The sequence below is a fragment of the Polaribacter sp. genome (genome assembly GCF_024639685.1).
Taxonomy (GTDB): Bacteria; Bacteroidota; Bacteroidia; order Flavobacteriales; family Flavobacteriaceae; genus Polaribacter.
Genome location: NZ_JAHEHX010000004.1, coordinates 1 through 57,671, shown reverse-complemented (window position 1 = coordinate 57,671; position 57,671 = coordinate 1). Strand labels below are relative to the sequence as shown.

Annotated in this window: 47 protein-coding genes, 1 tRNA gene and 1 pseudogene (1 of these 49 running past the window's edge); 20 read left to right on the top strand and 29 right to left on the bottom strand. The window is 30.0% G+C overall.

Going from position 1 to position 57,671, the window contains the following annotated elements:
- The 4 genes and pseudogenes from Q0L44_RS03970 to dnaN form a co-directional block, all read right to left on the bottom strand.
- Positions 1-135, bottom strand: the beginning of a protein-coding gene (locus Q0L44_RS03970) for a VOC family protein (RefSeq protein ID WP_296635577.1). Its footprint begins 282 nt before the window's first position; 135 of the gene's 417 nt are visible here — the first part of the coding sequence; the start codon lies at positions 133-135; its stop codon lies off the left edge, out of view.
- A 53-nt stretch (positions 136-188) separates the two neighbouring features.
- A pseudogene (gene ggt, locus Q0L44_RS03965) lies at positions 189-1,867 on the bottom strand (gamma-glutamyltransferase).
- Positions 1,864-2,412, bottom strand: a complete 549-nt coding sequence (locus Q0L44_RS03960) for an acyl carrier protein phosphodiesterase (RefSeq protein WP_296635620.1) — start codon at positions 2,410-2,412, stop codon at positions 1,864-1,866. Before Q0L44_RS03960 ends, ggt begins: the two are co-directional and overlap by 4 nt.
- A 149-nt stretch (positions 2,413-2,561) precedes the next feature.
- Positions 2,562-3,680 (bottom strand): DNA polymerase III subunit beta, encoded by a 1,119-nt coding sequence (dnaN, locus tag Q0L44_RS03955; RefSeq protein ID WP_296635575.1) that lies wholly within the window; start codon positions 3,678-3,680, stop codon positions 2,562-2,564.
- Between the two features lie 175 nt (positions 3,681-3,855).
- Here dnaN and Q0L44_RS03950 point away from each other — a divergent pair, with 175 nt between their 5' ends.
- The 3 genes from Q0L44_RS03950 (at position 3,856) to Q0L44_RS03940 (ending at position 9,171) form a co-directional block, all read left to right on the top strand.
- Entirely contained in the window at positions 3,856-6,342 is a 2,487-nt protein-coding gene (locus Q0L44_RS03950; RefSeq protein ID WP_296635573.1) for a PIG-L family deacetylase, read from the top strand.
- A gap of 142 nt (positions 6,343-6,484) precedes the next feature.
- Positions 6,485-8,197 (top strand): sodium:solute symporter, encoded by a 1,713-nt coding sequence (locus Q0L44_RS03945; protein ID WP_296635569.1) that lies wholly within the window; start codon positions 6,485-6,487, stop codon positions 8,195-8,197.
- A complete protein-coding gene (locus tag Q0L44_RS03940) occupies positions 8,197-9,171 on the top strand; it encodes a Gfo/Idh/MocA family oxidoreductase (RefSeq protein ID WP_296635567.1) in 975 nt (324 codons plus the stop codon). Before Q0L44_RS03945 ends, Q0L44_RS03940 begins: the two co-directional genes overlap by 1 nt.
- 114 nt (positions 9,172-9,285) lie before the next feature.
- Here the strand turns inward: Q0L44_RS03940 and Q0L44_RS03935 are convergent, their stop codons facing one another.
- Positions 9,286-10,071, bottom strand: coding sequence for a hypothetical protein (locus Q0L44_RS03935; protein ID WP_296635565.1), 786 nt, complete (start codon positions 10,069-10,071; stop codon positions 9,286-9,288).
- Positions 10,072-10,303: 232 nt separating this feature from the next.
- Here Q0L44_RS03935 and Q0L44_RS03930 point away from each other — a divergent pair, with 232 nt between their 5' ends.
- The 4 genes from Q0L44_RS03930 to Q0L44_RS03915 all read left to right on the top strand — a co-directional run bounded on the left by Q0L44_RS03930 (position 10,304) and on the right by Q0L44_RS03915 (position 14,961).
- Positions 10,304-11,227 carry a DUF368 domain-containing protein gene (locus Q0L44_RS03930; protein ID WP_296635562.1) on the top strand — a complete coding sequence of 308 codons (924 nt, stop codon included), beginning with the start codon at positions 10,304-10,306 and terminating at the stop codon, positions 11,225-11,227.
- The gene (locus tag Q0L44_RS03925) at positions 11,228-12,238 is read left to right on the top strand and encodes a DUF368 domain-containing protein (RefSeq protein ID WP_296635561.1); all 1,011 of its coding nucleotides are present in this window, start codon (positions 11,228-11,230) and stop codon (positions 12,236-12,238) included.
- Positions 12,216-12,971: a shikimate dehydrogenase gene (locus tag Q0L44_RS03920; RefSeq protein WP_296635558.1), complete on the top strand. Its 756-nt coding sequence runs from the start codon at positions 12,216-12,218 to the stop codon at positions 12,969-12,971. Before Q0L44_RS03925 ends, Q0L44_RS03920 begins: the two co-directional genes overlap by 23 nt.
- 109 nt (positions 12,972-13,080) lie before the next feature.
- A complete protein-coding gene (locus Q0L44_RS03915; RefSeq protein ID WP_296635556.1) occupies positions 13,081-14,961 on the top strand; it encodes a DUF349 domain-containing protein in 1,881 nt (626 codons plus the stop codon).
- Between the two features lie 52 nt (positions 14,962-15,013).
- On the opposite strand, the gene Q0L44_RS03910 is transcribed toward Q0L44_RS03915, so the two are convergent.
- Together Q0L44_RS03910 and Q0L44_RS03905 are read right to left on the bottom strand one after the other, a co-directional pair.
- A complete protein-coding gene (locus tag Q0L44_RS03910) occupies positions 15,014-15,787 on the bottom strand; it encodes a hypothetical protein (protein WP_296635554.1) in 774 nt (257 codons plus the stop codon).
- 2 nt (positions 15,788-15,789) lie between these two features.
- Positions 15,790-16,884, bottom strand: coding sequence for a Nif3-like dinuclear metal center hexameric protein (locus Q0L44_RS03905; RefSeq protein WP_296635617.1), 1,095 nt, complete (start codon positions 16,882-16,884; stop codon positions 15,790-15,792).
- Between the two features lie 51 nt (positions 16,885-16,935).
- Here Q0L44_RS03905 and lpxK point away from each other — a divergent pair, with 51 nt between their 5' ends.
- Positions 16,936-17,961, top strand: coding sequence for a tetraacyldisaccharide 4'-kinase (gene lpxK / locus Q0L44_RS03900; RefSeq protein ID WP_296635552.1), 1,026 nt, complete (start codon positions 16,936-16,938; stop codon positions 17,959-17,961).
- Positions 17,962-18,022: 61 nt separating this feature from the next.
- On the opposite strand, the gene Q0L44_RS03895 is transcribed toward lpxK, so the two are convergent.
- From Q0L44_RS03895 to Q0L44_RS03880, 4 genes are all read right to left on the bottom strand, one after another.
- Positions 18,023-18,919 carry an exopolyphosphatase gene (locus tag Q0L44_RS03895; RefSeq protein WP_296635549.1) on the bottom strand — a complete coding sequence of 299 codons (897 nt, stop codon included), beginning with the start codon at positions 18,917-18,919 and terminating at the stop codon, positions 18,023-18,025.
- Between the two features lie 3 nt (positions 18,920-18,922).
- Positions 18,923-19,411: a histidine phosphatase family protein gene (locus Q0L44_RS03890; protein WP_296635546.1), complete on the bottom strand. Its 489-nt coding sequence runs from the start codon at positions 19,409-19,411 to the stop codon at positions 18,923-18,925.
- A 31-nt stretch (positions 19,412-19,442) separates the two neighbouring features.
- The gene (pdxH, locus tag Q0L44_RS03885) at positions 19,443-20,090 is read right to left on the bottom strand and encodes a pyridoxamine 5'-phosphate oxidase (RefSeq protein WP_296635544.1); all 648 of its coding nucleotides are present in this window, start codon (positions 20,088-20,090) and stop codon (positions 19,443-19,445) included.
- A 171-nt stretch (positions 20,091-20,261) separates the two neighbouring features.
- Positions 20,262-21,698 (bottom strand): sodium:solute symporter, encoded by a 1,437-nt coding sequence (locus tag Q0L44_RS03880; protein ID WP_296635541.1) that lies wholly within the window; start codon positions 21,696-21,698, stop codon positions 20,262-20,264.
- A 98-nt stretch (positions 21,699-21,796) separates the two neighbouring features.
- Between Q0L44_RS03880 and recR the strand changes: the two genes are divergently transcribed.
- From recR to infB, 4 genes are all read left to right on the top strand, one after another.
- Positions 21,797-22,414, top strand: a complete 618-nt coding sequence (gene recR, locus Q0L44_RS03875) for a recombination mediator RecR (RefSeq protein WP_296635540.1) — start codon at positions 21,797-21,799, stop codon at positions 22,412-22,414.
- A 165-nt stretch (positions 22,415-22,579) separates the two neighbouring features.
- On the top strand, positions 22,580-23,041 hold the full coding sequence (gene rimP, locus Q0L44_RS03870) for a ribosome assembly cofactor RimP (RefSeq protein WP_296635537.1): 462 nt from the start codon (positions 22,580-22,582) through the stop codon (positions 23,039-23,041).
- An 11-nt stretch (positions 23,042-23,052) separates the two neighbouring features.
- Positions 23,053-24,309, top strand: a complete 1,257-nt coding sequence (gene nusA, locus Q0L44_RS03865) for a transcription termination factor NusA (protein ID WP_296635535.1) — start codon at positions 23,053-23,055, stop codon at positions 24,307-24,309.
- A gap of 59 nt (positions 24,310-24,368) precedes the next feature.
- Complete coding sequence (gene infB, locus Q0L44_RS03860; protein WP_296635533.1) at positions 24,369-27,176, top strand: translation initiation factor IF-2; 2,808 nt, start codon at positions 24,369-24,371, stop codon at positions 27,174-27,176.
- A gap of 64 nt (positions 27,177-27,240) precedes the next feature.
- On the opposite strand, the gene Q0L44_RS03855 is transcribed toward infB, so the two are convergent.
- The 3 genes from Q0L44_RS03855 to Q0L44_RS03845 are packed head-to-tail and all read right to left on the bottom strand — an operon-like array spanning position 27,241 to position 33,499.
- Positions 27,241-27,645: a T9SS type B sorting domain-containing protein gene (locus Q0L44_RS03855; protein ID WP_296635531.1), complete on the bottom strand. Its 405-nt coding sequence runs from the start codon at positions 27,643-27,645 to the stop codon at positions 27,241-27,243.
- A gap of 3 nt (positions 27,646-27,648) precedes the next feature.
- Entirely contained in the window at positions 27,649-27,804 is a 156-nt protein-coding gene (locus Q0L44_RS03850) for a hypothetical protein (RefSeq protein ID WP_296635528.1), read from the bottom strand.
- Positions 27,805-27,808: 4 nt separating this feature from the next.
- Positions 27,809-33,499, bottom strand: coding sequence for a T9SS type B sorting domain-containing protein (locus Q0L44_RS03845; RefSeq protein WP_296635525.1), 5,691 nt, complete (start codon positions 33,497-33,499; stop codon positions 27,809-27,811).
- Positions 33,500-33,745: 246 nt separating this feature from the next.
- Between Q0L44_RS03845 and Q0L44_RS03840 the strand changes: the two genes are divergently transcribed.
- The 7 genes from Q0L44_RS03840 to ettA all read left to right on the top strand — a co-directional run bounded on the left by Q0L44_RS03840 (position 33,746) and on the right by ettA (position 40,780).
- On the top strand, positions 33,746-34,183 hold the full coding sequence (locus Q0L44_RS03840; protein ID WP_296635522.1) for a MarR family transcriptional regulator: 438 nt from the start codon (positions 33,746-33,748) through the stop codon (positions 34,181-34,183).
- The gene (locus Q0L44_RS03835; protein ID WP_296635520.1) at positions 34,180-35,049 is read left to right on the top strand and encodes a pirin family protein; all 870 of its coding nucleotides are present in this window, start codon (positions 34,180-34,182) and stop codon (positions 35,047-35,049) included. The genes Q0L44_RS03840 and Q0L44_RS03835 overlap by 4 nt, the downstream gene beginning before the upstream one ends.
- A gap of 93 nt (positions 35,050-35,142) precedes the next feature.
- Positions 35,143-35,850, top strand: coding sequence for a pirin family protein (locus tag Q0L44_RS03830; protein ID WP_296635516.1), 708 nt, complete (start codon positions 35,143-35,145; stop codon positions 35,848-35,850).
- A gap of 118 nt (positions 35,851-35,968) precedes the next feature.
- A complete protein-coding gene (locus Q0L44_RS03825) occupies positions 35,969-37,993 on the top strand; it encodes an NADPH-dependent 2,4-dienoyl-CoA reductase (protein ID WP_296635513.1) in 2,025 nt (674 codons plus the stop codon).
- Between the two features lie 69 nt (positions 37,994-38,062).
- Positions 38,063-38,677 (top strand): hypothetical protein, encoded by a 615-nt coding sequence (locus Q0L44_RS03820; RefSeq protein ID WP_296635512.1) that lies wholly within the window; start codon positions 38,063-38,065, stop codon positions 38,675-38,677.
- A 200-nt stretch (positions 38,678-38,877) separates the two neighbouring features.
- On the top strand, positions 38,878-39,060 hold the full coding sequence (locus Q0L44_RS03815; RefSeq protein ID WP_296635510.1) for a CAL67264 family membrane protein: 183 nt from the start codon (positions 38,878-38,880) through the stop codon (positions 39,058-39,060).
- Positions 39,061-39,088: 28 nt separating this feature from the next.
- Complete coding sequence (ettA, locus tag Q0L44_RS03810) at positions 39,089-40,780, top strand: energy-dependent translational throttle protein EttA (protein ID WP_296635508.1); 1,692 nt, start codon at positions 39,089-39,091, stop codon at positions 40,778-40,780.
- A gap of 139 nt (positions 40,781-40,919) precedes the next feature.
- On the opposite strand, the gene Q0L44_RS03805 is transcribed toward ettA, so the two are convergent.
- The 15 genes from Q0L44_RS03805 to aroC all read right to left on the bottom strand — a co-directional run bounded on the left by Q0L44_RS03805 (position 40,920) and on the right by aroC (position 56,920).
- On the bottom strand, positions 40,920-41,165 hold the full coding sequence (locus Q0L44_RS03805) for a DUF6095 family protein (protein ID WP_296635506.1): 246 nt from the start codon (positions 41,163-41,165) through the stop codon (positions 40,920-40,922).
- 1 nt (position 41,166) lies between these two features.
- Positions 41,167-41,973 (bottom strand): N-acetylmuramic acid 6-phosphate etherase, encoded by an 807-nt coding sequence (gene murQ, locus Q0L44_RS03800; RefSeq protein WP_296635502.1) that lies wholly within the window; start codon positions 41,971-41,973, stop codon positions 41,167-41,169.
- A 53-nt stretch (positions 41,974-42,026) separates the two neighbouring features.
- Entirely contained in the window at positions 42,027-42,854 is an 828-nt protein-coding gene (locus Q0L44_RS03795) for a DUF4249 family protein (protein ID WP_296635500.1), read from the bottom strand.
- A gap of 7 nt (positions 42,855-42,861) precedes the next feature.
- Complete coding sequence (locus Q0L44_RS03790) at positions 42,862-45,231, bottom strand: TonB-dependent receptor (RefSeq protein WP_296635499.1); 2,370 nt, start codon at positions 45,229-45,231, stop codon at positions 42,862-42,864.
- Positions 45,232-45,452: 221 nt separating this feature from the next.
- Positions 45,453-47,663, bottom strand: coding sequence for an NADP-dependent isocitrate dehydrogenase (locus tag Q0L44_RS03785; protein ID WP_296635496.1), 2,211 nt, complete (start codon positions 47,661-47,663; stop codon positions 45,453-45,455).
- 579 nt (positions 47,664-48,242) lie between these two features.
- The gene (rplS, locus tag Q0L44_RS03780; protein ID WP_296635494.1) at positions 48,243-48,593 is read right to left on the bottom strand and encodes a 50S ribosomal protein L19; all 351 of its coding nucleotides are present in this window, start codon (positions 48,591-48,593) and stop codon (positions 48,243-48,245) included.
- A 182-nt stretch (positions 48,594-48,775) separates the two neighbouring features.
- Positions 48,776-49,453 (bottom strand): tRNA (guanosine(37)-N1)-methyltransferase TrmD, encoded by a 678-nt coding sequence (gene trmD, locus Q0L44_RS03775; protein ID WP_296635492.1) that lies wholly within the window; start codon positions 49,451-49,453, stop codon positions 48,776-48,778.
- Between the two features lie 16 nt (positions 49,454-49,469).
- Entirely contained in the window at positions 49,470-50,420 is a 951-nt protein-coding gene (locus Q0L44_RS03770; protein ID WP_296635489.1) for a succinylglutamate desuccinylase/aspartoacylase family protein, read from the bottom strand.
- Positions 50,410-51,285, bottom strand: a complete 876-nt coding sequence (gene rimK / locus Q0L44_RS03765) for a 30S ribosomal protein S6--L-glutamate ligase (RefSeq protein WP_296635486.1) — start codon at positions 51,283-51,285, stop codon at positions 50,410-50,412. The genes Q0L44_RS03770 and rimK overlap by 11 nt, the downstream gene beginning before the upstream one ends.
- Positions 51,286-51,720, bottom strand: coding sequence for a RimK/LysX family protein (locus Q0L44_RS03760; RefSeq protein WP_296635485.1), 435 nt, complete (start codon positions 51,718-51,720; stop codon positions 51,286-51,288).
- Positions 51,721-51,787: 67 nt separating this feature from the next.
- The gene (locus Q0L44_RS03755; protein WP_296635483.1) at positions 51,788-53,344 is read right to left on the bottom strand and encodes an FAD-dependent protein; all 1,557 of its coding nucleotides are present in this window, start codon (positions 53,342-53,344) and stop codon (positions 51,788-51,790) included.
- 5 nt (positions 53,345-53,349) lie between these two features.
- On the bottom strand, positions 53,350-53,496 hold the full coding sequence (locus Q0L44_RS03750; protein WP_296635481.1) for a hypothetical protein: 147 nt from the start codon (positions 53,494-53,496) through the stop codon (positions 53,350-53,352).
- 334 nt (positions 53,497-53,830) lie between these two features.
- A complete protein-coding gene (locus Q0L44_RS03745) occupies positions 53,831-54,709 on the bottom strand; it encodes a carboxylesterase family protein (protein WP_296635478.1) in 879 nt (292 codons plus the stop codon).
- 14 nt (positions 54,710-54,723) lie between these two features.
- Positions 54,724-55,815, bottom strand: coding sequence for a heparan-alpha-glucosaminide N-acetyltransferase domain-containing protein (locus Q0L44_RS03740; protein ID WP_296635476.1), 1,092 nt, complete (start codon positions 55,813-55,815; stop codon positions 54,724-54,726).
- Between the two features lie 40 nt (positions 55,816-55,855).
- Positions 55,856-56,920, bottom strand: a complete 1,065-nt coding sequence (aroC, locus tag Q0L44_RS03735; RefSeq protein WP_296635473.1) for a chorismate synthase — start codon at positions 56,918-56,920, stop codon at positions 55,856-55,858.
- 240 nt (positions 56,921-57,160) lie between these two features.
- Between aroC and Q0L44_RS03730 the strand changes: the two genes are divergently transcribed.
- Positions 57,161-57,245: transfer RNA gene (locus Q0L44_RS03730), tRNA-Ser, on the top strand.
- Positions 57,246-57,671: the final 426 nt, after the last annotated feature.

The following is a 57,671-nucleotide window of genomic DNA, read 5'->3' as shown; positions in this document are numbered from 1 at the left end:
TTGATGTCCAAAGAGATTAAAGTCTACCCAATTCTCTGTGCTTCTGGCTTCTTTGCATTGTAAAACATCTCTATAAAAGGTTCTGCATTTTTCTAAATTTTGAACAGGTATTGCTAAATGGAAGGGTTGTATCATTATAATTTTTAAGTTGTTGAAATTTTAAGTTTGTATAAAGTTTAAAGTTTGCTTTAAAATCCTGCTGCTGCATCATCACCTCTTTTGTCTGCGCCAGCTTCTAATTTTCCATTAGGTAAAACTAAAATTGCATCAACTCTACCAATAATCAAAGAGTTTCTTTCTAGTAAATCATAGCCTAACTTATTGAGGTTTTTCTTTGTGTTCTTGTCAAAACCATTCGGTTCCATTCTTATAACGTCTGGTAACCATTGATGATGAAAACGTGGTTTATTTACAGATTCTTGCATGCCCATTTTATAATCGACTACATTAATAATATTTTGCAAAACAGAGGTTATAATTGTAGAACCTCCAGGAGTACCAACAACCATTTTTAATTGACCATCTTTCTCTACTATTGTTGGTGTCATTGAGCTTAACATTCGTTTTTCTGGAGCTATTGCATTTGCCTTAGAACCAACTAAACCGTACACATTTGGAACACCAGGTTTGCTAGAAAAATCATCCATTTCATTATTTAGAAAAAAACCAGCACCTTTTACTAAGACTTTAGAGCCATAACCTGTATTTAAAGTGGTTGTAACTGAAACTGCATTTCCAAATTGATCTACAATAGAATAATGGGTGGTTTCATCACTTTCATAACCTAGAATTTTACCATGAGAAATTGCTGATGAAGGTGTAGCTTTATCCCAAGAAAAAGAGCTCATTCTCTTTTTTAAATATTTGGTGCTAGCTAAACTATCTAAAGGAACATCTACATAATCGATGTCCCCTAAATAGTGAGCTCTATCTGCATAAGCACGTTTTTCTGCTTCAGTTAAAAGTTGAATATATTTTGATGAATTATGTTTTATTTTTGATAAATCATAAGGTTCTATCGACTTTAGAATCTGAGCTAAACAAATACCACCACTTGCAGGTAAAGTCATGGAAGTAATATTATGATTTTTGTAAGAAAATTCAATAGGTTTTCTCCATACAGCTTTGTAGTTTTCTAAATCTTTGTGAGAAATTATTCCTCCTAATTCTGTGATGTAATTTACTAGGAAATCTGCAGTTTTACCCTTATAGAATCCATCTTTACCAAAATCTCTAATTTGTTCTAAAGTTTGTGCTAATTCATTCTGAATAAAAGTGTCACCTGCTTTCCATTCTTTATCAAAAATAGTTTTATAATTATTTACTTTTCTAAATCTTTCAGTTGCATAGTTTAAACTTTTAGCTTGTTTTTCAGTAACTATAATACCGTTTTTTGCTAAATCAATGGCTGGTTGAACCAAATCAGAAAAAGGTAAACTCCCTAATTTTTTATGTACTTCAAAAACACCAGCCACAGAACTAGGAATACCCACTGCATGTGCACCTAAAACACTTTTTTTTTTATTAACATTACCTAAGGAATCTAAATACATGTCTTTGTGAGCAGTAATTGGTGCTTTCTCCCTAAAATCTAAGGCCCCTTTTTTGCCATCATTATGTCTATACACCATAAAACCACCTCCACCAATATTACCAGCAACAGGGTATACAACTGCTAATGCAAAATGTGTAGCAACCATTGCATCATAAGCATTCCCCTTTTTTTTAAAATTGATGAACCAATTTCTGAAGCTTCAACTCTTGCAGAAACTACCATTGCTTTTTCTGTAATTAAACCAAGTTCTGGTTTATTATGACAAGCAGTTATAATAAATACAAAGTATGCTATAATAGTTAGTTTTCTCATATTTTCAATTGAATTTCTTTTAATTTAATTTTAGTAAATGCACGCAGATCTTTAAAAAATAAAGTAAAATCTTCTTCTAATTCCTCTTGTAGTATTTCTAAATCTTCGATGGCTAAATTCATTTGAGATTTGCCTTTGGTTCTCTGATTCATACCATTTAAAACTTTAGCAATTCCTTCTTTAAATTGATAATGGTATAAAATATCATACTCAATCATATATTTAATAAAGTTCTGAGATTTGATGGGAAGTTCTAAAGATTTCTCCTTAAAAAGTTGATAAATACTTTGTGTGTAAAGCTCTAAAGGAATTTCTGAATAGCTATTCCAATTTTTTGCCAGAAAGTAATCGTAGAAAATATCTATAATTACTCCATCATAATGTCTGTAACGCTTGTGTAAACGTCTTTTGCTTTTTCTAACTATAGGATGAGCATCTGTAAAGGTGTCAATTTCTCTATGCAAAAATAGACCTTGCTGAATTTCAGTATTAAAATGCCTGAAATTATTTCCTCTTACATGATCTGCAATAAAATTACCAATCATAATATTGGTATTATTTTCTGATAAATAGAGATGTGCTAAGAAATTCATACAAGTAAATGTAATCAAAAAACCACAATAAATTCTGAGTTTAAAATCAGAATTATTGTGGTATTAATATTTAAATTGTTTTAAATATAAACTATCTAAAACTAGTTGTTTAGCATTACTGGCATAACAAGCATAGTTACTTGTTCTCCTTCATCTGTACCATCAATAGGTGTTAAAATACCTGCTCTATTTGGTAAAGACATTTCAATTAAAACTTCGCTAGAACTTAAGTTGTTTAACATTTCACTTAAAAAGCGTGAGTTAAAACCAATTTGCATATCATCACCTTGATAATCGCAACTCAAACGTTCATCTGCTTTGTTAGAGAAATCTAAATCTTCTGCAGAAATATTTAATTCTGTACCAGCCATTTTTAAACGAATCTGGTGCGTAGTTTTACTAGAAAAAATAGAAACACGTCTAACAGAATTTAAGAATGATGCTCTATCTACAGTTAATTTATTCGGATTTTCTTTTGGTATAACCGCTTCGTAATTAGGGTATTTGCCATCAATTAATCTACAAACCAAAACAATATTATCAAACGTAAATTTTGCATTTGCATCATTATATTCAATAGTGACTTCGCTTTCAGAACCACCTAAAATACCTTTTAATAAATTTAAAGGTTTTTTTGGCATAATAAATTCTGCAGTTTGATCTGCAGTTACATCTGTTCTAGAGTATTTTACCAGTTTATGAGCATCAGTGGCTACAAAAGTTAAACTTTGAGAACTAAATTGAAAAAATACACCACTCATTACTGGTCTTAAATCATCATTACCAGCAGCAAATATAGTTTTAGAAATTGCGGTACCTAAAATATTTGCAGGAACAACTGTTTTGCTAGGACTAGGTAAAGAAACTGATTTTGGAAATTCATCTCCACCAAAATAAGCCATATCATACTTACCTTGATCAGAAATTATTTCTATTTTATTGTCTCCTTCAGTTTTAAATGTTAAAGGTTGATCTGGAAACGTTTTTAAAGTATCTAATAACAAACGTGCAGAAACTGCAATTGAACCAGAACTATCACTTTCTACATCTACCACAGCACTCATTGTAGTCTCTAAATCTGATGCAGATACTTTAAGCTGATTTTCAGATAATTCAAATAAAAAGTTGTCTAAAATTGGTAAGGTGTTGTTGCTATTTATAACGCCTCCTAAAACCTGCAGTTGTCTTAAAAGTTGTGAACTCGATACAATAAATTTCATTGATTATTTTTCTTAATTTGATTTACAAATATAATCTTAATAAGCGACTTTTAAAATTAATTTATTAACAGGTTATGAGCAATTTCTTTTTAATTTTAAATAGAATACATTTAAAATTGTACAAGATTAATTACTAATAAAAAAAAGTATATTTGTAGGAAACCAACTACAAAAAATGAAGTATTTACTTTTTTCTATTTTAACTTTTCTATGTGTTAATCTATCAATTTTCTCTCAAAAGCCAGATAAACTTTCCTCGAATGAAATTTTTCAGAAAATAAAAAAACTAAATTTTTTAGGAACAGCTTTATACATTGCTGCTCATCCAGATGACGAAAACACACGTTTAATTGCCTATTTAGCCAATGAAGTTAAAGCAATAACTGGGTATTTGTCTTTAACAAGGGGTGATGGTGGACAGAATTTAATAGGACCAGAAATCAGAGAGTTGTTAGGTGTTATTAGAACCCAAGAATTGTTAGCGGCTAGAAAAATAGATGGAGGTGAACAGCTATTTACAAGGGCCAATGATTTTGGGTATTCTAAACACCCGGATGAAACTTTAGAAATTTGGAATAAAAATGAAGTTTTAAGCGATGTAGTATGGGCAATTAGAACTTTTAAGCCAGATGTAATTATCAATAGATTTAATCATAGAACTCCAGGTACAACTCATGGTCATCATACAAGTTCTGCAATGTTAAGTGTAGAAGCTTTTGATTTGTCAAATGATGAAAATCAGTTTGCAGATCAATTAGAATATACTAATACTTGGCAGCCAAAGAGGTTATTTTTTAATACATCTTCTTGGTTTTACAACGATAAAGATCAATTTAAAGCAGTCTCTAAAAACTTTACCCAATTTGATGTTGGTGTTTATTATCCTTTAAAAGGAGTATCGAATAACGAATTAGCATCTATGGCTAGTAGTCAGCATTTATGTCAAGGTTTTGGTAGATTAACAATAAGAGGTACTCAAACAGAATATGTAGAATTTTTAAAAGGAGAATCACCTAAAGATAAAAATGATATTTTTTCAGGTATAAATACTACTTGGAATCGTTTAAAAAATGGAGGTGAAGTAGGAGATATTTTATATGATATTGAAGAAAATTTTGATTTTACAAATCCTGGCAAGCACCTACCAAAATTACTAGAGGCTTATACTTTGATAGATAAGTTAGAAGATGAACATTGGAAAAGAATAAAAACAACTCAAATTAAAGAAATTATAGCAGCATCTCTAGGGTTGTATTTAGAAGCATCTGCAGTTAGTTCTACAGCAGTTCCTAATTCAAAAATTGATGTAAATTTTGAAGTAATTAATAGAAGTAATTATCCTATCGAATTAATTTCCATACAACCCAGCACTTCAGACAAAAATATTTATAAGGGTATTTCATTAACAAACAACAAAAAGAAAATATTTAAAGAGAATATTTCTTTAAAAGGTGCTAATCATTCAGATCCTTATTGGTTAAGGAAAGCATCATCTTTGGGGATGTATAGCGTAGATGATAAAACGTTAATTGGTAAACCAGAAACACCAAGAGAGATTACAATAGATTTTAATTTGGTCATAAACTATATACCAATAACTATTACTAAAAATGTAATTAGAAGGTACTCAAAACGTGATATAGGCGAAATTTACGAGCCTTTCGAAATTGTCCCAAGTGTTACCACTAAACTAAAGGATAAAGTACTTGTTTTTTCGGATAGTATTGCTAAAAAAGTTGAAGTAGAAGTAAGAGCAGGAGCTAATTTTGTATCTGGAACAGTTAATTTAGAAATACCAAAAGACTGGTCTGTTACACCCAATGAAATCGGCTTTAATATTGCACAAAAGAATGATAAGCAAATGGTTGTTTTTACAGTTACTCCTCCTAAAAATCAATCTAAAGGAAATTTGCAAGTAGTTGCAAAATCTAAAGGACAAATGTTTACGAAAGAATTAATAGAAATTAATTACAGTCATATTCCTAAACAAACCGTACTTAAGAACTCTGAAGCAAAAATTGTTCGATTAAACATTAAAAAGAAAGGAAATAATATTGGGTATATAAAAGGAGCAGGAGATGCCGTTCCAGAAAGTTTGCAGCAAATTGGTTATGATGTTATTAAGATAAATCCAACAGAAATAAACGAAAAAAATTTACAGCAATTTGACGCTGTTGTTCTCGGAATTAGAGCTTATAATGTTGTTAATGAGTTGCAGTTTAAGCAAAAATACTTGTTAGAATATGTTAAAAATGGGGGTAATATGATTGTACAGTATAACACAAATAAGGGAGTAGATGTACAAGCACCCTACCCATTAAAACTTTCAAGAGATCGAGTTACAGACGAACTTGCAGAGGTAACTGTTTTAGATCCCAATAATTCTTTGTTAAATTATCCGAATAAAATTACCGAGAATGATTTTAAAGGATGGGTGCAAGAAAGAGGTTTGTATTATCCAAATATGTGGAGTGAGCAATACACTCCAATTTTATCAATGAAAGATAAAGGAGATACACCTAAATTAGGTAGTTTGTTAATCGCCAAATATGGCAAAGGAAATTATATTTATACAGGTTTAAGTTTTTTTAGAGAATTACCTGCAGGTGTTTCTGGAGCTTATAAATTATTTGCAAATATGCTCAGTGTGGGGAAAGAATAAGAAATAGGACTAATTAGATAAAATTAAATGCATGGAAAAACCTAAATACACCTGGGAAAAAGTTTACACTTACGTTCTAATAGCGAATCTAATTTATTTGATTTTATTCTATTTAATAACAAACCATTTTACAAGTTAATTTATGGTAGTAGCAAGTAAAATACATTATGTAGATTGGATCATTCTATCTATAACTTTAGTTTTTATAGTTGCTTATGGTACTTATGTAACTCGCAAGAACAGTAATGTTACAGATTATATAAAAGGAGGCAACGATTCTAAATGGTGGACAATTGGTCTTTCTGTTATGGCTACACAAGCAAGTGCAATTACGTTTTTGTCAACTCCTGGTCAGGCTTTTCACAGTGGAATGGGATTTGTACAGTTTTATTTTGGTTTACCAATAGCTATGATTGTTATTTGTGCGGTTTTTATACCAATTTATCATAAGTTAAAAGTTTATACAGCTTATGAGTTTTTGGAAGGTAGATTCGATTTAAAAACAAGAAGTTTCGCAGCAATTTTATTTTTGGTACAAAGAGGTTTAGCAGCGGGTATTACCATTTTTGCACCAGCTATTATTTTATCGGCTGTTTTAGGCTGGGACTTATTTGTGTTAAATATCATTATAGGTTTTTTGGTAATAATATACACAGTTTCTGGAGGTACAAAGGCTGTAAATGTGACTCAAAAACAGCAGATGATCATCATATTCTTTGGAATGCTGGTAGCATTTTTTATGATTATGAGCCAGCTTCCAGAAAATATAACTTTTAGTAAAGCTTTAGATATTGCAGGGGCAAGTGGAAAAATGGAAGTGTTAGATTTTTCTTTTGATTTAAATAATAGATATACTGTCTGGACAGGAATTTTAGGAGGAACATTTTTAATGTTATCTTATTTTGGAACAGATCAAAGTCAGGTCCAACGTTACCTGTCTGGTAAATCTGTAAGAGAAAGTCAGTTAGGCCTAATTTTTAATGGCTTATTAAAAGTGCCTATGCAATTTTTTATTCTGCTAGTAGGTGTAATGGTCTTTGTTTTTTATCAATTTAATGCAGCACCTTTAAATTTTAATCCAAAGGTTAATGATGCAATTGCTAACTCTAAATTTAGCACTAAATTTCAGCAATTAGAAAGTGTACATGCTAAAATTGAAGATGAAAAAAGAATGCTTTTTATTGATGGTATTCAAGATAAAGAAAGAGAAAAAATTAAAGTTTTAAATGCTAAAGATTTAGCTTTAAAAGAAGAAGCTAAAAGATTAATTACTGTTTTAAATCAACAAAAAGATTTCAAAAAAATAGAATCTAATGATAAAGACTATGTCTTTATTCATTTCATTTTAAATAACCTTCCAAGAGGTTTAATAGGTTTGTTATTAGCAGTTATTTTATCTGCAGCAATGTCATCTACTGCTTCAGAGTTAAATGCATTAGCAAGTATAACTGCCATAGATTTATACAAAAGAAATGTAAAGGGTGATAAGAGTGAGGAACATTATGTAAGAGCCTCTAAATGGTTTACGTTAGTTTGGGGAATTATAGCAATTTCTGTAGCTTGTATTGCTAATTTATTCGATAATTTAATTCAGCTTGTAAACATTATTGGCTCTATATTTTATGGAAATGTTCTAGGGATATTTTTACTCGCATTTTTTATAAAATTTGTGAGAGGAAATGCAGTTTTTATTGCTGCAATAATTACACAAATTATAATCATACTCGTTTTTATTTTAGATTGGTTACCTTATTTATGGCTTAATCTATTAGGCTGTGTTTTGGTAATGGGAATTGCAATTTTAATTCAATCATTTTTTAAATATAAAAATGATTTAAAACTGAATGAAGTATAATGGTTAGTGATAAAGTTATTAATTGGGGAATAATTGGTCTTGGTAAAATTGCTGATAGGTTTGCAACAGATTTAGCAAATGTAAATAATGTAAAATTGGTTGCTGTAGCTTCTAGAAGTCTAGACAGAGCTAATGAATTTGCCAGTAAATTTAGGGCAGATAAGGCCTATAATTCTTATAAAGCACTAGCTGAAGACCCAAATGTGGATGCTGTGTATGTTGCCACACCTCACAGTTTTCATAAAGAACATGCTATTTTATGTTTGCAACACAAAAAAGCAGTTTTATGTGAAAAGCCTTTTGCAATGAACTCTAATGAGGTACACGAAATGATTGCTGTAGCAAAAGCAAATAATGTGCTTTTAATGGAGGCACTGTGGACCTATTTTTTACCTCATTACCAACTTGTATTAGATCTTTATAAAAATAAAAAATACGGCAAACTGATTGAGCTAAAAGCCGATTTTGGTTTTGTAACCCAATATAATACAGACAGTAGATTATTTAAAAAAGAAGTTGGTGGAGGTTCTTTGCTAGACATTGGTATTTATCCAATTTTTGTAGCTCTAAGTACTTTAGGAAAACCATTGGAGATAAAAGCAGACGCAACATTTTTCGAAAATGGAGCAGATGCTTCTTGTGACATTGTTTTTCAATACAAGAATGCAAATGCTTATTTAAAAAGTACTTTAATTGAGGAGACAGTTACAGAGGCTATTTTTACGTTTGATAAAGCTGAGGTTAAAATAAATACTAGATTTCATGAGCCTTCTACAGTAACAATTACCAAAGATGATCAATCTGAAATTTTAGACTTTAATTATAAGAGCATCGGTTATAATTTTGAAACCGATCATTTTAGTCAATTGTTAAGAAAAGGTGAAAAAGAAAGTCCAATAATGACTTATGACTTTTCTAAGGAATTAATGAAATTATTAGATGAAGTTAGGGTTAAAATTGGTTTAGAATATTAAATTTAGAAAAGTGTTTTTTTAAAAAAAAAGCCACTATAAATAGTGGCTTTTTTCTGTATTCTATTCTGAAAAAAAATTACTTCAGCTGCAGGTAACTTTTTTTTGCTAAGGTTTTTAATCCTCTAAAGTTACTGTCCTTTTTACTTTATTAAAAGGACCATCAATAAAATTGCCATCTGCATCTATAAGTTCTAATTCTATGGTAATTTCTCCTTTTGGTAATCCTTTAACAACCTGAGGTACCCATTCTGTAATAATAAATTCCTTTCCATTAATCGTTGCTTTTACTTTATTTCCGTTTTCAGAAAGTGAAGTGTTTAAAACAAAAAAATCGAGTAATAAAGCATTTGTGTCTTTACCTTTATAAGTTCCTTTTGGTCTACTATATATTAATGTTGGAGCACTAACATCTATGCCAATAGTATCTTTTGGATTCTCACCAACTTCAAACTTCTTAAAAACTACAGAATTTTTGTTTTTAACAGATTCGTGGTAAGAACGACTCAAGAATGCAACTAAATGATGTGTCCCACTTGGTAGCTCTTTAGTGAAATTAGGGGTATAATGTGCGGAGTAAGGTTGGTTATTTAGAATAAAATGAATATGTTGCCCTTTTCCAGAATTAGCTAAAATAGTTGCATTAGGGCTATCAGTTTGTGCACCTAATTCATAATTGGCTACTTCAAACTGAAAATCTACTGCTCCATTTTTTATGTTTTTTGTGTTACTAGGTTTTTTTAATTGTAAAACTGCTTCTGTGTAAGAAGGAGAGTCAGTTAATTTTTCGATGGTTATTTCAGTAATTTGCTTAGTTTCGTCATTTAACTTAGTAGTTTCTTTACCTTTTTTACAAGAGATTGCAATTGCAAAAAGTAATACTAATAGACTTATTTTTTTCATAATCTTTTTATTTAATTGATTTTATATGAATATTTCTGAGAATAAAATTAAAGACTTCTCTAATTTTAATATAAAGATATTAAAAATTAAATTTTTCTAAAGATATATGTTTCATAGAATTTAAGTTTTTCTTTATTTTCTTGATAAAGCAATATTACAATGTATATTTTTGTTTGTAAATAGATAATTTATAAAAATAATTTATATTCGTTTAAAAAGAAATTTATATTAAATGAGCAGAAAAATTAAAGACTACATAAGTATAGGTCTTAAAGGAATTGCAATGGGGGCGGCAGACGTTGTGCCAGGGGTTTCTGGAGGTACAATCGCGTTTATATCTGGTATTTACGAAGAGCTTTTAAATTCAATTAGTAATATAAATGTTGATTTATTTAAAACTTTAAGGAATAAGGGCTTTAAATCTGCTTGGAAAAAATTAAATGGTAATTTTTTATTGGCCTTATTTTCTGGAATATTCATTAGCCTAATTTCTTTGGCTAAAGCCATTAAGTATTTGTTAGAAAATGAACCTATTTTGCTTTGGTCTTTTTTCTTTGGATTGGTTTTGGCAAGTATTATTTATATTGCCAAACAAATAAAAAAATGGAACTTTATAGCTGTTTTAGTGCTAATAATTGGTGCTTTTACAGCATATCACATAACAACTCTAAACCCTTTAGTAAGTGAGAATTCATCACTTTTATTCATGTTTATTTCAGGGGCATTAGCTATATGTGCTATGATTTTACCAGGCATTTCCGGTGCATTTATCTTGGTGCTTTTAGGTGCTTACAAGCCTATTTTATTAGCGGTTAGTGAAAAAGATCTAAAAACGATAGCAGTTGTTGGTTTAGGAGCAATCATTGGTTTATTGTCATTTTCAAAAGTACTAAAATGGTTATTTAAAAATTATAAAGAGTACACACTTGCTGTCCTTACAGGATTTATTATTGGTTCTTTAAATAAAATTTGGCCTTGGAAAGAAACAATTACTTGGAGAACAAATTCACATGGAGAAGAAGTACCTTTTAATCAACAAAGTGTATTGCCTTCTAATTTTGATGGAGATACTCAATTACTATTCGCAAGTCTATTAGCTCTAGTGGGTTTTCTTTTAATTTTAGGAATGGAAAGGATAGCTGTACAAAAAAAATAAATGCAACAAGAAAGATCTTTTCTAAAGAGTGTTAAACTATTCCTGAAAGGTTTAGCAATGGGTGCTGCTAACAAAGTTCCAGGTGTTTCTGGAGGAACAGTTTCTTATGTGCTTGGATTTTATGAAAGTTTAATTTACTCATTTCAAAAGATAAATTTAAAAGCCTTAAAACTTTTAGTCTCAGGGAATTTTAAAAGTTTTATTCAATATACAAATGCTCAATTTATTGGGCTAATCATGGGAGGAAGTATCTTTAGTTACTTTAGTATTTCTCTAATTCTAGACTATTTTTTAAAGCATTACGGGTTGTATGTTTGGAGTTGGTTTTTTGGGATGATAATCGGCTCTATATATTACATTGGTAAAGATTTTGAGAAGTGGAACAGAACCAGTTTTATATCTTTAATTGCAGGAGTTACCTTAGGTTTAGCCATTAGCTTTTTAAAACCAGCTAAAGAAAATGATAATTTATGGTTTGTTTTTTTATGCGGAATTATTGGTGTTTCTGGTATGACATTACCTGGTCTATCAGGCTCTTTTATACTTATATTATTAGGTAATTATGTTCTATTATTAGTAGATTCTGTAAATGTACTTTTAAATGTATTAACTAATTTATTTACAGGTAATTTTGAGGTATTATCTGATGCTATAAAAATAAGATATTTAAAAATTATTGCAGTTTTTACAGCTGGTTCAGCTTTTGGTTTAGTTTCTATTTCTCATATTTTGGGGTATGTTTTAAAGAAATATAACAAGATTGTAAATGCTGTTATTATTGGTTTTATAACAGGATCTTTGGGTATTGTTTGGCCTTGGAAAGAAAAAATATATGTTGAAAATAAGGGACAAGTATTACTAGATAAAGAAGGTAACAAGATTGTAGAGAATTTTGAGCGTTTTATACCAGAGTTATTTAAAACAGAAACATGGGCAGCAATTTTCTTTATCTTAATTGGTATAGCATTAATACTTAGTATAGATTATTATGGAAAAAAAAGAAAAAAGTAGATTGTTCGGTTTATTGGGTAAAGATATTTCTTACTCATTTTCAAGAGGTTATTTTAGTGAAAAGTTTAAGCAACTGAATTTAGATAATCACAATTATGTTAATTTTGATTTACCTAAAATCGAAGATTTTCCAAGTATTTTAGAAGATAATGAATCAGTTTTAGGGATAAATGTTACTATTCCTTATAAAGAAGCAGTAATTCCTTATTTAGATAAGATAGATAAAACAGCCAAAGAAATAGGAGCTGTCAATACCATTAAAATTACCAGAAGAGGAAATTTAAAAGGATACAATTCAGATGTTGTTGGTTTTGAAAAATCAATTACACCGTTATTAAACAAACACCACAAAAAAGCATTAATTTTAGGAACTGGTGGTGCTTCTAAAGCCATTGCTTATGCATTAAAGCGTAATGATATTAAATACAAGTTTGTGTCAAGGAATCCTGAAGGGAAAAAACAAATATCATATGCTGATTTATCGCGAGAAATTATAGAAGATTATACTTTAATTGTAAATTCAACACCTTTAGGGACCTCGCCACACGTTAACAACTGTCCAAATATTCCTTACCAATTCATAACACCTAATCACCTACTTTACGATTTAATTTACAATCCACAGGTTTCTAAATTTTTGGCAAATGGTAGGCAAAAAGGAGCGTCAATTAAGAATGGTTATGAAATGTTAGAACTACAGGCAGAGGAATCTTGGAGGATTTGGAACTCTTAATTTTAGTATAAATTTTAGCTATTAATAAAACTTGTTATTTATGTAAGATGTCCTTATTTTTAAAGACAATATAATCATACTATTATATTAGACCTTAAACATTGTAGATATGTTAGATAATAAAGACGAAAAGCCAAAGGATAAAGAGTTACACAGCTCTGAAAAACCTAGTTTACAAACAGAAAAGAAGGAAAATACAACTACTAAAGATATTCTTACACAAGAAAATTTAGTTAATGAAGTTGAAATACCTGAGAAACTTGATGAGACAGGAAAAGAAAAAGATGCAGAAATAGAAGATTTTTCAAATAAAAATTTAGAGCAATTAGTAGTAAGCCTAAAAGAGGTCTTAGATAATAAACCGATACAAAAAATTAAAGATACTGTAGAACGTATCAAAAGTGAGTTTAATAAAAAATTCGGTACGCTATTAGCAGAAAAAAAAGCTGAATTTTTGGCATCAGGGGGTAATACCATCGATTTTAATTTTACAAGCTCAGTTAAAGTTACTTATAATGATTTATTGTTTGATTACAAGAAAAGGAGGGATGCTTACTATAAGGAAATTGATGCTAAATTAAATCAAAATTTAGACAAAAGAAATGAAGTTATAACAAGTTTAAAAGTTTTAATAGATGAAGCAGATGCTAAAACAATGTATAAAGACTTTAAAGAAATCCAAGAAAAATGGAGAGCTATAGGTCCTGTTCCAAAATCTCATTATAATGATACATGGAAAATTTATCACCATCATGTAGAGCGTTTCTATGACCTCTTAAACTTAAGTAACGATTTACGAGACTTAGATTTTAAATATAATTTAGAGGAGAAATTAAAAATAATACAAAAAGCAGAGGCACTTGTTAATGAACCAGATGTAAATTATGCATCTAAAGAGTTGCAAGAATTACATAAAAATTGGAAAGAAGATATTGGCCCTGTAGCTAAGGAAATGAGAGAGGAGGTTTGGCAAAAGTTTAGTGATGCTACAAAAAAAATCCATGATAAGAGACATGAGCATTTTAAAGAAATGCGTTCTAAGTTTCAACAAATCATAGATAAAAAACTTGAAGTAATAGCATTGATTGAGTCATATGATACCTCAAAAAATAAATCGCACAATGACTGGAAAAAAAGTATTACTGAAATAGAAAAACTTAGGCAAGAATATTTTAACGCTGGTAAATTGCCTTTCAATAAAAGTGAAGAGGTTTGGCAGAAATTTAAAATAGCTACTAAGAAATTTAATACCTCAAAAAACACATTTTACAAAAAAGAGAAGAACGAACAGCAAGAAAACCTGCAGAAAAAGTTAGCCTTAATAGAAATAGCAGAATCTTTTAAAGACAGCGAGGACTGGAAATCTACAACAAATACCTATAAAAAAATACAAGCTGATTGGAAAAAAATAGGCCATGTTCCTAGAAAATTTTCAGACGATATTTGGAAAAAGTTTAAAGGGGCTTGTAATCATTATTTTGACAGGTTAACAAAAGAAAAGAATTCAGTTTCTATAGAACAAAACAAAGTAGTTGAAGCTAAAAAAGAATTTTTAACAAAGTTAAAAGAATCAAAACCTTCTTCTAAAGAAGAAGTATTAGATATTATAGATGCTTGGAGAAAATTAGGGAGTTTACCTAAAAATGCTAAAGAATTTAAAGATAAATTTAATGGTGAAGTAGATAAAATGTTAGAAAACCTGTCTTTAGATAAAGCAGATGTTTTAATGTTAAAATTTACAAACTTAATAGACTCTTATGTTTTAGATAATGATACGAACAAACTTGTTTCTGAGCAACAGTTTATAAGAAAAAAGATTGATGAAATTCAAAAAGAAATTCAACAACTAGAAAATAATTTAGGCTTTTTCTCTAATGCAAAAGAAGATAATCCATTGGTTAAAAATGTTAGAAATCAAGTAGAGAGTTACAAAAAAGATATTTCTGTTTGGAAACTGAAAATGGATTATTTAAAGAGGTTAGACTTTTAATAAAAAAAACTCGAAGTATATACTTCGAGTTTTTTTTTAATTCTTATTAAAATTAAGAAAATAACTTGTCCATTTTTTCTTTTTCTTCCTCTGCTAAGGCAGCATCAACTAAGATACGTCCACTGTGCTCATCAATGGTTATTTTCTTTCTATTCGCAATTTCTAGTTGTACTTGTGGTGGTAATGTAAAATAAGAACCTCCAGACGCTCCACGTTCAATAGCAACTACTGCAAGACCATTTTTAACTTTTGTTCTAATTCTATTATAAGCTGAATATAAATGTTTGTCTAAAGACTCACCAAATTCTTTTGATTTTTTTATTAAAAGAGTTTCTTCTTTTTCAGTCTCTTTTAAGATAGCATCTAACTCAGATTTTTTATGACCTAAATGTTTTTCTTGTTTTGCTAACTTTTCTTTAGTAGTGTCAATCACTTCTATTTTTTGAGCAATTTTTGCTTTGTACTCATTAATTCTTTTTTCTGCCAATTGAATTTCTAAATCTTGAAACTCAATTTCTTTAGATAAAGAATCAAATTCTCTATTGTTACGAACCTTTTGTTGTTGCTCCTCGTATTTTTTCATTAACGACTTAGACTCGTCTATGGCTATTTTCTTATTGTTAATGTCTGTTTCTAGACTAGTAACATCGTTTTCTAAGTTAGAGATTCGTGTGTTTAAACCAGCAACTTCATCTTCTAAATCTTCAACTTCTAGAGGTAGTTCACCTCTTACATTTCTAATTTCATCAATTCTTGAGTCTATCAATTGTAAATCATATAGAGCTCTTAATTTTTCTTCAACCGAAACTTCTTTCTTCTTTGCCATGTTTATATATAATATATAGGATTTGTACTTTTTTCTGATAAAATGACTGCAAAATTACTAAATTTTTTTGTAAGATAATCAACCAAAAGGTTTTTTGTAAACTGTTCACTCTCATAATGCCCAATATCGGCTAGTAGAATACTTTTTTCAGCTTTAAAAAAATCATGGTATTTAAAATCAGCACTAATGTATGCGTCAGCTCCAACTCTTTTTGCGGTATCAATAGCAAAGCTCCCAGCACCTCCTAAAACAGCGACTTTTTTTATGTTTTTCCCTAAAAATTCTGAGTGTCTTACACAATTAGTTTTCATTGTTTTTTTTAGATAATTTAAAAATTTTTTTTCATCCATTTCTTTTTTAAACTCTCCAATCATCCCCATACCTATTTCTTGGTGAATATTATCTATTGTTGTTACTTCATAAGCAACTTCTTCATAAGGATGCTTTTCTTTGAGTGTTTTTAATATTGTAAACTCATCTTTACTTTCAAAAAGTAGGGTTAGTTTTATTTCTTCTTCTGTATGTAATTTGTTTTTTTCTCCATATGTTGGAGTAGATTTCCCATTTCCTTTAAAAGTACCTTTTCCTAAAACATTAAAAGAGGCATCACTGTAATTTCCAAGATTATTTTTATTTACTTTAAAAAGGGCCTCTCTTACAAAAGAGGCTTGTTCTTTTGGGATATAAGTTGTAAGTTTTTTTATAATCCCCTTTTTAGGAATTAAAACAGTTTTGTTTTTTAATCCTAAAACATCACATATTTTAGAGGACACTCCATCTTTTGAGTTGTCTAGTGCTGTATGTGTAGCATAGATTGAAATGTTGTTTTTTATTGCTTTTAAGACAACTCGCTCCACATAATTAGTACCAGTTATTTTTTTTAAACCATTAAAAATAATAGGATGAAAACTAACAATTAAATTACATTTTTTTGCAATGGCCTCGTCTACAGTTTCTTCTAAAGTGTCTAAACATACCAATACATTTGTTATTTTTGTATTTGGATTCCCAACCAATAAACCAACATTGTCAAACGATTCAGCATAATTTAAAGGCGCAAGTTTTTCGATATAATCTGTTACGTTTTTAATAGTCATTTTAAAAATATTGAAATTCAAAGTTAACATTTTTAATGTATTTTTACTCTAATGAAATTACTAAGATTTTTATTGTTACCTTTTAGTTTATTGTATGGTTTAATTACTTGGTGTCGTAATTTATTATATGATTATACTATTTTGAGTTCGACCTCTTTTCAAATACCTATTATAATTGTTGGTAATTTAAGTGTTGGTGGTACTGGGAAAACACCTCAAGTTGAATATCTAGTTAGGTTGTTAAAAAACTCCTATAAGATTGGAATTTTAAGCAGAGGGTATGGAAGAAAAACAAAAGGTCATATCAATGTAAATAATAACCATAAGTCTTTAGACGTTGGTGATGAACCTTTACAGTATTTCCTAAAATTTAAGTCAGTATCAGTATCCGTAAATGAAAAAAGAGTTTCAGGCGTGCAAAATTTATTAAAGAATGAATCTCCTAAAGTAATTCTATTAGATGATGCTTATCAACATAGAAAAATAAATGGAAGTTTTCTAATACTCTTAACAAAATATAATGACTTATTCACAGATGATTTTTTACTACCTACAGGAAATTTAAGGGAGTCCTCTAGAGGAGCCTACAGAGCAAACGTAATTGTAGTAACTAAATGTCCTGAAAGTTTAACTAAAAATCAACAGGATTTAATTACAGCAAATTTTTCTAAATTTAAGAAGCCTGTGTTTTTTTCTACAATCTCTTATGCAAGTTTAACTAAAGGAGCTTTTTCATATTCTATAGATCAATTAATTTCTAAAGAAATTGTATTAATTACAGGTATTGCAAACCCTAATCCTTTAATAGAATATTTAGAAGAAAATAAAATTAATTTTCACCACTTAAAATATCCTGATCACCACCATTTTTCAAAAAAAGATTTAGAAGAAATTTCCACTACTTTTATGAAATTACGTAGTAATGAGAAAGTTCTTTTAACCACAGAAAAAGATTACGTAAGACTTCAAGATAAATTACCTCAACTTTCATTTTTAGAGATAGAAACAAAATTTTTAAATAATAAAGAAAAGGAATTCAATTCCTTAGTTTTAAATTCAATTTCAAATAAAGATTAATATGCTTTATTTTTTTTATTGTAGATATAAATAGATATATAAATAATAGTGTTAGAAGTACTTAAAGTTTATTGAAGTGTAAACTTTTAATAATCCCGTCAGCTAGTCCAATTTTAGGGACAAATATTTTTTTTGCACCACTCCATTTCATGGCAGATAGGTATATTTTTGTTGCAGGAATTATAACATCAGCTCTATCAGGATTTAAACCAAGTTCAGTAATTCTGTCTTGATAACTCATTTTTTTTAAAAATTGATATTGCGCATTTAAATAAATGTAAGAAATTGGTTTTCCCTCAGTTCTACCAGACATTTTGAATAGTTTATTAATATTTCCTCCAGAACCGATTAAAGATATTTTTTTTAAATCTTTTGTGTTTTTGTAGATCCATTTCTGAACGCTTCCAAAAACTTCTTTATTTATAGCTTTCTTATTGTTAAGTAAACGAACTGTTCCCATCTTAAAAGATTTTGAGGTAATTATTTTTCCCTCAGAAAATAATGTAAATTCAGTACTTCCGCCACCAACATCTACATACAAATAAGCGTTATTACCTTGTATTAACTCGTCTAAATCTGTAGATGATATAATACTTGCTTCTTCTTTACCTCCAATAATATCTATTTTTACACCTGTTTCTGCTTCAATTTTTTCTACTATGGTTTCACCATTTGTAGCTTCACGCATTGCAGAGGTAGCACAAGCTTTGTAGCGCTCTACGCCATTTACATTCATTAAAAGTTTAAAAGCTTTTATTGCAGAAATCATTCTATCTGTATTGGAATCACTTATTAATCCATTAACGAATGAATCTGCCCCTAAACGGATAGGTACCCTAACTAAAGAAGATTTTTTGAATTGCGTTTCTTTGTCTTCTTTTACAATAACATTCGAAATCAATAAACGAATTGCATTTGATCCAATGTCTATAGCACCATATTTCTTTATTTCTAACAAGATTTATTTGTGGTTTTTAGGATATTCAATTAAAAAAGTTTCTCCTCTTCGAATATTTTTCCAGTGTTTTTCTTTAAATTTTAAACCAATAATACCACATGTTGGTACATGGGCAATTGGTCTATTTCCAAATTCATTTACAAAGGTGTTTATGCCATGGTCATGACTAAATATAATAGCAGAGTTGAAACCGTCGTCTAAAGCTTTAACAGTTTTTACTAAATATCCATCACTAAAACTATAAAGCTGTTTTTTTATTTGTAAATTAAAAAGTGGAAAACCAAAATTGTCACAAAAAATAATGCCAGTATGTAGAGCTCTATTTGCGCTACTAGAAATAAAAACGTCTGGTTTATCAACCATTTTATTTAGAACTTTAGACATTAAATATGCATCATTTATCCCTCTTTTTTTTAAAGGCCTATCAATGTCATGTATCCCTGAATATTCCCAAGAAGACTTTGCATGACGAACGATATATAATGTTTTCATTTGGTTATTGTTGATTTGTAAATATAAAAATTTAAGGAGCTAAACGTTCTAATTTCCAAGAAAAATCTTTTTCTAATGCATACCTTATTCTATCGTGCATTCGGTTTGGTCTACCTTGCCAAAATTCTATTGATATTGGCTTTGTTATAAAGCCTCCCCAATGTTTAGGTCTTGGAATATCTTTGTTTTTAAATTCTTTTTCGAATTGTTTTAAATTGTCTTCAAGTTCTCTTTTAGAAGAAACAACTTTACTTTGATTGGATGCCCATGCACCAAGTTTACTTCCGTTTGGCCTAGAATTAAAGTAAAGATCTGATGTTTGTTCGGATAACTTTTCTGCTTTTCCTTTAATAATAATTTGTTGCTCTAATGCTGGCCAAAAAAATGATAGGCAAATATTATTGTTTTCGTCTATTGCTCTTCCTTTTTCTGAAGTATAGTTTGTGTAAAAAATAAAACCATCATTGGTTATTTCTTTTAATAACACAATTCTGCTTTTAGGAAAACCATCTTTTCCGATAGTGGAAATACACATAGCATTTGCCTCTTCTATATAATCTGATTCCTCTGCATTTTTAAACCAAATTTGGAAAAGTTCCATTGGGTTTTTCGGGCAGTTATTTTCTAAAAGTTCTTTCTTATTGTATGTTTTTCTATAATTACTTAAATCTCTAGTCATTACTTAAATTTATATTGTAAAAATACGAATGATTTAAAAATAAAATCAAAAAAATGAAGTAAAAAAAAGAGCGATAAAGTCGGCTCTTGAAATTAATAGTCTTAAATTATTACTATTAAAAATTATTTTAGATTTTTCGTAATCATTTTCTTTAGTAGCTTCTTTTAAAAACTAATTATTTTTTCTGTTTTTTATTATGTAGAGTCCTATAAATGTAAAAGCTCCATTAATAATTAATAAAGCATAACCAAAGTTAAAATTAAATGTAAGCAATGAAAAATAATTGGATAAATACGTAATTATAGGTGATAAAATACAAATAAAAGGAACCCATTTATCTTTAACATTCAATTTTGTAAAAAGTCCAAAAGCATATAACCCTAAAAGTGGTCCGTAGGTATAATTGGCAAACGTAAATATTTTTGCAATAACACTTGCATCTGCAATAAAATATTTAAAAATTAGGATAGTTATAATTATAATAAAGGAGAAAATCACATGAATTTTTTTTCTTGTTTTTTCTTGCTGATTTTTATTCTTGTCAATTTCTAGAATGTCAATACTAAATGAAGTAGTTAAAGAAGTTAAAGCAGAATCTGCACTAGAGTAAGCTGCTGCTATTAATCCAAGGAGAAAAAATATAGCTGTGGTAATACCTAATGTACTTTTTGTAGCAATAATTGGAAATAATTCATCTTTTTGAGCAGTAATATCATTCAATATTGCGTAATCTGTTAATAAAACCCCTAAAGCTAAGAAAAAGAAATTTACAATTACCAATACAATGGTAAACCAAAACATGTTTTTTTGAGCATCTTTTAAGCTTCTACAAGTTAAATTTTTTTGCATCATATCTTGATCTAAACCAGTCATTACTATTGCAACAAAAACACCAGCCAAAAATCTTTTCCAAAAATAGTCACCTGATTTTATATCATTAAAAAAGAATGTTTTAGAGAGTTTGTTTTCAGAGATATAGCTAAATAAATTAATAATCTGCATTTCTTTGGTAATGGTGTAAATACAAACTCCAACAGCAATTAACATAAATAGGGTTTGTAAAGAATCTGTCCAAACAATTGTTTTAATTCCGCCTTTAAAAGTATACAACCAAATGAGTAGAATAGTTATGGTTACTGTAATCCAAAAAGGGATACCATAGGCATCAAACAATAGAAGTTGTAAGACATTTGCTACTAAAAAAAGGCGGAAAGAGGCCCCAATAACCCTAGAAAGCAGAAAAAAACTTGCCCCAGTTTTATAGGAGTAGATTCCAAACCTATCTTTTAAATAGGTGTATATTGATGTTAAGTTTAAATGATAATATAATGGTAGTAAAATGAGTCCGATGATTGCATACCCAACAATGTAACCTAAAACCATTTGCATATAGCTCATGCTTTGTGCTTCTACCCATCCAGGTACAGATATAAATGTAACTCCAGAAAGAGAGGCTCCTATCATTCCAAAGGCAACTAAATACCATGGAGATGAATTATTAGCTTTAAAAAAGGTTGTATTATTGGCAGATTTACTAGTGAAGAAAGATATTGTCATTAAAAGTGAAAAATATCCAACAATTAAAAGTATAATATATTGTGGTTGCATTTTGTAATACTCTTTAGAAAAGTACGAATATATATTATTTAACAGTCTTTTTTATTTTTTATTGATTCTTTTCTTTTGAATAATTTAAATTTGCAAATATGGATTTTTCATCAAAAATTTTAGAAAATGCAGTAAATGAAGTTTCACGTTTACCAGGGATTGGTAAACGAACAGCATTGCGTTTAGTTTTACATTTGTTAAAGCAACCAAAAGAAAATACGAATTACTTAGCCGAAGCATTATTACAGTTAAGAAATGATATAAAATCTTGTCAAAACTGTCATAATATATCTGATACTGTATTTTGTGATATTTGTAATAATTCGAAGCGAAATTCAGAAATAGTTTGTGTTGTCGAAGATATCAGAGATGTAATGGCAATTGAAAGTACTTCTCAATATAAAGGATTATATCACGTTTTAGGAGGTAAAATTTCACCTATAGAGGGAATAGGACCTCAAAATTTACAGATAGAATCTTTAGTTGAAAAAGTTGACAAAGGAACCGTAAAAGAGTTAATTTTTGCATTAAGTTCGACCATGGAAGGTGATACCACTAACTTCTATATTTACAAACAAATAGAAAAATATGATATTACTACTTCTACCATAGCTCGCGGAATTTCAGTAGGTGATGAGTTAGAGTATGCAGATGAAGTTACCCTGGGAAGGTCCATTGTAAATAGAATTCCTTTTGCTGATTCGATGAGAAATTAGTTTATAAAAAAAGATTACTCTAAATTCCTTTTTGTTGTAATTAAAATGAGTAAGATTCCATTTGCTTAATTGCAAACAATTTGTATATTTGCAAAGAATTTAGCAATGTTTGATAAATGAGGGGACTTAAAGTCCCCTCTTTTTATACTCAAAAGAAAGGTTTTTATGAATCAACAGAAAATTAAAGATTTAATAGATGAAGCTTTAGCATTAAATGAAAGTCTATTTTTAATTGATATTGTAATTTCTGAGAATAATAAAATTCAAATAACAGTAGACGGTGATAATGGAGTTCCCCTAAGCGAGTGCATTAGAATTAGTAGAAATGTAGAGCATAATTTAGACAGAGAAGAAGAAGATTTCTCACTCGAAGTGACAACTCCAGATATTTCTCACCCATTAAAAGAAAGAAGGCAGTACGTAAAAAATATCAATAGGATATTAAAAGTAAAGACTGCAGAAGATAAATTAGAAGGAACTCTTGTAGAAGCAGATGATGAAAAGATTGTGCTAAATTGGAAAACAAGAGAGCCAAAACCAATAGGTAAAGGAAAAGTTACCGTACAAAAATCGGCAACTTTAACATATAAAGAAATTAAAGAAGCAAAAGTGAAGATTGTATTTTAAGTAAAGATGTAATGGAAAATATAGCGTTAATTGATTCGTTTTCAGAGTTTAAAGATAATAAAAGTATAGACAGAGTAACTTTAATGTCTATTTTAGAAGAAGTTTTTAGAGCCGCTTTAAAACGTAAGTTTGGTTCAGATGATAATTTTGATATTATCATAAATCCAGATAAAGGAGATTTAGAAATTTGGAGGAATAGAGTTGTTGTTGCAGATGGTTTTTCTGAAGATGATAATGAGGAAATTGAACTTTCTGAAGCTAGAAAAATTGAACCTGACTTTGAAATTGGAGAAGATGTTTCGGAAGAGGTGAAATTAATAGATTTAGGAAGAAGAGCAATTTTAGCCTTACGTCAAAATTTGATTTCAAAAATATATGAGCATGATAGTACAAATATCTTTAAACAATTTAAAGATTTAGAAGGAGATCTATTTAGCGCAGAAGTTCACCATATACGCCATAATGCAATTATTTTGTTAGACGATGAAGGTAACGAAATTGTACTTCCTAAAAGTGAACAAATTCGTTCTGACTTTTTTAGAAAAGGAGATAATGTAAGAGGGGTTATAAAAACTGTAGAACTAAGAGGTAATAAACCTGCCATTATCTTATCAAGAACATCGCCAACATTTTTAACAAAATTATTCGAGCAAGAAATTCCAGAAGTATTTGATGGATTAATAACTGTTGAGGGGGTAGCAAGAATACCTGGAGAAAAAGCAAAAGTAGCTGTAGATTCTTATGACGATAGAATAGATCCAGTTGGAGCTTGTGTAGGGGTTAAAGGATCTAGAATTCATGGTATTGTTAGAGAATTGGGTAATGAGAACATAGATGTTATTAATTACACTAAGAATGAACAGTTATTTATATCCAGAGCATTAAGCCCTGCAAAGGTTACGTCGATGGAAATTACAATGTATGAAGAAGAAAAGAACGGTAAAAAAGGTCGTGTAAGCGTTCTTTTAAAACCAGAAGAAGTTTCTAAAGCAATTGGTAGAGGTGGAGTTAATATTAGATTAGCAAGTGAGTTAACTGGCTTCGAAATAGACGTTCAAAGAGAAGGTTTAGAAGAAGAAGATGTAGAGTTAACTGAATTTATAGATGAAATTGAAGACTGGGTAATTACAGAATTCAAGAAAATTGGTTTAGATACCGCTAGAAGCGTGTTAGAGACTAGTGTTGCTGAATTAGTAAAAAGAACTGATTTAGAAGAAGAAACGATAATTGATGTTCAAAGAATCTTGAAAGAAGAATTCGAGGACTAATTATACTAAAAAACAAAGTAAAAATTATATTTTTACAATTATAAAGTTAAAAGAATTATATGTCTGTAGGCAAAACAATGAGGCTTAATAAAGTTTTAAGAGAGTTAAATATTTCTCTTGATAGAGCTGTTGAATATTTAGCGAATAATGGTCATGATATAGAAGCAAGACCAACCACTAAAATATCATCTGATATCTATCAAGTATTACAAGATGGCTTTGAAACAGATGCAAATAAGAAAGCTGCATCTAAAGAAGTTGGCGAGGAAAAACGTAAAGAGAAAGAGGCAATTCGTTTGGAGCTTGAAGCTAAATTAGAGAAGAAAAAAGCAGAAGAGGATAAAAAAGAAGAAATTCTTAAAGCCAAAGCAGAAAAACTAGAGTTCAAAACAGTTGGTAAAATAGAAATAGAGACAGCCGGTAAAAAAAATATTGAAAAGGAAGAATCTTCAGTAGAAGAGCCTATTTCTGAAAAGCAATCCGAAAAGCCTGTTGAGAAAGAAATTATAGAACAACCCGAAGAGGTTAAAGAAGCTAAAGTTGCTAAATTAGAAAAGAAAGAAATAAAAAAGAAACCTATCTCTGAAATAGAGAAAGCTTCAAGACCTGTAAAACTTTCAGAAGTAAAGTCTGATGCTAATAAACCTGAGGATTCTTCTGAGGAGGTTACTGCTGAAAATGCAGAAGCAATAAAAACAGAGTACAAAAAGCTAAATGGGCCTAATTTTACTGGTAAAAAGATTGATTTAAAACAATTTGAAAAGCCTAAGAAAAAGAAGCCTGAAGTAAACAAAGCTGGTGCAGACGCCAAAAAGAAACGTAAAAGAATAAGTAAACCTGCAGGAGGAGGTGTTGGAAGACCAACAGGTAATATAGGCCCAGGAAATAGAAGTGCCGGAGCTAGAAACACAGGTTTTAAAGGTGGACGAGGAAACACAAGAACTCCTATTAAAAAAGAGGAACCAACTGAAGCAGAAATCCAAAAACAAGTAAGAGAAACCTTAGAAAAATTACAAGGAAAGTCTTCTAAAGGTAAAGGTGCTAAATACCGAAGAAATAAACGTGATGCAAGAAGAGAACAATCTGAAGCAGAATTAGAAGCACAAGAATTAGACAACAAAATCTTAAAGGTAACAGAATTTGTTACCGTTAGTGAGGTTGCAACAATGATGGATGTTCCAGTAACAAACATTATCTCTGCATGTATGTCTTTAGGGATGATGGTTACAATGAATCAACGTTTAGACGCTGAGACATTAGTTATTGTTGCTGAAGAATTTAATTACAAAGTAGAATTCGTTGGTGCAGAAGTAGAAGAATCTATAGAAGAGGTAGAAGATAAACCAGAAGATTTAGAAACTCGTGCTCCTATCATTACTGTAATGGGTCACGTAGATCATGGTAAAACATCTCTTTTAGATTATATTAGAAATGCAAATGTAATTGAAGGTGAAAGTGGAGGAATTACGCAACATATTGGAGCGTATTCTGTAAAGGTAGGAGATCAAAAAATTGCATTTTTAGATACACCTGGTCACGAAGCATTTACTGCCATGCGTGCCAGAGGTGCACAAGTAACCGATTTAGTAATTATTGTAGCAGCAGCAGATGATGATGTAATGCCACAAACAAAAGAAGCTATTTCTCATGCTCAAGCAGCTGGTGTGCCAATTATTTTTGCAATCAATAAGATTGATAAACCAAATGCAAACCCTGATAATGTAAAGACACAATTATCTAAAATGAATTTGTTGATTGAAGAATGGGGAGGAAATATCCAATCTCAAGATATATCTGCAAAAACAGGACAAGGAGTTGATGAACTTTTAGAAAAAGTATTATTAGAATCAGAGGTGTTAGAGTTAAAAGCAAATCCATCTAAAAATGCAGTTGGTACAGTTGTGGAAGCACAATTAGATAAAGGTAGAGGTTATGTAACCACAATTTTAGTTCAAGCAGGTACTTTAGAGGTTGGAGATTATATTTTAGCAGGTAAGCATAGTGGTAAGGTAAAAGCTATGTTTAATGATAAAGGTCAAAAATTAAAAAAGGCTGGACCTTCTACGCCAATTTCTATTTTAGGTTTAGACGGTGCCCCACAAGCAGGTGATAAGTTCTTAGTTTTTGATGACGAAAGAGAAGCAAAACAAATTGCAACAAAACGTTCTCAATTACAACGTGAACAATCTGTGAGAACACAGAAAACATTAACGTTAGACGAAATTGGAAGACGTATTGCTCTTGGAGATTTCAAGGAATTAAACATCATCTTAAAAGGAGATGTAGATGGTTCTGTAGAAGCGTTAACAAACTCTTTCCAAAAATTATCTACAGAAGAAATTCAAGTTAATATTTTACATAAAGGTGTTGGTGCCATTACAGAAAGCGATGTTTTACTAGCCACTGCTTCAGACGCAATTATTGTAGGGTTTAATGTAAGACCTCAAGGAAATGCAAGAGCTGTAGCTGATAGAGAAGAAGTAGATATTAGAACATACTCTATTATTTATGATGCAATTAATGACCTTAAAGATGCTATGGAAGGAATGTTATCTCCTGAAATGAAAGAAGAGGTTACTGGTAATGTAGAAATTAGAGAAGTTTATAAAATTTCTAAGGTGGGTAACATTGCAGGTTGTATGGTAATTTCTGGTAAAATCTTTAGAGATTCTCAGATTAGAATTATTAGAGATGGAATTGTTGTTCATGATGGTGTTTTAACTTCATTAAAACGTTTTAAAGACGATGTTAAAGAAGTAGCTAAAGGATATGATTGTGGTTTACAAATCAAAAACTATAATGACATTCAAGAGGGTGATGTTATAGAAGCATACAAAGAAGTAGCAGTTAAAAAGAAATTGAAATAATTGCTCACTAAATAAATTAAAAACACTAAAACATGATTTTGTTTTGGTGTTTTTTTATTTAATTTTAATCTCTAATTAAGCTAAAATTTCCAGATTCTTTAATTTCGTTATCGTCTTTATCTACTATTTTGGCTTTAAACCAAAAGTTATTAGCATTAAGATTTTTACCATTATAAGAACCATTCCAACCAAGAGTATCAAAATTTGTGATAGAATAAATTAATTTCCCAAATCTATCAAATATTTGTACATCTATCGATTTAAAAGATGTTTTATCTAAACCTTTTACATTCCAAAAGTCATTTTCTCCATCTCCATTTGGAGTAAAGTATTTTTTAAACCCAATTACAGATAAATTTATTTGTATAGATTGCTCACAAGTATTAGTATCTCTCGCATAAATGGTTTGCAGACCAGTATCAACACTCGAAAAGAAATAATTGTTTGCATTACCAAAAAAAATCAACATTGTTTAGAAAAAATTCATAGCACTATTACCTAAAACCTCTATTTTACCTTTATCGAAGTTTAAAGCGGCTCTATTACCAAAATACCAATAAATAGTTTCATTTTGAGCTGTAAAGCTTAAACTTAGACAAAGACATAAAAGAGTTAAATAGGTTTTCATAACCTTATTTTCTCAATAACGATAAGTTTCCTTTTTTGTTAATTGTTGGTTTTGTTGTGTCTGCAGGTACTAATGTTACATTGTACCAATAATCATCAGAAGGTAGTAATTTACCATTATATGTTCCATCCCAACCATTTTCATCAATAGGCACTTGTGCAACCAGATTGCCAAACCTATTAAAGATGTTAATGCTAGCATTAGTATAAAAAGTTCGATTGGCACCTTTTACAACCCAAGTATCGTTATTATTATCTCCATTTGGCGTAAAGAATTTTGGAAACTGAATTACAGACACTGGTAAAGTTGTGTCTTCTACACAACCATTTCTATCATTTACAATAACAGTATAAATTCCTCCTTCTAAATTCTCGAAAAGTGGTTCATCTTGAAAACCAATAAAAGGAATTCTAGTATTATCATCTGTATTAATGATTGCAAATTGATAATCACCAGGCCCTAAATCATTATTGATAACATCAATAGAAATGGATAAATTGTTGGTGCTTCCTAAACTATTTGACTCATCTACAATTGTCACAAAGCTCGATTCTAAAATTGCCCTATCAGATTCTTTTACTACAATTGTTCTTTCTCTACTACATCCACCAATAAAGTCATCATAAGCAGTTACAGTATATTTACCATCTTTATATACAAGTTGTTCAGAATCATAACCAATTTCAGCTCCAGTTTCGTCTTTCCATTTATAGTTATATTTCGCTGCAAAGTTTTCAGCTCTTAACTTAAGAGGTGTATCGTTTAAACAAATAATTTGTGGATCATCTAAATCTTTTTCTCCTAATACTGTAAAACTAGGTTTTGGTTTTATTTTTATAAAAAAAGATAAATCGTCATAAACACATTTTGTATTTTTATTTTCTACGCGTACAAATATTTCTTGATTAAAAGGAAAAGTTTTGTTCTGGTATTTAGTTCCATTTAAAGCTAAGCTAGGGTCTCCTGACTGTGCATCAACTAATTTTTTGTAAAAAGTAATATCAAAATTACTAAATTCTCCAGGTGGGTAATTAGCTAGAATTTCTGGAATTTTATTATTTAAGGTAATATCTCCGTTAATTCCGTTGTCATCTTCACCATCATCATCAGTTGTATTATCACAATCTGAATAATTAGTAATATTGTCAGGAATATTAGGTTCAGGATGCACTATAACTGTAAGAGTGGAATCATCAAAAATACAACCGGTATCATCATTCTTAACCCTTATGTATAAAATTTCTTCACTGCTTCCAGTTACTGGATTTATTGTTATTCTATTTCTATCAGAATCAAATCCGGTTTTATTAACTCCATTGGAGCTTAAGTCTTCTAAATCTGCTATGGATTTGTGATAGGTTACTGTAAAATCATTTTTAATTCTTCCGGTTAAAATTTCCTCATCTTTTATAGAAAGATCAATTTCTTGTTCTAAACCGTTTTTAAGATCACCATCATCTGTACCCATATCACAAACTTCTAAAGGAGGAATGATATCTATTAGAATTGTAGGTATAGGGTTTATGATTACATTAAAACTTGTATGAGGATTTACACAGCCATATTTATTTTCTATTCTCAAAAAAATAGGTTGTGTAACAATATCTCCTTGTGTAAAACCAGTAGGAACATCGTTTGTAAATTGCTCAGGATTGCTAATGTAATCATCACTAGTAATATCACCTGAAAAAGCAGCAGCTTCAGATTTATAAAATCTAAAAATGAAATCATTTTTATCTTGACCTGTTCCACTCATTGCGTCATCAATTCTTTGTTTTAAATTAATATTTGCATTACTTCCATTGGAAACATCAGCGTCGAAAGTACCTGTATCACACTCCATAATAGGTGGAAGAGTTTGATTGCTAGTTTCTGGTACATTATTTATTTGTAAATAAAATTCTCCTAATCCTTGACAGTCATTATTGACATTGCTTAAAATTTTATAATAAATAGGAAATTTAATTCCTTCTGGAATGTTAGTAATGTTTATTTTTGTGCTATCATTTCTAAAATTTGTTATATCGACCCTTTCTTCTTTCAGATCTTGAGTTCTATCTCTATTATTTTGATAGTAATAAATAGTACTTTTTTCTTTATCTAGAGTATTATCTATCTGATTTCTAACAAAATCTTCATTTAATTTAAAAAGAGTTTGTTTATCAAAGTCACTTTTATCTTCTCCAGTAAAATCATCACATTCAATTTCTAAAACCCCTAAAGTTTTATATTCAATACCTATTTCACCCACATTTATTTTTACTTCAGATAAAACTCCTGAACATCCAAATGGATTTGATATCACTTTTGCATAAACAGATTGAGTTGTGTTAACAATAACTGGATAAGAGGTTGGATCAGTTATTAGGTCAGTACCTGCTATATCTCTATAATATTCAAAAGTAACATTTGGAGTATCTGAAACACTATTATCAGCTAATGTAAGGTTAACAGTAGGATTTGGATTACCAGCTTCAATACAATGATATAATTCTGGATTGGCTTTTAGAATTGGTAATGGGTTTACAGTTAAAGTAACTGCATAAGAAATTTCTGTACACGCATTTCCAGTTCTGTTTAAAATAACCCTGTATTGATAATTATGATAACTTAAAGGTGTGTTAATTATTCTTAAATCTTTTGAATTGGAATTTTCATAAGCATCAGTCAAATCAGTATTATCAATAGTTTGCCAAGTAGAACCATCTGTAGAAACTTGCCATTGAAAGCTATCTGCAGTAGAATCTATAGTAATAAAATCTGTATCTAATTCACAGAAAACAGCATCTACAAAAGAGTTTACTACAATTGGAGCACTAATTATATAATCTGCATTAGGTGCTGTGTACCCAAACCCAACTGCATAATTTTCTACTAAACCATTAAAATCAACATCATTTGGAAGATCTCCTAGCACACCATCATTATTTGGATCTTCAAAACCAGCCTCAATAACGTCAAAACAATCATCTCCATCTGATTCTAAATCAGCAAAATCGAAAATAGCATCTTGATTAGCAGTTACTATAGAAGTCGCATCAGAGTTTCTTAAAGGGGTTGCTAAAACACCAGAATCTGCTGTGCTTTCAAGCGTGTCTAATAATCCATTAGCACCAACATTGGCTGAATTAGCATTATCTATAATTCCATCATTGTTGGCATCAGTAACTGTAAAACCAGATTCTACTAAGTCATAAATACCATCATTATCAGAATCTAAATCTAAGTGATTTGGCACTCTATCTCCATCTGTATCCAAATTACCTGAAGTAAATGTATCGAAAACATCATCCAATCCATCTAAATTATTATCTGTATTTAAAAGAGTAATATTTTGGTTTGCAACTTCAAAAAGATCTGGAACACCATCATTATCTGAATCTAAATCTAAAGCATCTTCAATTCCATCTCCATCAGAATCTATTCTAATATTGGTAAGTTTTAAATTACCATTAAAAACAGAATTTGTAACATTTGATGTTGCAATATGATAAAATAATATTTTGTCTACACCATTGGCTACAAATTTAAATGGTGTATTTCCATTTGGTGAAGGGTTGTATCTAAAACGAATTAGAGAACTAGAATAATTGTCTACATCTGCTTGAAATTGCCCGTCAAAATTAGTGTCTACTAATAAAATATTATCAGGATCGATTAAGGTAACATTCTTTGCTGCTGGTCCAATACCAATTTCATATTCTACACCTTCAATTGCAGTGTGTGGCTGATTTGCATCTTGTGTAAATTCAAAATTAAAGGTTTCTGTACTTTCTAATTCATAAATATTAGAGGCATTTGCACTGCTATTATCGTTAATAGTTGATATAAAAATACCATTGGTATTCCCTATAAAATTAACATCTCCATCACTTGTTTTATTACCTGTTAAAAAGTTAGTAATTAAATTGCCACTAGCATCTATAGTTGGGTTGGTTAGGTTTGTGAAATTAACAATACCATCACCTAAAGATTCATCAATATTTAAAATACCATCGTTATCTAAATCTATATCAACGTTGTCTATAATTAAATCATTGTCAAAATCATCAGGACAAATACTTACAGGAATTTCTACTGAATTAAAAGTAGCACCAGTACAATTAATTGTACCAATTAATCTGTATTTACCTGGTTCACTTTCTAATGGTTCGTAATCTGCAGTTGTACTTCTTTGCTCCCAAGTACTAGTAGTTTCATTAAAAAATTGCCATTCAAAGCTGTCAAACAAGTCTGTGTTTGCAGCTTGTAGTGTTACATTTGGAATACAGCTACCTAAGGTTGCTACAGTTGTATTGAAATTAATCTCAGGTGCTGATGGAAACCCAGAATAAAAAGCACCAGTTGTTGCAGCACCATTCTTGTTAAAATAAGCACAGTATAATTCTTGGTTACTTTCTACTTTTATATTTCCGCTTAAACCAGATACTTTATAAGTAACATAATTTGAGTTCCCTGTAACATTAATAGGGCCTTGAGGTGCAAAGGTAGAAATATCCATATCATTAATGGTAATAGTCGCCCCAGTATTTGTTACAATGGTAACGCCTCCAGTAAAGTTACTATCACCAATTCTATCGATACTTGCAATATTATTGACATCACCTTTATTTTCACAGCTTAATGGAGGAACAAAAAACAAACCTTGGTTTGCGTCAGGAAATTGATTGTTTTTCTCTGCAATACCTTGATAAACAAAAGTAGGTTTTGAGGTACTTATAAACATATTACCATTTACATAGTTGTTACCTTCAACTACAAAATACTCGCCAGCATCAATGGTAGTCGTAGACGAATTTCCATTTATCGATATTTCTGTATCATCTTCGTGTGCAATAATCAATGCATTTTCATTACTAACTATGCCACTTCCTCTTACTAAAATATATTCAGTTCCTATTTTATCAGCACCAACAATTTGGTCAATTCCATAATCTCTTCCATTTGAATTACCAAAACTTCCAGTGGCTGACCCAGAATTAACCACTATAGGTTTGTCACTTGAGATTAGACTTCCTATTAAATCTTTTGGGTCTGTACCACCAGTGGTACTTAAAGCTATTACATAGCTTTCTCCTTCATTTAAAATTATATCATTGGGAACACTTGAACTATTTGGTTGTGTAAACCCAGCAGGTAAGTTTGTAATATTAACAGTAGTATTATCTTCAGTAGCCATCAAAGAAGCAAAGGTTAAATGATTATCAACTGTACCTCCTTCTCTCACAAAACCTCCAACTCTAAAACTATTACCTAATGCTGAGCTACCTTTACTAACTAGTGCACCTGCATGATTTAAACTATTAGAAATTACTCTAATTGATACATATATAACATCACTTGCTTCAATAATGAATCCTTTATTTGTAATTATGCCACCAACATTGAAATTGGGAACATGTAATTGGCTATTGCTATTGAAGTCTTCAAAAGTACCTGCTGTATTTAATATTGATTGTCTAACTGGGCTTGTATTAGTCACAATGCCACTATAAGCAGAAATTTCAGGATTACCAACAGGAGTTATTTTATACGAAACATTATTCACATTAGGGGTAGAAATGTAAATATATTGCTGAACTATTTCGTCAGATGAAGTACTTGTCAATGGAGGAATAAAGTGTTTTTTGCTTAATTGGCTAAATGCTGAAGTAGCACACATTAAAAATACTAAAAACAATAATAATTTCTTCATTTAATGATTTTTAAATATCAGTTTCCAAATATATTTAAAAACTATGGAAACTAATTTATTTTAACACTCATAAATCTGCTGTTGTGTTTTTATTTAAATACATTGTAAATATATTCCTTGGAATATAAGTTTAAAATTTATATTTTTATCATATTAATTTAAATGATAATGATTATTTAAAAAAGTAGTATTTATTTAAACTATCAATTTAAAAAAATAACTTTCTAAAACGATAAAGAAAAAGCCATGGGAAATCTCTCAGATGACATACAATCAAAATTTAAAAATGATAGATTAAAAGCGTTAGTAAATATTAAATATACTGCCAATTGGTTAAATAGTAAGGAGACTGAATTTTTTAAGCCTTTTTGTATATCTCCTCAGCAGTTTAATATTTTAAGAATATTAAGAGGTGCAAATAAAAAAATGAAAGTTCAGATTGTGAAAGAAAGAATGGTAGAAAGAGCTCCTAACGCAACACGTTTAATGGATAAATTGTGTGAGAAAAAGTTTATAGAAAGAGAAAGGTCTACAAACGATAGAAGGGTGGTATATATAAAAATTACCACAGCTGGTTTACAGTTGTTAGAAGAAATTAACGAATCTGGATCTCTATCATTTTTAGATAAACTTACTAATGAAGAAGCAATACAATTGAATAATTTATTAGATAAAATACGATGAATATATTAAAAAGTATACAACATATAGCAAAAAGTCCTTTTGTTAATATGGGGCCTATTAAACTGCGCCAACCTTTACCAAATGCAGGTATCGAAAACGTAGATCCTTTCCTATTATTGCATCATTATGGGCCTTATGCAATCTCAGAATTTAACAATCCTTTTGATCTAGGTCCACATCCTCATAGAGGATTTGAACCAGTAACATTACTCTTTAAAGGGGAACAATTACATAGAGATTCTTTAGGTAATGATATGGTTGTAAAAGCTGGAGGAGTGCAATGGACAACCGCAGGAAGAGGAATTGTTCATGCAGAAGCACCTACAAAAGAATTTGTAAAACAAGGAGGAGATTTAGAGGGCATACAACTTTGGTTAAACCTTCCATCAAAACACAAACTGATGCCTCCAAATTATCAACACTTAGAAGCTGAGCAAATACCTATAGTGTATTCAGATGATAAAAAAGTAAAATTGAATGTAATTGCTGGGCAACAAGCTAATGAAAAGGGATTAATAACAACCCAAACTGAGGTGAATGTTTTTACGGCTAATGCTGAAAAAGATGGGGAAATTCAAATAAATCTACCTGATAATCACCAATCATTAATTTATCTTTTAGAGGGTGATGTTTTGATTAATAGTAAAGAAGTTCTCAAGAAAGGAGGTAATCAAATGATTGTTTTTAGTACAAATGGAAATTTAATATCGTTTAAGGCAAATGAAAACAGTACACTTTTAGTTCTTTCAGGAAAACCAATAAAAGAAAAAATAACACAATACGGCCCATATGTTATGAATACACAAACTGAGATTCTAGAAGCTATGCGTGATTATCAACAAGGTAAAATGGGATATTTATATTAATTATACCATTAAAATTCCTGTTTTAAATGATTACTAAATTTTCAAAAATTTACATCTATTAACCTCATAATTTTATAATCTAAAACCAACAAGATGAAAAAAACAGTTCATAAATCAGAAACAAGAGGATTTGCAAATCATGGTTGGTTAAAATCACATCATACGTTTAGTTTTGCGAGTTATCAAAATCCAGAGAGAATGAATTTTGGTATGCTAAGGGTTTTAAATGATGATATTGTTCAGCCTAAAATGGGTTTTGGGACACATCCTCATAAAAATATGGAGATTATTTCTATTCCTATAACAGGTGCTCTTTCTCATAAAGACAGTATGGAAAATAAACGTTCTATTGAGGTAAATGAGGTGCAAGTAATGAGTGCAGGAACTGGTGTCACACATTCTGAGTTTAATGATAGTAAAACTGAAGAAACAAATTTTTTACAAATTTGGATTATACCTAATAAGCAAGAAGTACCCCCTTATTATGACCAACACTTCTTTAATAGTAATGCATGTAAAAATAAATTTCAGACACTAGTATCTCCAAGAAGCAAAACAGTTAAAGGTTCCTTGCCAGTTTATCAGGATGCCTATATTTATAAAATAGATTTAGATAATAATTTTTCCATTCCCTATACCCTAAATAATGCTGCTTATTTCTTTTTGATAGAAGGAGAAGTTAGTATTGCAGATGAAAAACTAAATGCTAGAGATGCTTTAGGTATAGAGTATATCAAAGAAGTAACAATCAGTGCACATCAAAAAAGTAAACTATTAGTTATTGATGTACCTATGATTTAAATCTTTAAAATAAGAACTTTAAAAAGCCAAAGAATAGGATTCTTTGGCTTTCTAATTTCGTAAAATAAACATATATTGCAAAGTATTATGCATGCATAATAAATATAAATCTTTTACGATGAAGTATAAACATATTTTTGAGCCTTTAGACTTAGGTTTTACCACTTTGAAAAACAGGATTCTTATGGGGTCTATGCATACAGGTTTAGAGGAAGAAAAAAATGGAATAGAAAGGATTGCAACTTACTATGCAGAGAGAGCTAAAGGAGGAGTAGGTTTAATAGTTACAGGAGGAATTGCACCAAATATACAAGGCTGGACAGGTCCTTTTGCAGCAAGAATGTCTTCAAAAAAACACGCAATTCACCATCAGAAAATTACGAAAGCTGTTCATGCTGAGGGAGGCAAAATTTGCATGCAAATACTACATGCAGGGAGGTATGGGTACCACCCATTTAATGTTGCTCCGTCAAAAATAAAATCGCCTATAACACCTTTTACTCCATTTAAATTATGGGAATCTGGAATTAAAAGAACCATAAAAGATTTTGTAAACTCAGCCAAACTATCAAAATTAGCAGGTTATGATGGAATTGAAATTATGGGATCTGAAGGGTATTTAATCAACCAATTTATAGCAAAAAGAACCAATAAAAGAACAGATAGTTGGGGTGGTGATTATCAAAACAGAATGCGCTTACCAATTGAGCTGGTAAAGCAGACAAGAGAGGCTGTAGGTAGAAACTTTATTATTATTTACCGTCTTTCTATGTTAGATTTGGTAGAAGGAGGAAGTTCTTGGGAAGAAATTGTAAAATTAGGTAAAGCTATAGAAGCTGCTGGAGTTACAATTATAAATACAGGTATTGGTTGGCATGAATCTAGAATACCAACCATTGCAACTTCAGTGCCTAGAGCAGCTTTTACTTGGGTTACTAAAAAGATGAAAGAAGAAATTAAAATACCTTTAATTACTTCAAATAGAATTAACATGCCAGAAACTGCAGAAAAGGTTTTAGCAGAAGGTCATGCAGATATGGTTTCTATGGCTAGACCCTTCTTAGCAGACCCTGAATGGGTAAATAAAGCAAAAGCAGAGAAAAGTGACGAAATAAACACATGTATTGGATGTAATCAAGCTTGTTTAGATCACGTTTTTCAAAGAAAAGTAGCTAGTTGTTTGGTAAACCCAAGAGCTTGTCATGAAACAGAGTTAAATTATTTACCAACAAAAAGCAAAAAGAAAATTGCAGTAGTTGGAGCTGGACCTGCAGGCTTATCTGCTGCTACTATTGCTGCACAAAGAGGACATAATGTTACCTTGTTTGACGCTGCCTCTGAAACTGGAGGTCAATTTAATATGGCCAAACAGATTCCTGGTAAAGAAGAATTTTACGAAACGTTAAGGTATTTTAATAGGCAAATAGAGTTACATAATGTCAATTTAAAACTTGAAACAAAAGTATCTACACATGATTTAGTGAATTCAGATTTTGACGAAATTATAATAGCTACTGGTATTAAACCTAGAGAATTGAAGATTGATGGTAGCAATCATTCTAAAGTCCTAAGTTATATAGATGTTTTAAAGTATAAAAAGCCAGTAGGTAAACGTGTAGCAGTAATTGGTGCAGGAGGTATTGGTTTTGATGTTTCTGAATATCTTTCTCGTGAAGGAGAGTCTACAGCTGTAAATATAGATGCTTGGTTAAAAGAATGGGGTATAGACAAAACCTTAAAGGCAAGAAGTGGTATAGAAGATGTTACCCCATATTTTGAAGAATCTCCAAGAGAAATATTCATGTTTAAAAGAAGTAAAGGTAAATTTGGAGGAAACTTAGGTAAAACAACAGGCTGGATTCATAGGTCTGCCTTAAAAAAGAAAAAGGTTCAATTTATTGGAGAGGTTACTTATAATAAAATAGATGATGATGGTTTGCATTATATCCAAAATGAAGAACAAAAAGTTTTAAAGGTAGATAATGTTGTTATATGTGCTGGTCAAACTCCATTTAAAGATTTGTATCAACCACTTTTAGACTTAGGTAAAAATGTTCATGTGATAGGTGGTGCAGATTTTGCGAGTGAACTGGATGCAAAAAGAGCTATCAATCAAGGTGCAAGATTGGCGGCCAAACTTTAATTTTAAGTATATTTAGCATGTTTTTTAGAAGTAATTTCATTTAAAGCTATATAACTAAAACTGTACTATATGAAAAGAATATTTTTTATGGCATTTCTATTAATCCCATCTCTACTTTATACAATGCCTCAAAGAGGAGGAGGAATGAGAGGTAGGTCTTCTCAAAACAATGATAGACAAACTGAGGTTAGTAAAATTAAGGAATTTAATGCGGCTGAAACAGCAGGTATATTTTATTATGATGTACCAAAAGTTGTAAAGAAATTAAAAATTAAGGACGGTTCCATTAAAACCAAATTAACAAGGTTTTTAAGAACTTATAATTTTAAAGTAAAGGAAATTGCATTACTCAATAAAGAAAATTTTGATGATTTAAATGTGATTATGAAAATTACAAGGTCATCAAACAGGTCAAGCAATAGTTTTCAAAATAACAATCAAAATAAAGTTCCTAATGTTAGACAAAAAATAAGTGAAATAATTAGACCTATAAGAATTAAAATTATAGCTTTAGAAGAAAACTTAAATGAAAGTTTAGTAGTTGTTTTAAGTGAAAAACAAAATAAGAAATGGTTTAAATATCAGAAAGGTATTAAAGAAAATATGCAACCTAAAAGACCTAATAGAAGGCAAAATAACACTACTCAAGATCAGAGAAGAGGTGTTCAGAGAAGAGGTTTTTAATTGTTTTTTTTTGCAGATATGTTTAAACAAGAGCACTTTTAAAGTGCTCTTTTGTTATTTTAAATTATCGCATAATAATTACTAAAAGATGAAGTTATTTTTACTTTACTTAAAAAAAATGTTTTATTGTTGGAGTTAAAAGGTTAAAATAAACGGAATAAATTTTCGATATTTGCGAATTAACAAATACTTAGAGAAGAATGGCGATGAATAAAAACAATGTCTTAGGATGGGCAACTGTTCTAATGATTTTTATGGGAGTAACTTTAATTTTAATGGGTGCCTACAGATATGAGGAAGTTGCTGGTTGGGGCTTTGCTACAGTTGGTATTGGTTTTTTCTGTATTGCTTGGGTGTTTAATGCCCTAAAAGGAAGAGTTTAGTAAAATATAATAAAAGAATATAAACGTAATGAGTGACGATAAGAAAGTAATATTCTCGATGAATAAGGTTTCAAAAACCTATCAATCTACTGGAAAGCAAGTTTTAAAAGATATTTATTTAAGTTTTTTTTATGGAGCCAAAATTGGGATACTTGGTTTAAACGGTTCAGGTAAGTCTACTTTATTAAAGATTATAGCAGGAGTTGAAAAAAACTTTCAAGGAGATGTTACCTTTTCACCAGGTTATAAAGTAGGTTATTTAGAGCAAGAGCCTTCTTTAGATCCTGAAAAAACAGTTTTAGAAATTGTAAAAGAGGGTGTTTCAGAAACAGTAGCTATTTTAGATGAATACAATAAAATAAACGATATGTTTGGTTTAGAAGAAGTGTATTCTGATGCTGATAAAATGGAAAAACTAATGAACCAGCAAGCTGAACTTCAAGATAAAATTGATGCAGCAAATGCTTGGGAATTAGACACAAAATTAGAAATCGCAATGGATGCCTTAAGAACACCAGATTCTGACAAAAAGATAGGAGTACTTTCTGGGGGAGAAAAAAGACGTGTAGCTTTATGCAGATTGTTATTACAAGAACCAGAGATATTATTGTTAGATGAACCAACTAACCATTTAGATGCAGAATCTGTTCATTGGTTAGAGCATCATTTAGCACAATATAAAGGAACTGTAATTGCAGTGACTCACGATAGATATTTCTTAGATAATGTTGCTGGTTGGATTTTAGAGTTAGATAGAGGAGAAGGTATACCTTGGAAAGGAAATTACTCTTCTTGGTTAGACCAAAAGTCAAACAGAATGGCTCAAGAAAGTAAAACAGCGTCTAAACGTCAAAAAACTTTAGAACGAGAATTAGAATGGGTTCGTCAAGGTGCAAAAGGAAGACAAACAAAACAAAAAGCTCGTTTGAAGAATTATGATAAACTAATGAGTCAAGACCAAAAACAGGTAGATGAAAAATTAGAAATTTATATTCCTAATGGACCACGTTTAGGAACTAACGTTATTCAATCTGAAGGTGTTTCTAAAGCTTTTGGAGATAAATTATTATACGAAGATTTGGTTTTTAACTTGCCACAAGCAGGTATTGTTGGTATTATTGGACCAAATGGTGCAGGTAAAACTACTATTTTTAAAATGATCATGGGAGAAGAAAACCCAGATAAAGGATCATTTAAAGTAGGAGAAACTGCAAAAATAGCTTACGTAGATCAAGCACATTCAAACATTAATCCAGATAAAACAATTTGGGAAAATTTCTCTGACAGTCAAGATTTAGTTATGATGGGAGGTAAGCAAGTAAATTCTAGAGCTTATTTGAGTAGGTTTAATTTTTCTGGGAATGAGCAAAATAAAAAAGTTTCAACACTTTCTGGTGGTGAGAGAAATAGATTGCATTTAGCAATGACTTTAAAAGAAGAAGGAAATGTTCTTTTACTTGATGAGCCAACTAATGATTTAGACGTAAACACCTTAAGAGCATTAGAAGAAGGCTTAGAGAATTTTGCAGGCTGTGCAGTAGTAATTAGTCACGATCGATGGTTTTTAGATAGAATTTGTACTCATATTTTAGCTTTTGAGGGCGATAGTCAAGTCTATTTCTTTGAAGGTTCTTTCTCAGATTATGAGGAAAATAAAAAGAAACGTTTGGGTGGAGACTTAATGCCTAAAAGGATAAAATACAAAAAATTAATCCGTTAATATTCCCTTATTATATCTTGATTTAAATGATATATAGATATATTTTTAGTTAATTTTTAAATAGAGGAAAACCAATTTTTTAAAACTAGTAAACCCCACTTTTAAAGTGGGGTTTTTATATTAAATTCAATATTTTTAATTATTTGTTATTAAATATTGCTTTGCTGAGTAAGTTAAAAGTTTTAAAAGCAAAATATATAGCGTAAAACAAAATTAAAAACCCAAGGACAAGAAATAGGTAAGCAAAATAAAAATCTGGACTATCAGTAAATTTATCAATAGCTTTAAAGCCCATTGTAATTGTTATAGGTGCAATAATAAATAAAAGAATCACTATACCAAGTCTAATTAATCCTTTGCTTAATAAATTTAGATTTGTACTCATTTTAAAAGTTTTTAATTGCATTTCTGACACTCCCATATTTTTGTAACAATTGATGCGCCTCTTTTTGATTAATGTCTAATTCTTGAATTAACATTTTTACTCCCCTGTTTACTAATTTTTCATTAGAGAGCTTCATGTCTACCATTTTATTTCCTTTTACTTTTCCGAGTTGAATCATAACAGAAGTAGAAAGCATATTTAAAACTAGCTTTTGAGCTGTACCAGCTTTCATTCTAGAGCTTCCTGTAACAAATTCTGGTCCTACTAAAACTTCTATTGGATAAGTTGCTACTTTTGATATTGGACTTTTTACATTGCATGTTATACAGCCTGTTGCAATACTATGCTCGTTACATTTTTCTAGTGCAGAAATCACATATGGAGTTGTTCCAGAAGCAGCGACACCTACAACAATATCTTTATCATTAATAGCATGTTTTTGAAGGTCTTTCCAGCCCAGATTCTTGTCATCTTCTGCAAATTCTACTGCTTTTCTTATGGCAATATCTCCTCCTGCTATTAAACCAACAACTAGATCGTGAGAAACACCAAAGGTAGGCGGACATTCAGAAGCATCTAAAATTCCTAATCTTCCAGATGTACCAGCCCCCATATAAAAGAGTCGTCCCCCTTTTTTGAGTTTAAGAACAATTTTATCTGTCAGTTTTTTTATTTGAGGTATCGCTTTTTCTACTGCAAAGGCTACATTTTGGTCTTCTTTATTTATGTTTGTTAATAACTCTAAAGTAGATTGCTTTTCTAAATGATTATACTTCGAGTCTTGTTCTGTTGTTTTTATAAATTCCATTACTCAAAAGTACTTATTTTATAGTTTTTAAAAAGTGAAAAAAAATATATTTATTACCTCTGCTCTAAGTCTATTGTAAATGTATCTGATTCCGAAATTTGAAAATATCCCAAAGGAAAATTATCTTCATTTGTAGTATTAATAATATTTCCAAGTAAAGAAGAAGGCACAGACTCAAAAGGGCCACCTGCATCTTGTCCACTTTGATCTATTAATATATTAAAGTATGTATAGTATTCCTTGGATACTCCAGACATTTTTATGGTAACTGTTGCTGGTAGCTCTATATCATCTTCTTGATAAAAATTAGAAAAACTATATTCTGCACCATTAAAAAAACGATCTTCTAAAGCTAAGTATAATGAATTTGAGAAATCGAAAATATAGTAATTATCTACTGTACCATCATCAGAAAAATAGAGTTTTATTTCAGTTTCTTCGCCCGAAAATAAGGTTTGATTTCCTTGTTCTATTCTAGTAAGAGGGGTAGATTTAATTCTTTTCGAAGTTGCTTTATAGATCTCATTATTATAAATAACAGTAAGCTCGTAATTATTATTCTCAAGAGGAATAAAGGATTGTGATGTTGTATAGGTTCCATCAGCATTTAAATCTTCATAATTGAAAATAGTTCTTGAAGATAAATCAGTTATAAATACAGAGGCATCTGTTACTACAGGTGTGGTTTCTTCAAAATAGTCTGCAGATAATTTTAGTTTTATATCAGTTTTTGCGCTTACAGGGTTTTCATCAAAAAAAACTTCAAATGAAGCATCAATAACCAATTTAGGTTCAATTGAAGGAACTTCAACGTCAACTACTTTTTCACAATTGCACAACGCAAATAATAATAAAATTGGAATTATATGTATATTTTTCATCTTTCAATTAAAATTTAAAATTATAAGTAACAGAGGGAACTAGTCCAAATATTGAAGTCTGTACAGCTTCATTTCTTCGCGTTTCTCTGTTCTGTCTAAAGTTAATAGAGGCAGCATTTTGTCTTCCATAAACATTATAAATACCAAAAACCCATTCTCCTTGCCAGGTTCTATTCTTGTTTTTTTCTGGTGTTAATGTAGCCGATATATCTAACCTGTGATAGGCTGGCAATCTGTCTGCATTTCTTCTATTGTCATCATAAATAGGCACATTTAAACCTGAAATTTCATACTGACCTACTGGGTAATTAGTGGGTTGCCCAGTTTGAAATAAAAAGTTTGCATTAAAGGTCCATTTTTTAGAGAGTTCATAACTACCATTAAGTGAAAGATCGTGTGTCTTATCAAACGGAGTACTGTACCATTCTCCTGAATTTATACCCGGTTCATTTTCTGTTCTTCCTGGTGTTTGTTGTTCCGATTTTGACCATGTATACGCAAACCAACCTGTAAAATCGCCTTCATTCTTTTTTACTAGAACTTCAAGACCGTATGCTCTTGCTTGGCCATTTAAAATAACAGTTTCTATCTCATTGTTTGCTACTAAGTTCGCTCCATTAATATAGTCAATTCTATTCTGAATATCTTTATAAAAAGCCTCTGTTTCTAATGAATAATCTCCATTTTTAATTGATTTAAAATACCCAACTGCAAATTGATCAAGTTTTTGAGGTTTTACAAATTGTCCACTTGGTGTCCAAATATCTAGAGGAGTAGGAGATGAGGTATTGGATAATAAATGCAAGTATTGTACCATTCTATTATAACTCATTTTAACAGAGCTATCTTCATTAACAAGATAAGAAAGTGAGAAACGTGGTTCAAAATTTTGAAAACTTGCCAATATATCGCTTCTTTTATAAGTATTTATTCCTATAGCTTCTGCAGATTCGTACCTTTTAAATTCTTCATTATAAATAACTGGATTGTTATTTTCGTAACTATTAATTTCGTCTTGTCCTAGTCTACTAAAGTTACTATATCGAAGACCATATTCAAAGGTTAACTTTTCGCTTATTCTTTGTTCTGCAGATAAATATGCGGCAAATTCATTAGCGTATTTATCAATAAGTTTTTCAGGTTGTATACCAGAATCCTCTCTGTTTGGTACAATTTCTCCTGGGTTAAATTTGCTGTAAATGTTATTTATACCATAACTAAGGGTAAATTGGTCATTTAAGTAGTTCTTAAAATCGTATTTTAAATTGAAGTTTGTAATTCCAGAATCCCATTCAAATCCAACGAAATCTAGAGTTAGTCCATAAAAGTAATCAGAATAGATTAATGATAAATTAGAAAATATTTTATCAGAAAAAAGATGGTTCCATCTTAAATTCAATACTGTATTTCCATAATCATTTACAAAACTCTCATTTACACCAAAAACATCTTTGCCAAAATAAGTAGATAGAAACACATTGTTTCTATCATTAAATCGATAATTTATTTTACTGTTTAGGTCATAAAAATAAGCTTTGTTATCGTTGTTAAATAGAGGAAGAAATAGGTGTGCGTAAGATGCTCTACCAGCAACTACAAAAGAACTTTTTTCTTCTTCAATAGGACCTTCAACTAAAAGCCTAGAAGAAACCAAGCCAATTCCTCCAGTTATATTAAAATCTTTACTATTTCCTTCTTTCTGATAAATATCCAAAACAGAAGATAATCTTCCTCCGAATTTTGCAGGTATACCACCTTTGTAAAGCTTTACATCTTTTATAACATCTGGGTTAAATACAGAAAAGAATCCAAACAAATGGGAAGAGTTAAATACTATTGCTTCATCTAACAATATTAAGTTTTGATCTGCAGCTCCACCTCTAACGTTAAAGCCAGAAGCACCCTCGCCAGCACTTGTAACACCTGGAAATAATAGTAAGGATTTTATAATATCAGCTTCTCCTAAAACAACAGGTATTTTTTTAATTGTAGCAGAACTCAGTTTATTTACACTCATTTGCGGAGTTCTTACATTTAATTTTTCGATGTCAGATTGTATGACTATTTCTCCTAAACTTTCTGCTTCCTCATTAAGTTTAAAGTTTTTTGTAATGTTTGTTATTAGCTTAATTTGCTCTTTTATGGTTATAAAACCGAGGTAACTAATCTGTACAGTATATTTACCTTTAGGAAGTGTTAAAGAATAAAAACCATATTCGTTGGTGCTTGTTCCTGCATTTAATTCAGGAATGTAAACAGACACACCTATTAATGTTTCGTTACTTGTGTTTTCATAAACAGTTCCGCTAATTGTTATTTTTTCTTGACTATATAGTCCTGTAGAAAAAAAAATAAAAAAAATAAGTAATTTTTTCAATGAAAGTATTTTGTTTTATTAATATAAAATATCCTTAAACAAAAGTACTCTTTAAACAACTAGAATTATCTAAGAAAACGTTAAAAAAACTTAATCATAAATGATGTTTTATATTTTTATTTTTCTTTATCTGAAGTAATTAATGAAAATCTAATCTAATTAAAAAAGGAGTGCTGTGAAGCGCTCCTTTTGTTAATGTCTTATTTAAATAAATGTTAAAGTTAATTCAATATAGTATTAAGTGCATTATTCGGTTTCATTGCATCTACTACTAAATCTTCACTTGGTAAGTAGTACCCTCCAATATTTACTGGCTTTCCTTGAATGTCATTCAACTCTTTTACAATTTGCGATTCATTATTACTTAATGCCTCAGCAATTTGGGTAAATTCTTTTTTTAATTCAGCGTTTTTATCTTGATTCGCTAAACCATCTGCCCAATATTTTGCAAGATAAAAGTGACTTCCTCTATTGTCCAATTCTCCTACTTTTCTAGACGGTGATCTATTTTGATCTAAAAAAGTATCTGTAGCTTCATCTAAAGTTTCAGCTAAAATTAAAGCTTTTTCATTATTTGTGGTGTTACCTAAATGCTCTAAAGAAACTGCTAAGGCTAAAAACTCACCTAAAGAATCCCATCTTAAGTGGTTTTCTTCTAAGAATTGTTCTACGTGTTTAGGAGCAGAACCTCCTGCACCAGTTTCAAATAAACCTCCACCATTCATTAATGGTACAATAGATAACATTTTAGCAGAGGTGCCCACTTCTAAAATTGGGAACAAATCTGTTAAATAATCACGTAATACGTTTCCAGAAACAGAAATAGTGTCTTCACCTTTTGCGATTCTCTCTAAAGTGAATTCAGTAGCTTTTATAGGTGATAAAATTCTAATGTCTAAACCAGAAGTATCATGGTTTTTAAGGTATGTATTAACTTTTGTTATGATTTCTGCATCATGAGCTCTGCTTTCATCTAACCAGAAAACTGCTGGTGTGCTAGAAGCTCGTGCTCTTGTAACTGCTAATTTTACCCAATCTTGAATTGGTAAATCTTTTGTTTGACACATTCTCCAAATATCGCCTTCTTCTACATTGTGTTCTAACAGTATTGTTCCATCTGCATCTATAACTTGTACTCTACCTGATTCGGGAATTTCAAATGTTTTATCATGAGAACCATATTCTTCTGCCTTTTGTGCCATCAAACCAACATTAGGTACTGTTCCCATTGTTGTAGGATCAAAAGCACCATTCTTTTTACAAAATTCAATAGTAGCTTCATAAATACCTGAGTAAGAACTATCAGGAATAATAGCTTTGGTGTCTTGCAACTTTCCTTTAGTATTCCACATTTTACCAGAATTTCTGATCATTGCAGGCATAGAAGCATCAATAATAATGTCTGAAGGTACGTGTAAATTGGTAATACCTTTATCAGAATTTACCATTGCTAAAGCTGGTCTTTTTGAATAAATTTCTGAGATATCTGAAAGTATTTCCATTTTTTTATCGTCAGACAATTTATCTAAGCTATTTAGAATACTAGCGAAGCCTACGTTTGCATCAACCCCTATTTCTTGGAATGTTTTGTCGTGTTTTTCAAATAAATCTTTGTAAAATATTTTTACTGCATGTCCAAAAATAATAGGATCAGAAACTTTCATCATTGTTGCCTTCATGTGCAAAGAAAGTAATACTCCTTTTTCTTTAGCATCAGTAATTTGAGCCTCTAAAAATGAAAGTAATGCTTTTTTACTCATTGTAGTTGCATCTATAATTTCACCGTCTAAAAGATTTATTTCTTCTTTTAAAACAGATTCTGTTCCAGATTCTGCAATATGTTTTATTGTTACACTAGTTCCTTTAGAAAGGGTTACAGACTTTTCATTATGGGCAAAATCACCTTTCTCCATAGTAGCTACATGTGTTTTAGAATCTGAACTCCAAGCACCCATTGTGTGTGGGTTTTTACGCGCATAGTTTTTAATTGCTTTTGGAGCTCTTCTATCAGAATTACCTTCTCGTAAAACTGGGTTTACAGCAGACCCTTTCACTTTATTATATAATGCCAAACATTTTTTTTCTTCTTCTGTTTTTGGATTTTCAGGATAGTTTGGAATAGGATAACCTAATTCTTGTAACTCAGCAATGGCGGCTTTAAGTTGCGAAACGGAAGCACTAATATTTGGTAATTTTATAATGTTAGTATCAGGTTGTTTTGCTAAATCTCCTAAAATAGCTAAAGCATCTTCTACTTTTTGATTATCTGTTAAGTATTCAGAGAAATTAGCAAGAATTCTAGCAGCTAGAGAGATATCTTTTACTTCAATTTCTATTTGCGAAGATTTTGTAAAAGCTTTTACTATAGGTAAGAAAGAGCGTGTAGCTAAAGCGGGTGCTTCATCTGTTTTTGTATAAATTATTTTAGCCATTTATAATAAGTTTAAAATATCTGAAAATTGTTTTTTTTTGGTAAAAAAGAAGCTTATAAATTAAGCCTGGCAAATTTAACAATAACAGTTGTGTTTTTTATTACTAATTTCTTATTAATTCCTCTTTTTTTATAAGAAATTTACAAAAATTATTAAAGATTAGTTCTTTTTTAAATAGATAAAAGCCACAGTTTACAAAATAATTGTAAAACATGGCTTTTTAGTAAATTTTAAATGTAAAATTTATGGTTTCATAAATCTTTACATCCTTAATTCTTTTGATAATTGCTTTGGTCAATTTTTAAATTATTGACACTATCAATTAAATTTTAGCGGTAAAATTTAACTACAAAAGAATATTACTTTTAAAATACGTACTGCATTACTTTTTATTTTTTTTTGAAGACATTAAGTGCTACACTAGTATTTAGTTTCAAAATTAAATGCTAGGCGTTTTATTTTAAAATGTTTTTTCGAATAGAAGTTAACAATCTATAAACTTGACTTATAAACATTTGTTAATTAAAAAAGCACTGTAAATGTTTACAGTGCTTTTTTAGAATATATATTGTAATATAACTATCTTCTTTTTTCGGTAATTCTAGCTTTCTTACCAGTAAGTCCTCTAAAGTAAAATATACGAGCTCTACGCACTTTACCTTTTTTATTGATTTCAATCTTTTGGATAGAAGGTAAGTTTACAGGGAAAATTCTTTCAACACCAACAGTACCAGACATTTTTCTGATAGTAAATGTTTCTGAAGTACCAGATCCTCTTTTTTGAATTACAACTCCTCTAAAAAACTGAGTTCTAACTTTTTCACCTTCCTTAATTTCATAGTATACAGTAATTGTATCACCAGCTGCAAATTCTGCAAATTCTTTTTTTGTTACAAATTCGTCTTGTACAAATTTTATTAAAGATTCCATATCTTAATATTTATAGTTTTACCAGAATAACATTCACGTATTTCGTCAGCGGTTATTTTAGCGGTCGCAAATTTAGTAATTAAATTTAATTAAAGAAATTTAATTTTGCTATTTTTTTATCTGATTATTAGATATATATAAATTTATAAGTACAAAGCTAATTTACAATAAGCAATTTATCTTTATTCTTTTAATAAATCAGGTCTTATTTCTTGTGTCCTTTCATATGCTTTTTCATTACGCCAATCTTCAATTTTTGGAAAATTTCCAGATAATAAAATTTCAGGAACTTTTAGTCCTTCAAATTCTGCAGGTCTTGTATAAACAGGAGGGGAGAGTAGGTTGTCTTGATAAGAGTCTGTTAAAGCAGATTGTTCATCTCCTATAACACCAGGAATTAAACGCACAACAGCATCTACTAACACTGCAGCTGCTAATTCACCGCCCGTTAATACATAATCACCAATAGAAATTTCTTTGGTAATGAATTTATCTCTAATTCTTTGATCTACTCCCTTATAGTGACCTGTAAGTATTAAGATATTTTCTTTTAAAGATAGCGTGTTTGCAGTACTTTGGTTTAAAGTTTTAGCATCTGGAGTCATATATATAATTTCGTTATATATTCTCTCTGATTGTAATTTTTTAATACATGTAGCTATAGGTTCTATCATTAAAACCATACCTGCACCTCCTCCGAATTGAGTATCGTCAATTTGCTTATAGTTTCCTAAACCATAAGTTCTTAAATCGTGTAGAATAATTTCTACCAACCCTTTTTCTTGGGCGCGTTTTACTATAGAATGGTTAAATGGACTTTCTAATAAATTTGGTGCTACTGAAATAATATCTATACGCATCGTCTATAATTATTTTTTATTCGCTTATACTCATATGAAATAGAGCGTCTCCTTTATTGACTATTGGTGTTTTATTTATACAGAATATAAAGCCTTTATATGGTGCATAAATTTTCTTTGTAAAGTCTCCAAATGGATCTTGTATGACTCCTAAAACTTCTTTTTTTTCAACAAAACACCCGTTTGAAACGCTAATTTTAAACATACCAGAGTCCGAAGCTCGTATCCATTTTGCTTTTTTGATGTAAATTGGAGTTTCCCTTACATTTATCTCTCCTTCAATTAACCCTAAGTGAATTAATACATTTCTTGTACCATTAACACCTTCATTTATGATTGTAGGATTTAATTCTTTAGATTTTCCACCCTCAAACAATAAAACGGTTTTTCCCATTTTATACAAGGTTTCTCTGAGTGATTTTATAATAGTGTTAGAATGTACAATTATAGGTGGATTAAATACTTTTGCTAATTCTAATCCTTTTTTATCGTCTTTATTGCACCTTATTTGTGCAACATTATCACGCTCACCACCACCTGTATGAAAATCAATAACATAATCTACATAAGGAGCTATTTTTTCTGAAAACTGAAATGCAAACTGACTAGCCAAAGATCCATTTAAGGTTCCTGGAAACATTCTGTTTAAATCTCTACCGTCTGGAAACTCTCTTGTATGAACAAGATATCCAAAAATATTAAATACTGGAATACAAATAATGGTTCCAATTTTAGGTTTATTCAATTCTAAATTTATAATCTCTCTTACAATACCAACACCATTTGTTTCGTCTCCATGAATACCTGCAAGTAGAAGAACTACTGGACCAGATTTTTTAGCATGTTCTATGATTACAGGGACATTAACGGTAGTTCTTGTATGTAGTTTTGCAATTTTTAAATCGATTACTGTACGTTTTCCTTCTGGAATAACTTTACCTAAAAGTGTAAAAGGCTTATTCGACATGTATTTCTAAATAACGTATAATTTCTTTGGCTATATTTTTACCAGTAGCAACCTCGATTCCCTCTAGTCCAGGAGAAGAATTTACTTCTAAAACTAATGGTCCTTTTGAAGATTGCAGCATATCTACCCCAGCAACACCTAATCCTAAAGCTTTGGTTGCTTTTAAAGCTGTTTTTTCTTCTTCATCCGTTAGTTCAATAACTGTAGCATTTCCTCCTCTATGTAAATTAGAACGGAATTCACCCTCTTTTCCTTGTCGTTTCATTGCGCCAATTACTTTACCATCTACAACAAATGCTCTAATATCTGCACCACCAGCTTCTTTTATAAATTGTTGAGCAATTACTCTTGCACCTAGACCATTAAAAGCTTCTAATACTGAAGTTGCTGCATTTTTAGTTTCAGCTAAAACTACTCCTAGTCCTTGCGTGCCCTCTAATAATTTTAAAACAACAGGGGCTCCTCCAACAGACTCAACTACATGTTCTACATCTTTTGTGTAGTTCGTAAATACCGTTTTTGGTAAACCAACTCCAGCTCTTGCTAATATTTGTAAACTACTCAACTTGTCTCTAGATCGTGTTAATGCTATCGAGCTCACAGAGGTAAATACTTTCATCATTTCGAACTGACGAATAACAGCAGTTCCATAAAAAGTGACAGATGCTCCAATTCTTGGTATAATTGCATCTATATTTTCGATGTATTCTCCTTTGTAATATATTTTTGGAGATTTTTTTTCAATTACAATATCACATTTTAAATGATCTACCACTAATACTTCATGTTTTCTTTTTAAAGCAGCCTCAACTAACCTTTTTGTAGAGTATAATTTAGGGTTTCTCGATAAAATAACGATTTTCATTTAATTTGTTTTTAATTTATGTGATAGGTTTTTTTTTGAGGGATCAATAATAAATTTATTATTTAAAAATTTTCTTCCAATCAATATAGGGAATTTCATCTTTTTTCGTTCACTTAAAGTTAAATATATTGGAAAAGATTTGTTAAATATTTCAATCGTTGTTTGTATCATGAATCTCTCTTCTGATTGACCATTAGAACTTTTAACTTTCTTAGCACTATATTTTTTAAATGTAAATTGTTTGTTAGTGTATAGTTTATGTTCTGGATCTAATAGTGTAAATGAAATAAATTGTTCACTTCCTTTAGTAAATTGTTTAATATCTGAACAATGAATAGAAGAAGTATAGGCTCCAGAATCTATTTTTATGTCTATGTCTTCAAGAGATAACTCATGAAAATCAGCTTTGTCAGTTCTCCCAATTGTTAATTTCATAAACGGATTTAATAAGGTAAAATTAGGAATACTTTTTGGGTTTGTCTAATTAAAAAAACTTAATTAATTAGTGTCTTGCAATTGCAGCTTCTGCACATCTTTCACCATCCATTGCAGCAGAAATAATACCACCTGCATAACCACCACCCTCACCACATGGAAATAAGCCTTCAATTTCAATATGTTCCAGATTTTCTTTTCTCGGTATGTTTACTGGAGAAGAAGTCCTAGATTCTACTCCTACAATATTTGCTTCATTTGTAAAGTATCCATGCATTTTATTTCCAAATGCAGGAAATCCTTTACGTAATTTACTACCAATAATTTTTGGGAGTAGAGAATGTAGTGGTGCAGAATTTAAACCTGGTTGATAAGAGGTTTCGTTTAAATCTGTAGATAATTTTCCGTCAACAAAATCTACAAGTCTTTGAGCGGGTGCTGTTTGCGTTCTTCCACCTGCAAAATAAGCAATTTTTTCTAAATCTTTTTGGAATTGCAAGCCTTTTAAAGGGCCTAAGTGGTTATATTTCTTAAAGTCTTTATCAATATCTAATTCAACTACAATACCTGAATTTGCAAACTTATTGTTTCTCCTACTTGGAGACATTCCATTTACTACAACTTCGCCATCTGCTGTAGCTGCAGGTACAATGAAACCTCCAGGACACATGCAAAAAGAGTAGACACCTCTGTTATTTACCTGTTCTACCAAGCTATAAGCTGCTGCAGGTAGCAACTCATCTCTTTCCCTAGAACAACTATATTGAATTTGATCTATGATTTCTTGTGGATGTTCTACACGAACTCCCATCGCAAAAGATTTTGCTTTAATCGCAATCTTTTTTTTGTGTAAAAGTTCATAAATATCTCTCGCAGAATGGCCTGTTGCTAAAATAACGGATTTAACATTTATTTCTTTTTCGTTATTTATTTGTAAACCTTTTATTTTATTATTTTGAATATTAAAATCTGTAACAGAAGAATTAAAATGTATTTCACCTCCGAAATTTAAAATAGTTTCACGAATGGTTTTAATAATTTTTGGAAGTTTGTTTGTTCCAATATGAGGATGTGCATCAATAAGAATTTGTTCTGTTGCCCCATGATATACCAAGTTCTCAAAAATTCTTCTTACGTCTCCTCGTTTTAAACTTCTAGTGTAAAGCTTACCATCTGAATAAGTACCAGCTCCACCTTCTCCAAAGCAATAATTAGAATTGTTATTTACATTATGATCTTGGTTAATTGCTTTTAAATCTCTTCTACGTTGCTGTACATTTTTACCTCTCTCTAATACTATAGGTTTGTACCCAAGTTCTATGCATCTTAATGCTGCATACATACCTGCTGGTCCAAAACCTATAATGTGAATTTCTTTAGCATTAGAAACATCTTTATAATCAAAGATGTAATCTGATTTTTCTAGAGCATTTTCGTTAATATAGACAGCTACTTTATAATTGAAGATGGTTTCTTTTTTTCTTGCATCTATTGATTTTCTAAGTACTTTAACTGCAGATATAGTATGTGCTTTTATTTTCAAAAAGCTTGCAGACTTGTGTAAAAGAATGTCTTTTTTACGTTCTTCAATTAAGTTAACACGTAATTGTAATTCTTTAATCATTTTTACTAGTAAAAAATTATATAGCTTCTAGCGGCATTCAGAATTGGTATGTATTCTGTGATACTTTCTTGAAGTGATTTATTGATATAAATTAACTTTTTTTTTAGGGCATCTTCAGGTGCTTTATCTTGTGCTTTTTGTTCTAATTCCAAAATTTTATTTAAGCAACTAACCCCATTAAGCCTAATGTTGATTTTAAACAATGAGAAATCTTTCTGACTGTTTCGTAATTTAGTCTTTCTTCATTTTTTTTAAGTGTTTCTAATCTAGTTTCTGTGCCAGATAAATACATTAATATTAATTGTATTAGCGCACTTTTATCTGTAAAAAAATAACCAATTAATAAAGAAGTGTCTTTGATGCTAATATTTAGTGTTTTTTTTGATTTTCATGAAATAAAATTAGTGGAATATTCTTTTAGGTTAAAATAACGTAAAGCAAAGATATAAAAACCATTCTTTGTTTTTGGAAGATTCTAAAAATGCTTTAATGAATCACTTCTTTTTGCAGCATTTTTTGATTCACTATTGCATCTTTAATAAAATCTAAGATAGTATCTCTTGCTTCGTAAATAGGTCTTGTGTTCCAACTGTGATTACCTTCTTTTATTGTATATAGGTAATAAGATGTATTTAATTTTTTAAGTTTTTCAGCAATTGCTTTTGATCCATACAAGGTTAAATATCCAGGATCTGTTTTTTTACAATAATGGTGAGGTGCAATATTATAGGGAACCAATTTATCTTTAACCCCATGAAATAGCTGAGTAGGAATAGCAGTTTCCTTAGAAATGTATTTTAGTGAAGTAGCTGCACCTGCCATTGCTACAAGTCCAGCAAAAGATATATTGTTTTTTAATGCCTCTTTTGAATAAGCTAGGTGAAGTACTGTCTCAGCACCAGCACTAGATCCAATAAGGATTATTTTTTTTTCATTAATTTTAAATTTCTCTTTTTTAGAAATCAGATACTGTACTGCTTCGTAAATATCTTTTGAGCCTTCATTAAATGCTTTTATCTTAAGACTAGCAGGTACATTACAACCAAAACCAATATTTTTCATGGTTAGTCTATAGGATAGAGAAGCAACAATATATCCTTGCTTTGCCATTTCTTGACAAAAATATTTAGAAATCTTATCATTCCTTTTTCCAGAAGAAAAACCACCTCCATGAACGTAAACCAATATTGGTTTTTTTTCGTTATTATTTTTAGGTTGGTATAAGTCTAGTTTTAAGTTTTTTTGAGATTTTATTTTTTTATAGGAGAAAGTTCTCTTTTTAATTTTATAATTTTTTTTTTCTCGATTTGTTTGTGCAATAGTATTACCTAAAAAAAACAATGAAACAATAAAAAATAATTTCAAATTATAAAAAAACTTCAATTAGTTTTAATTTTTTTAAATTTAGACTGTAATGTAAGAAAAATTAATTGTTTATTTTTATTGTAGTGAAATGAAATAAAACAAACTAAAATTAAAAAAAATACAGCTCCTACAATCACCACAATAGGTTCTAGACTTTTTCCAAAAAAATGTTTCAATCCTATTCCTGTAAAACTCCCATAGATTAAGATAAAATGAATAATATAAATAGATAATGTATTTTGACCTATTTTTAGTAATAATTCGTTTTTTAAATACTTTTCTAAACAATAAAAAAGTGCGAAATAAACAAGAACATTTCCAAGTCTTGTAAATAAGTAGTTGTAGTTAGCAACTGCCATAAAAATTTCAATTTCAAACAATTTTGACAGAAATACTAAGGTGTTAGATGAATATAAAATTAAGAGCAAACCTAAACTTACAAAAGAAAAAACGATGGTCTTTTTAAACTTTTTTTTAGATTCATACAAGTGAAATATAGTAGCTAAAAAAGCGCCAAAAGAAACATAGCCTAACCAAGGAAAAATAGTAAATACTGATCCATTATTTTTTGAAAAATAATTGTTTAAAGGGAGTGGAAGCCACTCTATATTTAAATTTCTATATATGGGTTCGGTTATAAAAATAAAAATACTAATTGATAAAGATGCTATTAAAAATAAATTTGTTTTCTTAAAACATAAACAATAGAGTACCACAATGAAAATAAGACTTATGCCTATAATTTGTAAAACATCAATTGCTAGAAAATAGGTGTTAAAGTAACCATTTAACCATGCTAAAAAAGGGATTCTTAAGAGGTAACCTATAGCAATTAGTAAAATACCTTTTCGAATTCCTTTTGTTAGTCTAATTTTATCTTGATTTCTTTCTTTAGCTTTAAATAATAGGTAAGTAAATATTAGACCAGAAATTGTAAAAAATGTAGGAGCCGTTATACCTCTAAAATAAACCCAAATTTTATAAATTAAATATTCTGGATTTCTGAAGACTGGATCTATAAGAGCGTCAATAAAATGACCTTGAAGCATCATTAGTATTGCAAAAGTTCTAACAAGATCTATAAAGTATAACCTTCTTTTTTTCAAATAAAGAGTTTTTTTTGAAAGATACTCAAAAAGAAATAGTTTAAATTTGTCTCGTCTTGTTAATTAAATAATAGTCGGCTAAAACTAAAGCAGTCATTGCTTCTACAATAGGAACAGCTCTAGGAACTACACAAGGGTCATGTCTTCCTTTTCCTGTTATTTCAGTGATTTTATTTTCTGAGTTGATTGTTTGTTGAGAAGACATTATTGTAGCTACAGGCTTAAAGGCGACTCTAAAATAAATATCCATTCCGTTAGATATACCTCCTTGTATTCCTCCAGATAGGTTTGTGGTAGTGCTACCATCTTCATTGAAAATATCATTGTGTTCTGATCCTTTCATTTTTGCTCCGCAAAAACCACTTCCAAATTCAAACCCCTTCACAGCATTTATAGACAACATTGCTTTGCCTAATTCAGCATGAAGTTTCTGAAAAATAGGTTCACCTAATCCTACTGGTATGTTTTGTGCGACACAAGTTATAGTTCCACCAATCGTATCTCCTGCTTTTCTGATTTCTTTAATTTTTGAAATCATTTTTTCTGCAACTTCTTCATCAGGACATCTTACTATGTTTTTTTCAGTAGAAGAGAAATCTAATTTTTGGTAAGGTTTATTTATAAAAATGTCACCTACAGAAGAGGTAAAAGCATTGATAGATATAAAAGAAATAAGTTGTTTGGCCAAAGCACCAGCAACAACCCAGTTTGCAGTTTCTCTAGCAGAACTTCTTCCACCACCTCTGTAATCTCTTAAACCATATTTTTGATCATAAGTAAAATCTGCATGGGAGGGCCTATAAATATTAGTGTTATGGTTATAGTCCTTGCTTTTTTGATTTGTATTTTTAATTACAAAACCTATTGAAGTTCCTGTAGTTTTTCCTTCAAAAATTCCAGATAAGAATTCAACAGTATCTGGTTCTTTTCGTTGTGTAACAATTTTAGATTGGCCTGGTTTTCGTCTATCTAATTCTTGTTGAATTTCATCTAAGTTAATATCTACCCCTGCTGGGAAACCATCAATAACACCTCCAATAGCTACTCCATGTGATTCTCCATAAGTAGTAAGTTTTAGTAAATTTCCAAAAGAATTGAAAGACATTGTAAAGTTTTAAAATTTACTACAAAGATACTAAAACAGTAGTATTATCTACCATGCTAATCTTGTTTAATACGATTTCTACTAAATCTGTGTAAATCTAATATGTTGATTATTAATATGTAATATTTATATTTTAAGGATATCCAAAAAAAAATAAAAATTATTAGTCAATTTGTTTCACAACATAAAAAAGCTTTCTATATTTGCATCCGCATTCAGGAAATACCTGATAAGACACTAGGAGAAATGGCAGAGTGGTCGAATGCGGCAGTCTTGAAAACTGTTGACTGTAACAGGTCCGGGGGTTCGAATCCCTCTTTCTCCGCAAAAACTTTTTCAAAATCAATTAAAGTCCTGTAAACTTAATGTTTTCAGGATTTTTTTTATCCTTAAAGTACCAAAATGTACAATTAAAACCTTTTATAAGTGACCTATTAGGTGACCTATTTTTTATTATTATTATTATGGTAACCATATTGTGTGTAAAATGTTTATAAACAGATGTTTAAATAGGTGTTAGTCATGTAAAATTTTGTATATTAAACAAATTAAAGGTTATTAAAATGAACAAAACATTTGGGTTATTATTCTACTTAAAAAAAAGTAGAGTATATGTAAAGGGTATTGGATCGTCACCATTCATTGCGCTCGTAGTATCTTTAAAACTAAATAAAATGTATTAAACTATTTTTTTTAAATAACTAATCGAAAAGCCAGTCTTATCACTAATTTCATCTAAAGAGTAGTTGTT

Coding starts and splice junctions, on each gene's coding strand:
- Q0L44_RS03960 (WP_296635620.1), bottom strand. CDS start 2,412: ATGATTGGTAATTTTATTGCAGATCATGTAAGAGGAAATAATTTCAGG.
- dnaN (WP_296635575.1), bottom strand. CDS start 3,680: ATGAAATTTATTGTATCGAGTTCACAACTTTTAAGACAACTGCAGGTT.
- Q0L44_RS03950 (WP_296635573.1), top strand. CDS start 3,856: ATGAAGTATTTACTTTTTTCTATTTTAACTTTTCTATGTGTTAATCTA.
- Q0L44_RS03945 (WP_296635569.1), top strand. CDS start 6,485: ATGGTAGTAGCAAGTAAAATACATTATGTAGATTGGATCATTCTATCT.
- Q0L44_RS03940 (WP_296635567.1), top strand. CDS start 8,197: ATGGTTAGTGATAAAGTTATTAATTGGGGAATAATTGGTCTTGGTAAA.
- Q0L44_RS03935 (WP_296635565.1), bottom strand. CDS start 10,071: ATGAAAAAAATAAGTCTATTAGTATTACTTTTTGCAATTGCAATCTCT.
- Q0L44_RS03930 (WP_296635562.1), top strand. CDS start 10,304: ATGAGCAGAAAAATTAAAGACTACATAAGTATAGGTCTTAAAGGAATT.
- Q0L44_RS03925 (WP_296635561.1), top strand. CDS start 11,228: ATGCAACAAGAAAGATCTTTTCTAAAGAGTGTTAAACTATTCCTGAAA.
- Q0L44_RS03920 (WP_296635558.1), top strand. CDS start 12,216: ATGGAAAAAAAAGAAAAAAGTAGATTGTTCGGTTTATTGGGTAAAGAT.
- Q0L44_RS03915 (WP_296635556.1), top strand. CDS start 13,081: ATGTTAGATAATAAAGACGAAAAGCCAAAGGATAAAGAGTTACACAGC.
- Q0L44_RS03910 (WP_296635554.1), bottom strand. CDS start 15,787: ATGGCAAAGAAGAAAGAAGTTTCGGTTGAAGAAAAATTAAGAGCTCTA.
- Q0L44_RS03905 (WP_296635617.1), bottom strand. CDS start 16,884: ATGACTATTAAAAACGTAACAGATTATATCGAAAAACTTGCGCCTTTA.
- lpxK (WP_296635552.1), top strand. CDS start 16,936: ATGAAATTACTAAGATTTTTATTGTTACCTTTTAGTTTATTGTATGGT.
- Q0L44_RS03890 (WP_296635546.1), bottom strand. CDS start 19,411: ATGAAAACATTATATATCGTTCGTCATGCAAAGTCTTCTTGGGAATAT.
- pdxH (WP_296635544.1), bottom strand. CDS start 20,090: ATGACTAGAGATTTAAGTAATTATAGAAAAACATACAATAAGAAAGAA.
- Q0L44_RS03880 (WP_296635541.1), bottom strand. CDS start 21,698: ATGCAACCACAATATATTATACTTTTAATTGTTGGATATTTTTCACTT.
- recR (WP_296635540.1), top strand. CDS start 21,797: ATGGATTTTTCATCAAAAATTTTAGAAAATGCAGTAAATGAAGTTTCA.
- rimP (WP_296635537.1), top strand. CDS start 22,580: ATGAATCAACAGAAAATTAAAGATTTAATAGATGAAGCTTTAGCATTA.
- nusA (WP_296635535.1), top strand. CDS start 23,053: ATGGAAAATATAGCGTTAATTGATTCGTTTTCAGAGTTTAAAGATAAT.
- infB (WP_296635533.1), top strand. CDS start 24,369: ATGTCTGTAGGCAAAACAATGAGGCTTAATAAAGTTTTAAGAGAGTTA.
- Q0L44_RS03855 (WP_296635531.1), bottom strand. CDS start 27,645: ATGTTGATTTTTTTTGGTAATGCAAACAATTATTTCTTTTCGAGTGTT.
- Q0L44_RS03850 (WP_296635528.1), bottom strand. CDS start 27,804: ATGAAAACCTATTTAACTCTTTTATGTCTTTGTCTAAGTTTAAGCTTT.
- Q0L44_RS03845 (WP_296635525.1), bottom strand. CDS start 33,499: ATGAAGAAATTATTATTGTTTTTAGTATTTTTAATGTGTGCTACTTCA.
- Q0L44_RS03840 (WP_296635522.1), top strand. CDS start 33,746: ATGGGAAATCTCTCAGATGACATACAATCAAAATTTAAAAATGATAGA.
- Q0L44_RS03835 (WP_296635520.1), top strand. CDS start 34,180: ATGAATATATTAAAAAGTATACAACATATAGCAAAAAGTCCTTTTGTT.
- Q0L44_RS03830 (WP_296635516.1), top strand. CDS start 35,143: ATGAAAAAAACAGTTCATAAATCAGAAACAAGAGGATTTGCAAATCAT.
- Q0L44_RS03825 (WP_296635513.1), top strand. CDS start 35,969: ATGAAGTATAAACATATTTTTGAGCCTTTAGACTTAGGTTTTACCACT.
- Q0L44_RS03820 (WP_296635512.1), top strand. CDS start 38,063: ATGAAAAGAATATTTTTTATGGCATTTCTATTAATCCCATCTCTACTT.
- Q0L44_RS03815 (WP_296635510.1), top strand. CDS start 38,878: ATGGCGATGAATAAAAACAATGTCTTAGGATGGGCAACTGTTCTAATG.
- ettA (WP_296635508.1), top strand. CDS start 39,089: ATGAGTGACGATAAGAAAGTAATATTCTCGATGAATAAGGTTTCAAAA.
- Q0L44_RS03805 (WP_296635506.1), bottom strand. CDS start 41,165: ATGAGTACAAATCTAAATTTATTAAGCAAAGGATTAATTAGACTTGGT.
- murQ (WP_296635502.1), bottom strand. CDS start 41,973: ATGGAATTTATAAAAACAACAGAACAAGACTCGAAGTATAATCATTTA.
- Q0L44_RS03795 (WP_296635500.1), bottom strand. CDS start 42,854: ATGAAAAATATACATATAATTCCAATTTTATTATTATTTGCGTTGTGC.
- Q0L44_RS03785 (WP_296635496.1), bottom strand. CDS start 47,663: ATGGCTAAAATAATTTATACAAAAACAGATGAAGCACCCGCTTTAGCT.
- rplS (WP_296635494.1), bottom strand. CDS start 48,593: ATGGAATCTTTAATAAAATTTGTACAAGACGAATTTGTAACAAAAAAA.
- trmD (WP_296635492.1), bottom strand. CDS start 49,453: ATGCGTATAGATATTATTTCAGTAGCACCAAATTTATTAGAAAGTCCA.
- Q0L44_RS03770 (WP_296635489.1), bottom strand. CDS start 50,420: ATGTCGAATAAGCCTTTTACACTTTTAGGTAAAGTTATTCCAGAAGGA.
- rimK (WP_296635486.1), bottom strand. CDS start 51,285: ATGAAAATCGTTATTTTATCGAGAAACCCTAAATTATACTCTACAAAA.
- Q0L44_RS03760 (WP_296635485.1), bottom strand. CDS start 51,720: ATGAAATTAACAATTGGGAGAACTGACAAAGCTGATTTTCATGAGTTA.
- Q0L44_RS03755 (WP_296635483.1), bottom strand. CDS start 53,344: ATGATTAAAGAATTACAATTACGTGTTAACTTAATTGAAGAACGTAAA.
- aroC (WP_296635473.1), bottom strand. CDS start 56,920: ATGTCTTTCAATTCTTTTGGAAATTTACTAAAACTTACTACTTATGGA.